Below are 57,671 nucleotides of genomic sequence, written 5' to 3'. Positions count from 1 at the left end.
ATCCCGAGCTGCATTGCCCCCACCGCCATATACAACAGAATGGTCGTAAGCTGATGGCCTTTCCAGCGCAGGAACGGCAGGAAAACCAGCGCCGCCAGCCCTAAACGGACTAACACAGAAAATACGCTGTCGACCTGTCCGGCCAGATACACGCCAATCAGGCTGAAGGAAAAAGCCCACAAAATAGTGGTGATTATGAGTAAAGGCACGGCAATTGAGCCCTGTTGTCAGTGATAAGTGTGAAAGATGCACGATTGTAACGGAATGGGGAAAACCACGAAGTGTGAAGGTGGTTTACATCTGTTCAATTATAGAGCAAACGAGAGCAATACCACGCTTTGAGGGAAACGTGCGCTCAAATACCCCGTCCGGGGGCATGATGGCATACACTTAACGTATGACTGGAAACGGAGGATGAACTGATGAAATGTTTATATGGAATGCTCGCCGCGCTGCCGCTGCTGTTTGCCGTTCAGACCGCCAGTGCAGTCGAAAAGGTGCCGAACCCTAACGATCCGTTGCTGACCAATCCGTCGCAACAGCGCATGCAACAACAACAGCAAAACAATCAGCAAATGCAGAAACGTCAGCAGGAGCAGGATTTACGCACCAGCCAGCAACAACAGCAGCTCAAGCTGAAGTCGCAAATCCAGAGCAATCAGCAACGATTGCAGATCCAGCAGAATAATCAAACGCTGGGGCAGAAGCTGAATCAGACACCTTAATATTCCGGGAGGCACTCAGTGCCTCTTAAATTCCTCATCGCCGTAATGCTGTACTGACTATTTACCTCCGGTAATATCACCACCAGAAACAATAAAAATATCCCTCCCCTTGCATTTATTATTAATGCTTTTATTATTCCCGACCGATAAGAATAAAGTCTTTCTGCCCCTGAATCAGCGCGGCTAATAAAACAGGATCCGCACCTGAAGACGCATTAATAGTGCTTTATAAAATTAAAAGGGAAATTATTGCATGAAAGTTTCAACAGGAATTACCGTAGTTGCTGCCAGTTTATTATTATCCGCCTGTGCGACGACCCAATCTGAAAAGATCTCTGCCGCCAATGGCAGCACTATTGGCCTGTACTCAGGTTTTGCCTCGGCAGATATGAATAATAACCGCTCGCCTGATGTGTATTTGCGTGAAGTCACGCCCTCTTACACCGCTGCGGGCGTTGGACTTAATGTCCTGACTTCTGTGCTTGCCGGCGGTATTGCCGTGAATACCTTCAGTAAGGAAAACCTGAAAGGGTCTGAAATCAAAACCCTGCCTGAACCGACGAAAAACTATCTGACACCCCGGGCCAGGCCGCTCATCACAAACTGGCTGCAAAAAAATGGCAACGGCTATCAGTATAAAAACAATCTGAATATTGTGGCTGCACAGTGGTTACTGGTTTATAAAGACCTCTCCAGCGCCAACTCGGACTACGAGTTGCGTTACACCATTAAATTCTATAAAAAGCCTGAAGATGCGAATATGTTCTCCGCATGGGTTATTGCAGAATGTACGCCAACTGTCGTGACCGCCCCGCTTGCTGACTGGCAGGAAAATAACTATGCGCTGGTCACCAAAACCACAGAGAAATATATGGATTCCTGCCTGCTGGAACTGGATAACCAACTCCCGCGCCTGCTCAAACACTGAGTATTCTCAGCGGTAAAATAATTAAGGCGCGGGATCCGCGCCTTATTCCTGTCAGATAAAATCCGGCCCGATCACATCAATCTTATCGGTACAAATACAGTCCACGCCCCAGCCCAGCAATTCGCGGGCACGCGCCGGATTATTCACCGTGTACACCAGAATATGCAGCCCGGCGTCTTTGATGGCTTTAACCCGTTCTTCGTTGAGCAATTTGTGATTAAGATGCAGGGAAACGCATTCCAGTTCGTCAGTCAGCGCTTTCCAGTTTTCGTGCCATTCGTCGATCAGCAAGCCACGCGGTAATTCCGGTGCGGCTTTTTTGGCGGCAACCAGCGCGTCGAATTCAAACGAGGAAAGCAACGGCGGAACGGCCTGATCTTTCCACAACTCCCGGGCGGCCAGCGCGACGTCGGTGCCGGTTTTCTCATCGGTTCCGGTGGTGGGTTTGATCTCAATATTCACCATCATGTGATGGCGCGCACAGCGTTCGGCTACCTGCGCCAGCAGCGGTAATTTCTCGCCTTTAAAAGCGGCGCTGTACCAGTTACCGGCATCGAGCTTTTCGAGTTTTTCCCACGGCAATTCACCGGCCACGCCCCAGCCGTTGCTGGTGCGGTTCAGGGTATCGTCATGCAACAGGAAGATTTCCCCGCCTTGCGCCAGTTTGGCGTCAAATTCGATCATGGTGTGACCGTATCTGGCGCCCGTGTCGATGGCTGCCAGTGTATTTTCCGGTGCCAGTGCGCCGCCACCACGATGTGCCACAATGCGAGGATATGGCCAGGCTTTCATGTTTATTCCATCCGTAATCCGCTGTGAGTATCGAAAAAGTGTAACGCTTTCGCCGGGAAATCCAAGCGCAACAACGAGCCTGCTGTCGGGAACACTTCATGCGACAAACGCACCACGACACCGCTGTCCGCCAGTTTGCCGTGCGCCAGATTATCCGCGCCCAGCAGTTCCAGCGTATTCAGCACCATCGGGATCCCCTTCTGCGAATCATCAGTCAGATGAATATGTTCAGGACGGATGCCCACTGTCAGTTCGCGGCCTCCCCATTCCGGGCGTGGAACCGGCAGCGGCAGTTCGAATCCGTCTTCCATTACCAGCGATGTACCATCAGTGGTCAGCTGGCCCGGCAATAAATTCATGGCCGGAGAGCCGATAAAGCTGGCAACAAACAGACTTGCCGGACGGCGGTAAACTTCAGACGGCGTACCGATTTGTTCGGCAATGCCTTTGTTCATCACGATCACGCGTTCCGCCAGCGTCATGGCTTCGACCTGATCGTGCGTGACGTACAAACTGGTGGTACGCAAACGGCGGTGAAGCTGTTGCAGTTCAAGGCGCATCTGCACACGCAGTTTAGCGTCGAGATTGGACAGCGGTTCATCAAACAGGAATACCGCCGGTTCACGCACGATAGCGCGTCCCATCGCTACACGCTGACGCTGCCCGCCGGAAAGCTCACGCGGTTTGCGTTTCAGCAACGGGCCGAGTTCAAGAATACGGGCCGCTTCCTCGACGCGGGCGAGGATCTGCGCTTTACCGAAGCCGCGAATTTTCAGGCCATATGCCATGTTGTCGAACACGCTCATATGCGGATACAGCGCATAGTTCTGGAACACCATCGCAATACCGCGATCTTTCGGTTCCAGTTCGGTGACGCGCTGGTCGTTGATATAGATATCACCGGAGGTAGTGCGCTCCAGCCCGGCCACCATACGCAGCAGGGTGGATTTTCCGCAGCCCGACGGCCCGACCATCACGATGAATTCGCCGTCGGCGACATCCAGATCAATACTCTGGATAATCTGGTTTTTGCCGTCGTAGGATTTGGTCACTGCCTGTAATTTCAAATTTGCCATTTCAGTTTACTTCTCACTGTCTACCAGACCGCGCACAAACCAGCGCTGCATCAGGAGCACCACCGCCAGCGGTGGCAATAAGGTCAGGATCATGGCCGCCATCACCTGATTCCATTGGGTCGAGCCGTCGCCGGAGGAAATCATGCTTTTAATCCCCGCCACCGCCGTGCCCATCGAGACATCGCTGGTGATCAGGATCGGCCATAAATATTGGTTCCAGCCATAGATGAAGGTGATGACAAACAGTGCCGCAAGATTGGTTTTCGACAGCGGCAGCACAATGTCCCAGAAGAAGCGCATCGCGCCCGCGCCGTCGATACGCGCCGCCTCCAGCAGCTCATCCGGTAAGGTCATAAAGAACTGGCGGAACAGGAAGGTGGCGGTCGCCGAGGCCATCAGCGGCAACGTCAGGCCGGTGTAACTGTCGAGCATATGCAGATTGGCGATCACCTGGACGGTCGGGAAAATACGCACTTCTACCGGCAGCATCAGCGTCATGAAAATCAGCCAGAAGAACAGGTTACGCAGCGGAAAGCGGAAGTAGACAATGGCGTAAGCCGAGAGCATCGACACCGAAATTTTACCGACGGTGATGACCATCGCCATGATGAAGCTGTTGATCAGCATCCGTCCGAATGCCGGACTGCTGTTACCCGCCCCCTGCGTCCAGATCGTGGTGATGTTTTCCCACAAGTGCGTGCCCGGGATCAGCGTCATCGGCACGTCAAAAATCTGTTTGTTGTCCAGCGACGCTGCCACAAACGCGACGTACAGCGGAAAGAGGATCACCAGCACGCCGAGCAGCAGCATGATGTGGCTGAAGATATCCAGCCCTCTGCGGTTTTCAATCATTGATAACGCACCTTACGCTCGACAAAGCGAAACTGAATGAACGTCAGGCCGCAAACCAGCAGCATCAGAATCACGGACTGGGCGGCAGAACTGGACAAGTCCAGACCGGAGAAACCTTCGCGATATACTTTGTAAATCAGGGTGGTGGTCGCCTGCATCGGGCCACCGGCCGTCGCAGCATCAATCACCGGGAAAGTATCGAAGAAGGCGTACACCAGATTGACCACCAGCAGGAAGAAACTGACCGGCGAAATCAGCGGCAATACCAGATTGAAGAAACGGCGAACCGGGCCTGCGCCATCGATAGCCGCTGCTTCCACCAGCGATTTAGGAATCGACTGCAACGCTGCCAGGAAGAACAGGAAGTTGTAACTGACTTGCTTCCAGACCGATGCCAGTACCACCAGGAACATCGCCTGACCGCTGTTTTGCGCGTGGTTCCAGTTGTAGCCTATCGAGCCGAGGAAATGAGTAATCAGGCCCAGACCGGGGCTGAACAAGAACATCCACAAGACGGCGGCCACCGCAGGCGCAACGGCGTATGGCAGGATCATCAGCGTCTGATAAATCCGGCTGCCGCGCACAACGTGATCGACCAGCGCCGCGAAAAACAGCGAAACGGCCAGCCCGATAAACGCCACCATAAAACTGAATTTTAGCGTGGTGTAGAAAGAATCGAGATAGTACGAGTCCTGAAAAAGCTGCACGAAGTTAGTCAGACCGGCAAAGGTACTGGATAAGCCGAACGGATCCAGCGTCTGCACCGAATACCACAGCGCCTGACCGGCAGGCCACAGGAAGAATATCGCGGTGATTAACAGCTGCGGCAAAACCAGCGCGTAGGGCAACCAGCTGCAACCAAAACCGGGACGGTGTGAACTCATGATGGTTTACTCGTTGATATAAAAGACTCCCCGAAAGGGAGCAAACCAGGTTGGTTTTGAATTTGGCTTTTGGCTCCTCCCCCTGCGAAGGGGGAGGTTGGGAGGGGGTTTGGCAAGCGACTGAGTTGTCTTGAATACCCCACCCCAGCCCTCCCCTTCGCAGGGGAGGGAGCAAAACTGGATTACTTAGTAGAAGCTTCGAAGCGACGTAACAGTAAGTTCCCGCGCTGTACTGCAGTGTCTAACGCTTCTTTCGCCGTTTTCTTGCCGCTCCACACGCTTTCCAGCTCTTCATCCAGGATGGTACGGATCTGAGGCATGTTGCCCAGACGCAGACCTTTGGTGAACGGCAACGGTGGCTTGTTCAGCATCTGGCGGGTGGCGACGTCAGAACCCGGGTTCTTCTCGTAGAAGCCTTCTTTCCTGGTCAGCTCATACGCGGCAGTCGTCACCGGCAGATAACCGGTTTTCTGATGCCATTCGGCTGCGATTTCCGGCGTGGTCAGGAATTGCAGGAATTCGGCAACGCCTTTGTAGGTGTCTTTGTCTTTGCCGTTCATCACCCACAGGCTTGCACCGCCGATGATGGCGTTTTGCGGTGCGCCTTTGATGTCTGCGTCGTAAGGCATCATGCCTACGCCGTAGTTGAATTTAGAATACTGACGGATGTCAGCCAGTGAACCGGAAGACGCGGTAGTCATCGCGCAATCGCCGTTATAGAACTTGGCGGTGGATTCGTCTTTACGACCAAAATAGGTGAAATCACCTTTCTTGTTCATATCTTCAAGCATCTGGATGTGTTTGATTTGCTCGGGTTTGTTGAATTCCAGAACCGCATCGGTGCCATCGAAGCCGTTGTTTTTGGTGGCGATTGGCAGACCGTGCCAGGCACTGAAGTTCTCAATCTGGATCCAACCCTGCCAGCCGCTGGCGTAACCACATTTCATGCCCGCTTCACGCAATTTCTCGGTGTACGCAGCCATATCCTGCCAGGTTTTCGGCGGCTGATCCGGGTTCAGACCGGCTTTCTTAAAGGCATCTTTGTTGTAATACAGCACCGGTGTGGAGCTGTTGAAAGGCTGGGACAGCAGACGGCCTTTGGAATCGGAGTAATAACCGGAAACGGTCGGCACGAACTGGGAAACGTCTTCTTTAATGCCTGCATCGCTGAACACTTCGTAAACCGGTTTGATGGCTTTGCTGGCCATCATGGTCGCGGTGCCCACTTCGTAAACCTGCAAAATCGCAGGCGCATTACCGGTGCGGTACGCGGCAATACCGGCCGCCAGGCTTTCGTCGTATTTGCCTTTGTAGACAGGCATGATTTTGACATCAGGGTGCGTCTGGTTAAAACGGTCCGCCAGCGAGTTCACTTCTTTGCCTAATTCGCCGTCCATAGAGTGCCAGAAAGGGATTTCTGTCACAGCGAAAGCATTGGCGCTGAAAGCCAGCGTCAGCGCGGTGCCAATGACCGTTTTTTTGAGGTTGATGAACATGCCTGTCTCCTGAATTCTGCTGGTGTGCTGCAAGTGCAGCCTGAAGTAAGCCGGGTAGAGTCGGGAGGTAAAATGACACGGAAAAATGACAATAAGGTTACGGGAAAGTTAAGCGGGGATGACAGACAGATGGCAGAAAATGAGGTTCATGCCGGTTAAACGTTAGGAAAAACCGTCCGCAGGACGGCTTATCTTATTAGATTTATGCTACGGTGCGTTCATTCCAACTGTCTTTAAATATTATGTTCCCATCGACATATTTCCATTGAATTGACTCATAGCGCATTTCAATATTTTCCAGATGCGTTCCTGTTCCCGAACCGGGATGAAGGCTAGGAGTAATTCCGGTGATCTTCACATTTTCCATGCGAATGTTGAAATACTCTGCTTCTACACCCGCGTCTAATATGTGATACATCTTAAACTCAGCAGATTTAAGCGTAATTCCCTGACTAATCGTACGGTAAAGTATTGGCGTCGTGCGATCAAATTCCTTTTGAAATAATATCGGTGTATGAATACGCGTACCTGTCAATTTTCCAGTATTTCTATCCGTCGGAACTGTCAGGTGGTGTGAAAGTGACTTCACTTCAATAGAACCCACACGCCCGTGAACATTACAACTTCCGATAACAGGAGAACCATTTTCATCCGTTAACCACAAATAAGCAGGATTAGACATTTTTATTTCCTTAATTTAATGTTTCGGCTTTTTTTTCCTATAGCCTTCTATTTTTCCGATGCACTTTGATACACAGAAGAAACAAACCAGCCATCCTGCGGCATAAACGAATTTCATAGGCCACACAACTGGCAGCATAAGGCTTCCGATTAACCCGCCAACAAAAAGCACAGATTCAAAAAAATCCCATACGTTGACGACGGCAAATATCACCCATTTCGCTGCGCCTTTTGCGACAACAAGAAGCGGTTTATTGTGTGACATGCAGTTTTCGCCCTACAGCATCGATTATCCTGTCAAACGCAGGCTGTCCGCGCGTAGCACCTATGTGCACCGCATCGATGAACGGCTTAACAGCGGGTTCAAAAAGAAAGTAGGTAAGGTCATAATCATGGGGTCGAAGGAGCCAGTAAATCTCCGGTGCTTCGATGGCAAGGCTTTCTGATTTTCTTATTGAGCGCTCACTCATTCCCCCTATAAGCAAAATCATCGTCACCCTGCCAATCCAGTTTTTGGCACTTTGTGCACCGATAAATGACACTCTCGCCAGCACAGCAGCACCAATCACCGCAATAAGTTTCGCGGTAAGTAAACGCCCGGCAATCGAGGATGCCACGCCACGATAGACATTATTTTGTTTGGTCACTGAAGCATATTTATCGAATTCTTTAAATATGATCTCTACCGCATTTGTTATATGCTTGTAATTGAGTATGTCATTATGTATTGCTTCAGCCATGCGAAAACGCTGTGTCTGATGTGCAAAACGGGAATCTGTATCAAAATATCCTATGGCCAGGTAACCCATATCTAAAGGAACGGTAAGCGCTCCATTTATTAATCCGGTAATTGTGGCTGGGGACATGATGATATCTGAAATTCTATTTGCAACATCGTCTATATCACTTGAAACGTTATTGATATCTGCCACGATAAACCTCCCTGATTTCGTGTTGACATGACCTTAATACAATAAGGGTTAAATGACCAAGTGTTATAAATTCAATTTTTTTTATTAAATGTGCGGTATACCGTGGAATATCAGGGAGCAATATGAATGAGGTACTGTACCTGCCAGCAACTGCCCCTGGCTGTCTGGCAGATAGAGGTTTACCTTCAGACGCCCCTGGTTTTTCTGGTACCAGAGCGATGACTCAAAAAATAAGGCGCATCGGGTTAACAATGCGCCTCAGGGAATACGAAAAAAGAGGGATTACAGGGCGCGTTTCAAACGGGCGACTGCCTCGTACATTTGCTCTTCGGTCGCGGTGGCGAATGACAGACGGAAGGTGGAGTGATCCGGATTATCGGCATAGAAGAATTCACCCGGGACAAACACCACGCCCTGCTCCAGCGTCTTTTTCATCCAGTCAGCGCAGTTACGCGGCTCGCGGAAACGCGCCCACAGGAACATGCCGCCTTTCGGATATTCAAACGTCAGCACATCGCCCAGCTCGCGTTCCAGCAGTCCGGCCATGATCTGGCATTTATTTTTATACGCCGCACGGATGGTTTCGATCTGCTTCGGCAGACGACCCAGACCGAGATAATATTCCGCAATGGTCTGCGACAGCGCGCTGGCATGCAGATCTGCGGCCTGTTTGATGATGGCGACTTTATGCAGCAACCAGTCTGGCATAATGACCCAGCCCAGACGCAGGCCCGGCGCCAGAATTTTGGAAAACGTTGAGGTATAGATGATGTTATCCGCGTGACCAAACATCGCTTTCGACAGCTCAAACAGCGTCGGCTGGCGTTCGTCGGTGAAACGCAGTTCGCCGTACGGGTCATCTTCGACAATCAGGAATTCGTGCTGTGCTGCCAGTTTCACCAGTTGCTCACGACGGGCACGGCTCAGGGTTACGCCGCTCGGGTTTCCGAACGTTGGCACCAGATACACGCCTTTAATCTTCTGCGTTTTTAGGCGTTCCGCCAGCTCATCAACAATCATGCCGTCGCCATCAGAACCGACGGACAGCAGTTTAGCTTCAGCCAGTTCCAGGGTTTGTAACGCCGCCAGATAGGTCGGGCGCTCCACCACGAAAACATCATCGGGGTTCACCACGGCGCGCATCACCAAGTCCAGCGCCTGCTGGGAGCCTGCAGTGACCACGATATCTTCAGGCTGCGCAACCACACCACGCTCCTGACAAAGCTCAGCAATACGCTCACGCAGCGTATAACTGCCTTCGGTCAGACCATACTGGAATGCATGTTCCGGCTGTTCAGTAATGGCCAGCTGTGTGGCTTCACGCAGGCCGTCGAAATCAAAAAGCGCCGAAGAAGGAATACCACCCGCCAGCGAAATAACGCCTTCCATCTTGCTATGTTTCAGCAATTCCCGGATGGCTGAACTTTTAAGCCTGACCATACGGGCGGCGAGTAAACCTTCTGTGTTCATGACATGTTCCTGATGATGTGCAAAGTTATACGAATGTAAGAGATGTTAATTTATAGACAAAATAAAAACCGCAAAGCGCTTGCCGTGCGGTTTGTTAGATTTAACACAGATTTTTAAAATCCGATGCCAATTTATGCGCCAAGATAGGCCGCACGCACCGCTTCGTTCGCCAGCAATGCCGCACCGGTATCTTCCAGCACCACATGACCATTCTCCAGAACGTAACCACGATCAGCGAGTTTCAGCGCCTGATTGGCGTTTTGCTCGACCAGGAAGATGGTCATTCCTTCTTCGCGCAATTGCTGGATAGTATCGAAAATCTGCTGGATGATGATGGGCGCCAGCCCCAGCGACGGCTCATCGAGCAGCAGCAAACGTGGCTGGCTCATCAGCGCACGGCCAATCGCCAGCATCTGTTGCTCACCGCCGGACATGGTGCCTGACCGCTGCACACGACGCTCTTTCAGGCGCGGGAACAACGTAAACACGCGCTCCAGCCGTTCCTGATACTGATCGCGTGTGGCAAAGAAACCGCCCATCGCCAGATTCTCTTCCACCGTCATGCGTGAGAACACGCGGCGGCCTTCCGGCACAATCGCGATATCGCCACGCATGATTTTGGCGGTCTGCCACTGCGTGATGTCTTTCCCTTCGAAAATAATCGAGCCATTCGTCGCACGTGGTTCGCCACATAAACTGCCAAGTAGTGTGGTTTTACCCGCGCCGTTCGCGCCGATCAGCGTGACGATTTCCCCTTTATTAATACTCAGGCTGACTTCATGCAGCGCCTGAATTTTGCCGTAATGGGCGGATACCTGATTAAATGACAACATCTTGTTCTGTCCCTTAGCCTTCGCCCATTAACCTTCGCCTAAATAGGCGCGGATCACGTCAGGATTATTACGAATTTCAGCCGGTGTGCCTTGTGCCAGCGGCGTGCCCTGATTCACTACGTAGATGCGGTCGGAAATACCCATTACCAGTTTCATGTCGTGCTCAATCAGCAGAACAGACACGTTGTGCTGGTTACGCAATTCGGCAATCAGCTGGTTCAGCTCTTCGGTTTCACGCGGGTTAAGACCGGCAGCCGGTTCGTCGAGCATCAGGATTTCAGGACGCGTCACCATGCAGCGGACAATTTCCAGACGGCGTTGCTGGCCGTAAGCCAGATTACCCGCCTGACGGTTTGCCAGCTCGAGCAATCCGACACGTTCCAGCCAGTCAGCAGCGCGATCCAAAGCATCGGCTTCAGCGCGACGAAAGCCCGGCGTTTTGAACAGCCCAGCCAGCACGCCGCTTTTCAGGTGCTGATGCTGCGCGACCAGCAGGTTTTCGATCACCGTCATTTCACGGAACAGACGCACGTGCTGGAAAGTACGTACCACGCCCATGCGGGCAATTTTCTGCCCCGGTAAACCTTCCAGATGCTGATCACGCAGTTTAATGGTGCCGCCGCTCGGTTTGTAGAAACCGGTCAGGCAGTTAAATACCGTGGTTTTACCGGCACCGTTCGGGCCGATCAGCGAAACAATTTCGCCCTGATTGAGGTTCAGCGCCACATTGTTGACCGCCAGCAGGCCGCCAAAACGCATCATCAACCCTTCAACCGCTAACAGAGGTTGCGAACTCATGCCTTTTCCCCCTGATCCGCGATTTGTTGCTTAGACAGCTTCAGTTTCAGTTGCGGGCGCTTCATCGGCAGTAATCCCTGCGGACGCCAGATCATCATCAGCACCATTAATGCGCCGAGCAGTAACATGCTGTACTCGTTGAGATCACGCATCAGTTCGCGGGAAACCACCAGCAAAATAGCCGCCAGAATGACTGCAAACTGCGAGCCCATCCCGCCGAGCACGACGATAGCCAGCACGAAAGCGGATTCCGCAAAGGTGAAGGATTCCGGGCTGACAAAGCCCTGACGCGCCGCAAACAGCGTACCGGCAAAACCGGCAAACGCAGCGCTGATGGTGAACGCGGTCAGTTTGATGCGGGTCGGGTTCAGGCCCAGTGAACGGCAGGCAATTTCATCTTCACGCAAGGCTTCCCATGCACGGCCGAGCGGCATACGCAGCAAACGGTTGATGATGAACAATGTGGCAATCACCAGCAACAGCGCCACCATGTACAGGAAAATAATGCGGTCGCTGGGATCATACGTAACATTAAAGAAGTTGCTGAAGGTATCCCAGCCGCCGTCGCGCGGCGTACGGCTGAATTCCAGCCCGAACAGCGTGGGTTTCGGGATCTGGCTGATGCCGTTCGGTCCGCCGGTCAGTTCGGTATTATTGAGCAGCAGGATGCGGACGATTTCCCCAAAGCCCAGCGTCACAATCGCCAGATAGTCACCGCGCAGCCGCAGAACCGGGAAGCCAAGCAGGAAACCAAACGCCGCCGATACCAGACCGGCCAGCGGTAAGGCTTCCCAGAATCCGATGCCGTAATAGTGATTGAGCAGCGCGTAGGTGTAAGCGCCGATGGCATAAAAGCCGCCGTAACCCAGCACCAGCAGGCCGGACAATCCGACCACCACGTTCAGACCGAGGCCGAGCATTATGTAGATGAGCGTCAGCGTGGCGATATCCACCGTGCCGCGCGAGACGATAAACGGCCAGGCGATAGCGGCGATAATCAGCACCAGCGCCAGCAGTTTTTGTTTCGGCGTCGAGCCATCAAAGCTCGGCAAAACCCAGCCCGGACCCGAGACCTTTTTCAGGCCGCTGCTGACCATCGGGCGGAATAGCTGGAATACGAACACGATGGCGCAGCCGATGGCAATCCACGTCCAGCGCACTTCACCGGCGCCGTTGACCACCAGTTTTGTGCCGTCGAGGCTCAGCTGCAATCCCATGATGAATGCGGCCAGCACCAGCAGGACGAAAGCGGAGACCAGCGCATTTAACAGATTCAGGCGCTTCATACTTTCTCAACCTCCGGACGACCCAGAATACCGGTCGGCAGCACCAGCAACACGACGATCAGCAGTGCAAAGGAAACCACGTCTTTGTATTCGGTGCTCAGATACGCTGAGGTCAGCGCTTCAGCCACGCCCAGAATCAGGCCGCCGATCATCGCCCCCGGAATACTGCCGATCCCACCAAGAACCGCGGCGGTGAAAGCTTTCATACCGGCCATGAAGCCGATATACGGATTGATTACGCCGTAGAACTGACCGAGCAGAACGCCCGCTACGGCCGCCATTAACGCGCCAATAACGAAGGTTAGCGAAATCACGCGGTCAGTGCTGATCCCCAGCAGGCTGGCCATTTTGAGGTCTTCGGCGCAGGCACGACAGGCACGGCCCATACGCGAATAACGGATGAACAGCGTCAGCGCCAGCATCGCGACAAACGTGACGACCCAGATAATCAGCTGCATGGTGCTTATGGTCGCCGCAAAGCCGTTGGTTTCACCCAGTTTCCACTGACCGGTCACCAGACTCGGTAAGGCGAGATCGCGTGAGCCCTGCGTGAGGCTGACGTAGTTTTGCAGAAAAATTGACATCCCGATGGCAGAAATCAGTGCAATTAACCGCTTGGAGTTACGCACCGGCTTATACGCCACGCGTTCAATACTCCAGCCATAGGCACTGGAAATTACAATCGCGGCGATAAAACCGGCACCGATCAGCAACCAGCTGGCGTCGATACCCATCATCATCAGGGCGGCGATAACAATAAAGGAGACATAACTGCCGATCATATACACCTCGCCGTGGGCGAAGTTGATCATGCCGATAATGCCGTAAACCATGGTGTAACCAATGGCGATCAGCGCATAAGTACTGCCCAACGTGACACCGTTGAACATCTGCTGAATGAAATAGAGGAACTGCTCTGACATACCCTATCCTTATTAATCAAGGGTTTGATAACTTGTGCTACTCCTCCCCCTGCGAAGGGGGAGGTTGGGAGGGGGTTTTGCAAACAACGCCGTTGCCATTACTACCCCACCCCAGCCCTCCCCTTCGCAGGGGAGGGAGCGGAGAACCACTTTGGTGCGGTTTTATTTGATTGGGGTAGACGTGCCGTCTTTATGCCACTCGAAAATACCGAATTCGAATCCTTTCAGGTCACCTTTTGCATCCCAGCTCAGCGGGCCCATCACGGTATCCACTGGCGCTGATTTCAGGTTTTTGGCGATATCTGCCGGTTCCATGCTGCCGCTGCGTTCCATACCGGTAGTCAGCGCCTGCAATGCGGCGTAAGTCGTCCAGACGAACGGACCGGTTGGATCCAGTTTCTTGGCTTTCAGGGCATCCACAATTGGCTGGTTAGCCGGTACCTGATCATAACGTTTTGGCAGGGTCACCAGCATGCCTTCAGAAGCATCACCGGCAATGTTAGACAGTGAGGAGTTGCCCACACCTTCCGGGCCCATGAATTTAGCTGCCAGACCGGCTTGTTTTGACTGACGCAGGATCTGCCCCATTTCCGGGTAATAGCCGCCGAAATAAACGAAATCGACGTTTTCTTTCTTCAGACGCGCCACCAGTGTGGAGAAGTCTTTGTCGCCTGCGGTCACGCCTTCAAACAGGACAACGTTGCCGCCGCCTTTTTTCAGCGCATCCTGTACAGAACGGGCCAGGCCTTCACCGTATTGCTGTTTATCATGCACCACGGCGATACGTTTTGGTTTGATAGTGTCGAGGATGTATTTCGCTGCGGTCGGGCCTTGATCAGAATCCAGGCCAGTAGTGCGCATCACCATTTTATAACCACGGGTGGTCAGGTCAGCGTTAGTCGCCGCCGGGGTGATCATCAGCACGCCTTCATCTTCATAGATGTCGGAAGCGGGCTGAGTGGAAGAAGAACACAGGTGACCGATCACGTAACGAATACCGTCGTTGATCACTTTGTTGGCAACCGCAACGGCTTGTTTCGGATCACAGGCATCGTCATATTCCACGCCAACCAGTTTGTCGCCCTTCACGCCGCCTTTGGCATTGATATCAGCGATCGCTTGTTTTGCCCCCGTAAACTCCATGTCACCGTACTGGGCGACCGGACCTGACATAGCACCGACAATGGCGACTTTGATGTCTTTTGCGAACGCCGCCTGACTCATTGCTAATGCAATACACCCTGCCAGCCAGATCTTACCCTTTGTTACTTTCATCCGATTACCCCGTTCATGTGTGTGTTGTGGTTTGCTCTTTGTTGCCTGTTCAAAACATCATCACTTAGGAAATTTAGTATAAGTAATAACGAGTTACCGGCTTATTTCGTCTTATTTTCGAATAAGACTTTATAATTCATATCATTAAACAGGAATTTTCTTCTGCAAATCAAATAGCACAATCAGAAATATGAGGTGTAAACAGAATTTTATTTGGCTGAAAAGGCGGTGTAGATTTAAACAATCAGTCGTTAACACTGGCTTTATTGATTAAAGCCAACATTTATCGCTTATGCAGAGATCACTAAAAAACTTTTCGACCTGTTACTGTACAAAAAAAGTTACGCCCGATTTCTAGTGGATTCCGCTACACTGACGCTCCCTTTTTCTGACCTTGCGCATCATGAAATTAACTATCCAAAAACTGACGTCGCTCAGCGTGCAGGACCTGATCGACCTGGCAAAAATCTGGCCGGAGCAAACTGAAAGTGACTGGCAAGCCAGCCTGCAAAATAACCGCGCGCTGTTCGCTGCGGTGTTTAATGAACGCATTCTGGGCGCAGTGAAAATCAGGCTCGACGGTAATCAGGCTGAACTGAGTGATTTGCTGGTGCGCGAAGTCACGCGCCGTCGCGGTGTCGGATTGTATCTGATGGAAGATGTGCAGGCGCAACTGCCGCAGGTGGAAAGCTGGACGATGAAAGCGGATCCGGAACCCGTGCTGGATGCATTTATGCTGGCCTGCGGTTTTGTACGTGAAGGCAATGTCTGGAAAAAATCCTGAGCACAGCCTGCCCGCGCGGATTTTCAGTCATAAAAAAAGCGACCCGAAGGTCGCTTTTTCGTTTTGCGTTGCGGGGATCAGGCTTCGATCGCCATACGCAGTTTTTTCATCGCGTTCTTTTCCAGCTGACGAACACGTTCTGCAGACACACCGTATTTATCGGCAAGCTCCTGCAGGGTCGATTTGTTTTCGTCGTCTAACCAGCGGGCACGAATGATATCCTGACTGCGTTCGTCCAGACCTTCCATTGCAGAGGAAAGTTTGTCGGTGGCGTCCTGATCCCAGTTATCTTCTTCGATAGTTTCTGCAAAGTCAGAACTCTTGTCTTGCAGATACAGCATCGGTGCCATCGCTGCGCCGTCGCGTGGTTCATCATCCGGCGTCGGATCAAACGTCATGTCCTGTGCGGCCATGCGTGATTCCATTTCCAGCACATCTTTGCTCGTCACACCCAGTTCGCGGGCGACGTGCTCGACTTCGTCGTGGCTGAACCAGCCCAGACGCTGTTTGTTCTTACGCAGGTTGAAGAACAGCTTACGCTGCGCTTTGGTGGTAGCGACTTTCACGATGCGCCAGTTACGCAGCACATATTCGTGAATTTCCGCTTTGATCCAATGCACGGCAAAGGATACCAGACGGACACCGACTTCCGGATTAAAACGGCGAACCGCTTTCATCAGGCCGATATTCCCTTCCTGGATAAGGTCTGCCTGAGGCAAACCGTAGCCTGAATAGTTGCGGGCAATGTGAGCAACAAAGCGCAGGTGAGACAGGATCAGCTCTTTCGCTGCTTCCAGATCACCGTTGTAATGCAGCCGTTCAGCCAGCGCCCGTTCTTCCTCTGCGGTGAGCATAGGATAGGCATTGGCCGCCCGAACATAGGCTTCCAGGCTACCTTGGGGTACTAATGCTAAAGTGCGCATTTCTTTGGTCATTAAAGCCTCTCATGTATGACGTAATGCAGGTTTTATACCACGTTGCTGCGGGATGATACCGCGACATTGCTGGCCTTAAAGGCGACAACAAAGCAACGCCGAGCCCTTCATATTCGCTGCTCTACGACCACGAATTTTACATAAAGTTCACGGAAAGATTCAACAGTCTGAAGACTGTAAGTGACAGACTGACTATTGGATAGTGAATTTGTGCCATTACGGGGAAAGCAGGAAAATGATGTGGCGGGCTGACCTGAAACAGCTTCCCCCTGAGACACAATTACTGAGCCGCAGGGGGACATTATAGCAAATTATCACTACTGTGGTGTAAATCGCCGTAAATGTTGAACCGTCGCCAGCCAGGCGGCAATCCAGCCAATCATCGCGGAAACGATCAGCAGTAACAGGCTTTCGTCCCAGCCCAGACCATGCAGGTCAAAGGTGGTGCCGAAGACCTGCGCAACCTGCGTCACCACGCTCTCAAGCCGCAACACCAGCACTTCCGAGAGGATGAGTGATAACAATGCACCGGTGAAACCGAGCATCGCGCCACCGTTGAGGAACGGCCGCAAAATAAAGCCATCGGTCGCGCCAATCAGCTTCATCACGTTAATGGTATCGCGGCGGCTGAAGATGCTCAGTCGCACACTGTTACCAATAACGAGGAAGACGGCGATCACCATCAGAATGCCGATCATCGCCGCAATCTGCCCGACCAGACCGGTCAGCGCCGCAAGACGGGCAAACCAACTGTCGTCCATCCGCACTTCATCCACGCCATGCACAGCCGCCACGCGGTCGCGCAAGGTGCTGAGTGTCGCAGAGTCCTGGAAATTCATTTTAGGCGTGATGATCGCCACCGCTGGCAACGGGTTTTGCTCCAGCATATCCATTGCGCCGCCAAAGCCTGACCAGTTGCGGAATTCACCCATCGCCTCTTCACGGGACAGATAATTAACTTTATCCACGCCCGCTTCGGTTTTCAGGGTTTTGACCACGTTTTCTGCGGCGTCATCATCCAGCGCTTTATCGAGATAAACGGTCAGTTGTGGCGTCGGATACCACTGCTCCGCCGCCGTACTGACGTTTTTCCACACCAGATAACACACGCTCGGCAGCGTCAGGGAAATGGCGATCACCATCACCGTCAGCAGCGTCGCCAGCGGCTGACGCAGCATGTCAGCCAGCGCGTTCATCCAGGCATAGCGCCACTGTTCACGCCAGCCGCCCTGCAACGCTTTGCTTTTTGCGGCACGGGCGCTTTTTGCGGTTTTAGCCGGATTCGGACTGTTCGCCATTAGTACACCCCTCCCGACATACGCCCCTGACTCAGCGTCAGCGTGCGGTAATTACGACGGGCAATCAGACCCACATCATGCGTCGCCATCAGCACGGTAACGCCGACGCGGTTAAATTCTTCGAACAGACGCAAAATGCCTTCCGACAATTCGCCATCGAGGTTACCGGTCGGTTCATCCGCCAGCAGCACTGCGGGCTTGTTCACCACCGCACGGGCAATGCCCACACGCTGTTGTTCACCGCCGGAAAGCTGGATTGGCAAGTTCTTCGCTTTATCCAGTAATCCGACTTTATCCAGCGCAGCCGACACGCGGCGGCGGATATCTTCACTGCTTGCACCGGAAATGATCAGCGGCATCGCCACGTTGTCATACACGGTACGATCCATCAGCAGGTGGTGATCCTGAAAGATCATGCCGATCTGACGACGCAGGAACGGCACTTCGCTGGATTTCAGGCGGCTGATATCATGACCGCCAAACAAAATGTGTCCGGCACTCGGACGCTCTATGCCGCAAATCAGCTTCAGCAGGGTACTTTTACCCGCGCCAGAGTGTCCGGTCAGAAATGCCATTTCTGCTTGCTGGATATGAAAATTGACGCCCTGAAGCGCCTGTCGTCCGCCCAGATAAGCTTTACTGACCTGTTCAAAGCGAATCATCCGTATTAATCCTCTCGGGCAAAAAGTGCCTCAATAAAATCGTCTGCCTTAAACGGCCTTAAATCTTCGATACCTTCACCGACACCAATGTAACGGATCGGAATGCTGAACTGATCGGCGATGGCAAAGATCACGCCGCCTTTCGCAGTGCCATCCAGTTTAGTCAGCGTTATCCCGGTCAGCCCGACGGCTTCGTTGAATAATTTGGCCTGACTCACTGCGTTCTGGCCGGTACTGGCGTCGAGCGTCAGCATCACTTCATGCGGTGCGTCTTCGTCGAGCTTCTTCATCACACGGACGATTTTCTTCAGCTCTTCCATCAGGTGCGTTTTGTTTTGCAAACGCCCGGCGGTATCAGCAATCAGCACGTCGATATTGCGGGCTTTCGCCGCCTGAATGGCATCGAAGATAACCGACGCGGAATCGGCACCGGTGTGCTGCGCAATCACCGGGATCTTGTTACGCTGACCCCAGACTTGCAACTGTTCAACGGCTGCGGCACGGAAGGTGTCGCCTGCTGCCAGCATCACAGATTTACCCTGTGCTTCAAACTGGCGCGCCATTTTACCGATGGTGGTGGTTTTACCGACGCCGTTTACGCCAACCATCAGAATGACATACGGGGTTTTCCCGCTGACATCCAGTGGCTCGTCAACTTTCGCCAGTATTTCGGACATTTCTTCCTTCAGCTTGCCGTACAGCGCATCTGCGTCTTTCAGTTGCTTACGCGAGGCATGTTCAGTCAGTGAAGTAATGATTTTTCGGGTGGTTTCGACGCCAACGTCGGCGATCAGCAGCTGTTCTTCCAGCTCCTCAAACAGATCGTCGTCGATTTTCTTACCACGGAACAGACCAACGAAACCGGAGCCGAGATTCTGCTTGGTTTTGACCAGGCTGCGTTTCAGACGGGCGAAGAACCCTTCTTTGGTCGGGCGTTCCTGCTCGGTTTCACCGGCGGGCAGCACCACAATCGGATCCAGCGCCACAGGTAAGGGTTCTTCCACAGCGACAGAATCATCAATCGAATCAATGGCGTCCTGACGCAGATCTTCGGCAATTTCTTCTGCCGATTCAACAAATTCGTCTTCAGCGATATCTTCAACAACGGCAGGCTGCGCGGCAACCTGCTCAGTGATGTGAACAATTTCTTCTGCCAGTTCAGCGGCGGCCTGCTCGCGAACCGGTTCAGGTTTGTCTTCCAGCTCAGGCTCTGTCAGCGGTTCGGGTACAATTTCCGGTTCCGGCTCAACAAATGGCTCGGGTTCAATTTCAGGCTCAGGTTGAACGTGTGCGGCCGGTTCAGTTTCAGTTTCTGCTTCAACTTCAGGTTCTGTAACAGCCTCGCGAGCTACCGGGACTGCCGGTTCTTCCGTCAGTTGTTCTTCGACAACCGGCTGTTCTTCGCGTGTTTCTTCCTTCTGCTGCTCTTCTTCCTGACGGCCACGACCGAACCAGGAGAAGAAACCGCGTTTTTTATCTTTTGCCATTTTACAACTTCACTCCTCGCCGTTAATGACTGGCGAACGGATTATTAATAGGGTTATGGTCAGGCAGTCTATCACTTTCCCCTGCGGGCAACACGCCCGCGTATTGAATTCCGCTGGTTTTTCAATCGACAATGTTAAACATTTGCCCATTGCCCGCACACCGGTAGAATAGCCCTCCAAACGATAGGCAACGAAGCCCGACGGCTTTGGATGACACAAGCGAACTATGGCAAAGAAACCCAACACGCCCGCCGCAGGCCAGATCCGAATTATTGGCGGACAATGGCGCGGACGCAAACTTCCGGTCCCTCACAGCCCGGGGCTGCGCCCGACTACCGATCGCGTGCGCGAAACGCTGTTTAACTGGCTTGCGCCAGTTTTACAGGGCGCACATTGTCTGGACTGTTTTGCAGGCAGCGGCGCACTCGGTCTGGAAGCCTTGTCACGTTATGCGGCCAGCGCGACATTGCTGGAGTTTGAGCGCCCGGTTGCGCAACAGTTAGAGAAAAACCTGGCGCTGCTAAACGCCAGTGATGCGAAAGTATTTAACGTCAATGCCCTGAACTGGCTGGCAAAAGCCGGAAGCGCCTTTGATGTGGTTTTCCTCGATCCGCCTTTCCGCAAAGGCATTCTGCAAGACACCCTGAACCTGCTGGAGCAAAACCAGTGGCTGGCCGATGAAGCCTGGATTTATGTCGAAACAGAAGCCGAACATGACACGCTGGATGTGCCTGCCCGCTGGCGCTTACACCGTGAGAAAGTCGCCGGACAAGTTGCTTATCGTCTTTATCATCGCGATGTGACGCCTGAAACCGGCTCACCAGAACAGGAGCAGTAAGATGTTGATCAATATTGGTCGGTTGTTGATGTTATGTATTTGGGCGTTTCTGGCGTTTAACCTGATCCACCCGTTCCCGAAGCCGATCAAATACTTTTTAGACGTGGCAATTGTCTTCATGTTCTTTATGCATGGCCTGCAGGTGATGCTGCTTAAAGCCACGCAGGGCAAGGAAAAGGACACCATCGGGCCGTGGCTGCAAACCCGCATCTTCCTGTTCGGCGTCTTCGAACTGATGGCGTGGCAGAAAAAACAGCCTCCGTTGCCAGCCAAAAAGTAATCCCCGCTTTTACGGCGCGCCCTGCGCCGTAAATTCCCCCTATCCTAAACCAACATTCATCAGACCCGCCGTTACGGGGATTTCTGATTGTCGCCGCCATGCTCTCTCTCCTACACTGAAAGCAAGTTCAGGAAAACAGGATGTGTTTTCCCGCAAGCAGACCCTGACATCGGTTTTATGTTCTGTTCTGAAATATAAAAGGATAAACAATGAGTTGGCCATTCCTCGCTGTATTTTTCTCTGGCTGGTTGTTCGTTGACGCCAGCTATCGTGGCCCGCGCTGGCAGCGCTGGGTCTTTAAACCCGTCACCTTACTATTGCTGCTGTTGCTGGCCTGGCAGGCGCCGACACTCAACGTTTACAGCTATCTGATCTTACTGGGTCTGGCGGCGACACTGGTGGCAGACAGCCTGTTACTGCTGCCTGAAGAACGCTTCATGTACGCCATCGGTGCCTTCTTCCTGTCGCATCTGCTGTATACGCTGAGTTTCGCCAGCCAGATGACCATCACCTTCTTCTGGCCGCTGCCGCTGACGTTACTGATCATCGGGGCGATACTTCTCGCAGTGATCTGGACACGGCTGGCGGAGCTGCGATGGCCAGTGACCACTTACATCGCCATGACCCTGCTGATGGTCTGGCTGGCTGGCGAACAGTATTTTGCCCGCAGTACCGACATGGCGTTTTCGCTGTTCTGCGGCGCAGCGCTGTTACTGCTGGGGAATATTTTCTGGCTGCTCAGCCGATACCGCTTCACCTTCCGCGCCGCCGACGCGCTGGTTGCCGCCTGTTATTTCGGCGGGCACTTCCTGATAGTCCGGTCGTTATACCTGTAATATCCCACAGCGGAACCGTTCTGGTTCCGCTGATAAAATACTTGTTGACCTTAGAGCCGACTCCAACGTTTACACTGGGGGTAATTCCACTCGGTTTCGAACCGGAGGCTTTATGATCCCACTGCAAAAAAACAACACCTGTCGCTGCGGATGTCAGGGCAAACATACCCCTGCACTGCGTATCAACAAAATTGGCGCTATTGCGCAGCCCGGCACACATCCGGCTGGCTGCTGTAGCGAAAAACCCCCGCTGGCGGTTTCCGCCTGCTCCACCACTGACAGCTGCTGTGCGCCAAAAACAGGTGAGCACTCACATACATCGGACGATGGCAACGCCGAAGGTTCGCCGGGCGAAGACGAACCCGCCTCACCGCTTTCCGGCAGTCAGCAATACAGCTGGAAAGTACAAGGTATGGACTGCCCTGCCTGTGCCCGAAAAATTGAAAAAGCCGTTTCAGGTATTGATGGTATCAGCCACGCTAAAGTGCTGTTCGCTACTGAAAAGCTGGTGATTGATGCAGGTTTTGATATCACCCAACACGTGCAAAATGCCGTTACCGCCGCAGGTTTTACCCTGCAATCGCTCGACAAACCGCAGGAAAAACCCACCGCCGAACCTTCCCGTTTGCAGGAAGCGCTGCCGCTGATCGCTCTTTCGGTTCTGATGCTACTGAGCTGGGTGCTCGATCATTTCAACCCGCAGATGGGTAACATCGCGTTTATCGCCACGACACTGGTCGGGCTCTGGCCGGTACTGCGTCAGGCGATTCGCCAGACCCGCGCCGGTTCGCCATTCGCCATCGAAACGCTGATGAGTATCGCCGCGATCGGCGCACTCTTTATCGGTGCGACAGCCGAAGCCGCCATGGTTCTGTTGCTGTTTATGGTGGGCGAACGCCTTGAGGCTTTTGCCTCCAGCCGGGCACGCAGCGGCGTAAAAGCGCTGATGGCGCTGATCCCGGATACCGCTGTCCGCATTGTGAATGGCAAATCTGAAACCGTGCCGGTCAGCAGCTTGCGTCCCGGCGATATCATTGAAATCGCGGCAGGTGCACGCCTGCCTGCCGACGCTGTTTTACAAAGCGCCGCCAGTTTCGACGAAAGCGCGCTGACCGGCGAATCAGTTCCGGTGGATCATCTGGCCGGTGAAAAAGTGCCTGCAGGCAGCCTGTGCGTTGACCGGCTGGCACGCCTCGAAGTGGCTTCCGCGCCGGGCAACAGCGCCATTGACCGCATCCTGCAACTGATTGAAGAAGCCGATGAACGCCGTGCGCCGATCGAGCGTTTCCTCGATACTTTCAGCCGCTATTACACGCCGGTCATTATGCTGATGTCGTTGCTGGTGATTATCGTGCCGCCACTGGCGATGGGGCTATCGTGGGAAACCTGGATTTACCGCGGGCTGACGCTGCTGCTGATTGGCTGTCCTTGTGCGCTGGTGATTTCGACGCCAGCAGCGATTACGTCCGGGCTGGCAGCGGCCACGCGTCAGGGTGCATTGATCAAAGGCGGTGCAGCGCTGGAACAGCTGGCGCTGATTCAAACCGTTGCCCTGGATAAAACCGGTACGCTGACCGAAGGCAAACCTGAAGTTACCGACGTTTTACTGCTGAACGGCGCCAGCGAAGGCGAAGTATTAAGTCTGGCATCAGCGGTGGAAGAAGGTTCGCATCACCCGCTGGCGCAGGCGATTTTGGCCCGTGCAAAAACCAGTAATCCGCTACCGCTCACGGCGCAGGATCGCCGCGCGCTGGCCGGTTCCGGCGTGGAAGGCCTCGTTTCAGGCCGCAAAATTCAGGTGCTGGCACCGAAAAGTGTGGCTGAAAACAGCCTGACAACTGAAACCCTTGCGCAAATTACTGACTGGGAATCCAGCGGAAAAACCGTGGTGGTGGTGTTGCAGGAAGAAAACGCGATCGGGCTGATTGCCATGCAGGATCGTCTGCGGGATGACGCGGCCGAGGCATTGCAGAAACTCAAAGCGCTCGGCGTGTCGGCGGTCATGCTGACCGGCGACAATCCGCGGGCGGCGAAAACCATCGCTGACCGGCTCGGCATTGATTTCCGTGCGGGCTTACTGCCTGCGGATAAAGTCTCAGCGGTCACCGCGCTGAATGCACTGAAACCGGTAGCCATGGTCGGTGACGGCATTAACGATGCGCCCGCCATGAAAGCCGCGACTATCGGTATTGCGATGGGAAGCGGAACGGACGTCGCGCTGGAAACGGCGGATGCGGCACTGACGCATAACCGCCTGAGCGGGCTGGCGCAGATGATCAGCCTTTCGCGTGCTACACGGGCGAATATCCGTCAGAACATCACGATTGCGCTGGGGCTGAAAGCGATTTTCCTGGTCACCACGTTGATGGGATTGACCGGATTGTGGCTGGCGGTGCTGGCGGATTCCGGCGCAACGGCGCTGGTGACCGCCAATGCGTTAAGGCTGTTGCGCAATAAATCGAAATAAACAACACGGGCTGAGCCATCAGCCCTGTTTTTCTGCCAACCCTTTGCACAGCAAATAGCGGTACGGCACGCTTTCGGTATCCGACGCCAGCAGCGTATGTTCCATAAAACGGCAGAAACCGGGAATATCGCGGGTCGTTGCCGGATCATCAGCGATGATCAATAACGTCTCGCCGTCTTGCATGGTGCGTACCGCTTTACGAACCATCATCACTGGCTCCGGGCAACGCAGACCCAACGCATCAAGCTGATGGTCAGGATTGATAAAGGGGTCGGTCATTTCGTGTCTCAACATCTACATACGTGAATGGGCGGTTGTTTGGCAAAGGCGGATAGTTTAACCCGCTGGTTTTCTGGCGCAACAAACACGGCTCATTGCGCTAAAATTAACCGGTAGACCTGTTGCGCAAACGGTGCGCAAACAGGTACTATGCGCGCCGCACGCCATTACGGGTGCGAAAGTAAAAATTTTCTTGGGTTCCCTCACCCCAATTTATTCATAAAAAAAGGTCACATATATGTACTCTTTTACTGCTCAGCAGCGGTTTTCCGCGCTGATATGGCTTTCGCTATTCCACATCGCCATCATCACCTCCAGTAACTATCTGGTTCAGTTACCCGTTTCCATTTTTGGTTTCCATACCACCTGGGGCGCGTTCACTTTCCCGTTTATTTTTCTGGCTACCGATCTGACCGTCCGTATATTTGGCGCGCCGCTGGCACGACGGATTATACTTTCCGTGATGGTGCCTGCACTGGCCATTTCCTATGTCATCTCGGCGTTATTCTTTGAAGCGCAATGGCAAGGCGTGGAAGCGCTCAGCAGCCTGAATATCATGGTCGCGCGTATCGCCACCGCCAGTTTTATGGCGTATGTGCTGGGGCAAATTCTTGACGTTCATGTGTTTAACCGCCTGCGCCAGAACCGCCGCTGGTGGATAGCACCGGTCGCCTCGATGTTCCTCGGCAATATCAGCGATACCCTGTCCTTCTTCTTTATCGCTTTCTACAAAAGCAGCGATGCCTTTATGGCACAGCACTGGGTAGAAATAGCGATGGTGGATTACACCTTCAAGGTGCTGATCTGCCTGGTGTTCTTCCTGCCGATGTACGGCATGCTGCTGAATATGCTGCTTAAGCGTTTATCAGCACAAGGAAACAACCCGCATTCCGCTATCAGTGCGCACTAAACCGGGTCGCCGGGAAGACACAAATCGCGCCATAATCTGACTTGCATTTGTGGCCTGAATAGGTTGCCATAAAGGCTGTTAAGTCAACATGTAAGCCTGGTGAACAGGCCACTTAAGGAAGCCCGATGCGTAATATCGCGAAAATGATGGGAATGGCAGTACTGATCGCCGGTCTGGCTGCGTGTGACGGTAAGTCGACCGATGCACCTGCCGCAGATAAAGGCGCACCAGCGGCCGCAGCCACGGCAGCCACCACGCCGGTCAGCCTGCTGGACGGCAAAGTCACCTTCTCCCTGCCGCAGGGAATGAGCGACCAGAGCGGTAAACTGGGCACACAGGCAAATAATATGCACGTGTATGCAGACAGCACCGGGCAGAAAGCGGTGATTGTCATTTTGGGTGATAACACCCCGGAATCACTGGACGTTCTGGCGGGTCGTTTACAGGATCAGCAAAAAGCGCGCGATACCAATCTGCAAGTCGTCACCAATAAATCTATTCAGGTCAACGGCCAGACATTGCAGCAGTACGACAGCGTGATCACTTCTGCTGGTCAGAAAGCCTATTCGTCTATCGTTTTGGGCAAGGTCGACAGCCATCTGCTGACCCTGCAAATTACTCTGCCTGCTGATAATCAGCAGCAGGCGCAGACCGATGCGGAAGCCATTATCAGCACACTGAAAATTCAATAATTTCAGACCGTGTGAAAATATCAGGCGGAGCTTAGTCTCCGCTTTTTTTGTTTCTTATTGTCACCCTCGCTCACAAAATCGCCTCCCTCTGTAATAAAAATGTAACATTTCCGTCATAAATCACAGTTCGTTTGTGCGCGAATGGCTAAAATGATGTTCGTTTTGGAACACATTGGCTCCGCCATTTCGTCCGTGGCTCATGATGAGTCCGCCCTGATTTATGCCATCGGAGGCATTTATGCTCAGTATCTTTAAACCCGCGCCCCACAAAGCTCCTGTTGATGAGGCTCACGTCGATCCGCTGTACCGCCGTCTCCGCTGGCAAATCTTCATGGGGATTTTCTTCGGTTATGCGGCCTACTATCTGGTGCGCAAAAACTTTGCGCTGGCCATGCCTTATCTGATTGATCAGGGCTTCTCCCGTGGAGACTTAGGGTTCGCACTGTCCGGGATTTCCATTGCTTATGGCATCTCAAAATTCATCATGGGTTCGGTGTCTGACCGTTCGAATCCGCGCGTATTTCTGCCCGCTGGTTTGATTCTGGCGGCGGCCGTGATGTTGTTTATGGGCTTCGTGCCGTGGGCAACCTCAAGCATTGCCATCATGTTTGTGTTGCTGTTCCTGTGCGGCTGGTTCCAGGGCATGGGCTGGCCGCCGTGCGGACGTACGATGGTGCACTGGTGGTCGCAGAAAGAACGCGGCGGCGTGGTGTCGGTGTGGAACTGTGCGCATAACGTCGGCGGCGGTATTCCTCCGCTGCTGTTCCTGCTCGGTATGGCGTGGTTTAACGACTGGCATGCAGCGCTGTATATGCCTGCCTTCGGCGCAATTCTGCTGGCGGTGTTTGCCTTCATGACCATGCGCGATACACCGCAATCCTGTGGTCTGCCGCCCATTGAAGAATACAAAAACGATTATCCGCCGGACTATGTGAAAGAGTCCGCCGAGCAGGAACTGACGGCGAAACAGATTTTCATGCAGTACATTTTGCCGAACAAATTGCTGTGGTATATCGCACTGGCTAACGTCTTTGTCTATCTGCTGCGTTACGGCATTCTCGACTGGTCACCAACGTATCTGAAAGAAGTGAAGCATTTCGCGCTGGATAAATCCTCGTGGGCGTATTTCCTTTATGAATACGCTGGCATTCCCGGCACGCTGCTGTGTGGCTGGATGTCGGACAAAGTTTTCAAAGGCAATCGTGGTGCCACCGGCGTGTTCTTCATGGTGCTGGTGACTATCGCTACCGTCGTTTACTGGCTGAATCCGGTCGGCAATCCGGGTATTGATATGGCCTGTATGATCACCATCGGTTTCCTGATTTACGGGCCGGTGATGCTGATTGGGTTACATGCGCTGGAACTGGCACCGAAGAAAGCAGCCGGTACCGCCGCAGGCTTTACCGGACTGTTTGGTTATCTGGGCGGCTCGGTCGCGGCCAGCGCCATTGTCGGTTATACCGTGGATTATTTTGGCTGGGACGGTGGCTTTATCGTGATGATCGCCGGTTGTGTGCTGGCTGTTCTGTTGCTGTTACTGACCATGCTGAGTGAAAACAAACACAAAGCGCAGCTGGCTAAAAACATCTGACTTTGATTTATCTTCGTCGTAAAGGCACTGGAAGGTGCCTTTTTTGTTTTTACGCGGCGTCGGGAAGGATGCGCCTGCCTGCTTCATCAAACAGTAAAACACTGGCAGCATTAAACCCGAACCTGAGCGGTGTGTTTTTAGCAAAGGAGAGCTGTTTCGACGATTTCATTTTCAGGATGTGCTCACCAACGCGCGCATATACCAGCGTGGAATCACCCTGCAATTCAGTGAAATCAACCAAAACTTCAAATGCATGATCCGTCACTTCATTCAGGCGCAACAGCTCAGGGCGGATGGCCAGCGACACCATTTGTCCATCCTGCGCCGCCGGGAATTTATCCTCCAGCGGGTACATCGGCTGGCCGTCAATACTCAGCTGGCGGCCGACGACTTGTGCCGGGATCACATTGATTTTCGGCGTACCGATAAAACCGGCGACGAACAGGCTGGCCGGGCAATTATACAGCTCAACCGGCGTGCCAATTTGCTCAATGTGACCTTTGTTAAGCACCACGATCCGGTCCGCCAGTGTCATGGCCTCGACCTGATCGTGGGTCACGTAAATCATGGTGTTTTTCAGACGGGCATGGAGCTGACTGATTTCCTGACGCATCTGCACACGCAGCGCGGCATCAAGGTTCGACAGCGGTTCATCAAACAAAAAAACTTTCGGCTGCTGAACAATGGAACGCCCGATAGCGACGCGCTGACGCTGTCCGCCGGAAAGATTTTGCGGTAACCGGTCGAGCATGTCGTCCAGCCGCAGGATCAGGGCCGCTTCGCTTATGCGTCGGGCAATTTCTTCCGGCGGCGTGCGGATATTTTTCAGACCAAATGCCAGATTCTGTCTGACGGTCATGTGCGGATAAAGCGCGTAGGACTGAAATACCATCGACAGACCGCGCTTCCCGGCGGGTAAATCCGTCACATCAGTTTTTTCAATGTGAATAGTCCCGTCGCTCAGCGCATCCAGCCCGGCAATCATGCGCAGTAACGTTGATTTCCCGCACCCTGACGGACCGACCAGTACCAAAAACTCACCGGAGTGGATCTCCAGAGACAAATCGGGGATCACGACAGTTTTGTCATAGTATTTTTTGATATTTTTGAGTGTTAAGCCTGACATAACGTTGTCCTTTAAAACAAAAAGATGAGCGGTTACGCCCCGGCAAGGGCGAGCAGTTTTCCGGTGATTTCAGTTAACAGCGCGGTGGATTGTCGGGTTTCGACGTTGAGGCGCAGGAGCGGCTCAGTATTGGAAGCGCGTAAATTAAACCGCCAGTTATCGAATTCCATACTCAGCCCGTCAGTCTGGCGGATACTTAGCGCCAGATGTTGGTAATGGTCGCGGACACGGCTGATGACCTCAGCGGGCTGACTGACGGAGATATTGATTTCACCGGATACCGGGAAAAGGGCTTTACGGGCAGCAATCAGTCCGGACATTTTCCGGCTGCACTGGCTGAGATGTTGTAGTACCAGCAAGGCCGGGATCATCCCGCTGTCGCAGTAACCAAAATCGCGGAAATAGTGATGGGCGCTCATTTCACCGCCGTAAATAGCGTTTTCACTGCGCATTCTTTCTTTGATGAAGGCATGGCCGGTTTTGGTTTCGATGGCGATACCGTGTCTGGCGCTGACAATGTCGCGGGTATTCCAGACCAGACGCGGATCATGAAGGATTTTTTCGCCGGACGAGCGTTGCAAAAACAGTTCAGCCAGCAATCCCACAATGTAATACGCCTCAACGTATTCACCCTGTTCATCAAAGATGAAGCAACGGTCAAAATCACCGTCCCAGGCAATGCCCAAATCCGCCTGATGTTCACGCACCGCATCGCATGTCGCCAGTCGGTTTTCCGGCAACATCGGGTTGGGAATACCGTGGGGGAAAGTGCCGTCCGGCTCATGGTGAATTTTTATTAGCGTAAGGGGAATACCGCGTGCCAGAAAGGCGTGTTCCAGCGCATCCAGCGTCGGGCCAGCCGCACCGTTTCCTGCGTTAACCACCACCCGCAGAGGCCGTCCGAACGGTAACGTTAAATAGCTAAGCAGATGATCCAGATAAGCGCGGCGGTTTGAAAGCTGCTGATACGAACCGGGCTGCGCCACCGCCGAAAACAGATGATTTTCGGCCAGCGCCTGAATATCGTGTAAACCGTTTTCGCTGCTGACAGGTCTTGCATCCCGTCCTACCAGCTTCATACCGTTATAATTGTCCGGATTATGGCTGGCGGTGATCTGAATTCCGCCATCAGCCTGCAGGGAACGGGTGGCAAAATACACCTCTTCGCTGCCGGTCATACCAATATCAATCACGCCGCAGCCCTGATCCATCAGTCCGCGCGCAACGGCCTGCTTGAGAGCCGGTGATGTCAGGCGAATATCACTGCCCAGCACCACCCGTTTTGGGCGATAAAAATGCGCAAATGCACAACCGATACGGTAAGCAATATCCTCGTTTAATTCGCTGCCCAAAACACCGCGTATATCGTAAGCTTTAAAACACGTTAATAAGGCCATATTTCATCCTGAAAATAGACATAAGTACTTGCGTCTTTATGGCCCCACCGGGAATCAGGTAGAACCACGTATAATTAACGTAAACTCAAGGTCGAAGTGAATATTATTTTCCCCCTCCAGCAGCAAGGCCGCGGCTATCTCACCTTTTCTGACCGGATCCTGGGCAATGGTAGTGAGCCCGATTTCATTCTCTGGCCGGGGAATATTATCAAATCCGGTAATCGCGATATTTTGCGGAACACGTAACCCGGCCTGCCGGCAATAATTAATCGCACCTTGCGCAAAGCGGTCAGACAGGCAAATAAACGCGGTTATTCCCGGATTTATTTTAAGTAATTCCTGCGCTGCTATTTCGCCAAACATCTCGTGATGGCTTGTTTCACAAAGAAAGCAATTATCGAGTTCGATATTCCATTCGCGGAAAGTCTCCACACAAGATTTCACCCGGGTGATCATAACGTCATTATCGCCTGAAATATCCTGACTCAATGGCACGACACCCTTACGCCCCTGCAGTGAAGGAAATGAAATAATGCCGAATTCACGGTGTCCTTTTTCCAGCAGGTGCAGGCAAATTTCCCTCATCGCCCGGTAGTTATCAATGGAGACACTGCTGTGCGGGGGAATTTTAAAATCCGTGGTCACCACAGGCAGATTTTTTGACAATGCCTTAGCGATAATCTGGTCATTATTGTGTGTCGCATTAAGGATATAGCCATCTACCGCAGTGTTAATCACACTGGCCCGCGCGCCCTGTCCGTTATGCAACGGGATCAGGATGATGCTGACACCTTTCCGGTCACATTCACCCGCGATGCCCTGCATGAGCTGCACGTCATGGCTGTCAGTAAAAACATAACTCAGCGTGTCATTGAAGATAATGCCAATCGCATCCGACCTGCCGGTACGTAATGCGCGCCCGATATTATCAGGGCCGTAGAAATTAACGGAATGCGCATAATCAATTATTCGCTTTCTTAAGGATTCAGATAACTTTCCCGGATTATTAAATGCATTCGACACCGTCGTATGCGTCACCCCTAATTCACGGGCAATTGACTTTAAGGTTATCTTACTCAGTTTACACACTCCTGAATACTTTGAATAAATGAAATCCCCCGTCTGAGAAACCCTTAATTCGCCAATATATACTCACAGAAAATAGGCTATTGCAATGAATATATAAAATAAAGTTTAACGTTAAACAAAATCATTTCTGTGACCGTAATAACGTTTACTGATTGTATGTCCATGCTAGCGTTTAAAATAGAAGCCCACTCATAAAAATATAATATAAATAACCATTAAATATAATTATGAATTATTAATAACAACCTAATGGAAATAGGATACAGCATGAAAATAATGAAACTGGCTGCACTTGCAGGTATCACGTTATTTCTTTCGGGCTGCGGGCCTGAGGAGAAAGATCAAACCAGCATTAAAATGTGGATAGCGCCTAATGTTACTCAGGAAGTGTATTGGGGCGAGGTGGTAAAAGAATGGAACAGTAATCCGGCCAACAGGAAGGTGGAATTCACGCCAATACCGGCTGCGGGGAGCTCTGAAGAAGCCATTATGAACGCGCTGGCATCAGGTACTGAGCCCGATATATCCACCAATATTTTTATCGGCTTCGCGAAACAGTTATCTGAACTTAAACAACTCAATGACTACGCCAAAATGCCCGGTTTTCAGGAACTGGTTGAAACCCGACATATGGGGAAAGCCATGGCATCATGGCAGTTCGAAGGGCAGCAAAATGTTATCCCGATTTATATCAGCCCGGTCGTGTACTGGTGGCGCAGCGATCTGCTGGCTGAGCAAGGTTTTGATCATGTGCCGACCACCTATGATGAGATTTACACGCTGTCAGAACGGATAACGCAAAACCAGAAAGGTTACAGTCTGCAAATCACCAGCGGCAAAAACTGGTGGGATCGCTGGTTTGACTTTATTCCGCTGTATTACGCCGCCTCTCAGGGCAGCCCGTATATTCAGGATCACAAATCCAGCTTTGATAACGAAGCCGGACAACAGACCCTCACCTTCCTCAACAAAATGTTTGCGAACAAATGGACCAGCTACGACTTCACCGCCGCAGACGATCCGCTGGCAGCGGGAACCGTGCTGGGCGCGGTACGTGGTCCATGGGATATCGACCGCTATCAGAAACAATTTCCCGAAGTGTTAAAAACCATCCGTATCGGCCCGATGCCGACACAAACCGGCGAACCCGGCGTTGCCACGATGGCCGACAGCAAAGGGATCGTGATGTTCAGTACGTCAAAAGTGCAGGCCGACGCCTGGAAGTTTATTCAATGGGTATACAGCGATCCTAAACATGACCGACGCTGGCTGGAACTCACCGGCATGCCGCCTGCCCGGGAAGATCTGCAAAGTAATCCGATTTTTGAAGAGTATCTGCAACAGCACGCATTGGTTAATGCGATCGCCTCCTACGTATCGAAAGCGGTTCCGCCAGCACCAGTCACTAAAACCGTTGAAGTCCAGCGGACGATGACGCAAATGATTGAAAAACTGGTGTTTAAAAATAGCCCGATACCCGAGGTGATTCAGGCGTCCTCACAAGAGATCGACAAAACGCTGGAGCAGTAAGTGATGATAAAAATGAAAGAGTCATCACTCGGAGGCCTTCTGGCCTCCACTTACCTCGGATATTCGCTGGTATTCTGGCTTTATCCTTTTCTCTGGCTGGCGGTGCTGAGCTTTACTGACTGGAAATTTATTGGCACACCGTCTTTTAACGGCGTGAAGAATATTATCGCCGTCATGCAGAATCCTTTATTCTGGACGGCGATGTATAACGTATTTAAATTTCTGGCTTACTATCTGCCCATTGTCCTGGTGTCTTCATTATTATTCGCGTTCGGATTAAGAAAAATAAAATATGGCAAAGCGTTTGTTGCCCTGAGCTTCCTGCTCGCCAATGTTTCATCCGGCGTGGCGTATTCCATTGTATTTTCCAAACTGTTCAGTGAAACAGGACCGATAAATACGTTCCTGATGGACATGTTTGGCATTAACGTCCCGTGGTTCACCCATCCGGATTTCGCCATGTTATCGATTGCCCTTATTATCACCTGGAAATTTGTCGGCTATTACGGCCTGATTTTTTATTCCGGGCTGATTACTATTCCCAAAGATATTTACGATGCCGCCGATCTCGATAAAACCACGGGCCTCGGAAAAATATGGCATATCACATTGCCCCTGATGAATGCCCAGATAGTCATGGTGCTGGTTCTCGCGATCACAGTAGCGTTCAGTATTTTCACCGAACCCTATCTCATCACCGGCGGCGGTCCGCTGAAAAGCACCACCACGCCAATGGTGGTGATGTATGAAGCCGCCTTCCGGCAGATGCAGCCAAGCTGGGCCGCTACCATGTCAATTATTGTCGCGCTGTTCAGTTTCACATTGATCTGGATATTGCGCTGGTGTCTGGAAAAGAAAATCGAGATCGTATGATGAAGACACAATCTGTGGAGACGGGAGCCGCCGCTCCTGTACAAAAATTTTTACTGAAACAAACAATCAGCTCCGTGACGATCCACCTGCTGATGTTTGCGCTGGCCATCACCTGGTTATATCCGTATTTGTGGATGTTAATCGGTTCGTTTAAAAATACAGCCGATATTTATACGACATCTCTTTTTTCCGGCCCGCTGTCATTCGATAATTATATTTTCCTGTTTGATGGTACCGGTAAAGCGGAAAAACCCTTTCTGCGCACATTGTTTAACTCCATATTCATTACATTAACCATAACGGTATGCGTCACGCTGAGTTCCTGTTTAATTGGTTATGCGCTGGCAAAAATGGAATTTAAAGGCCGGGATATTTTCAAAAACCTGCTTATCCTGCAAATGGTTTTTCCGGCTTTCATGTTTATTATTCCGCATTTCGTGCTGATGCGTGAACTCGGCATGATTAATTCCTATGGCGCCCTTATTTTACCGTTTGTGATGAATGGCTGGGGGATTTTTATGATCTCGCAGAGTTTTAAAGGCACGCCAAATGACTATATTCATGCCGCAAGGTTAGATCATGCCGGTCTTATCAAAATATTGCTCCATGTCATGCTGCCCCTCAACAAATCGATTCTGGCTATCGTCGCGATTTTTACTTTTACCAGCGCCTGGGACAATTTCCTCTGGCCGCTGATTGTGATGCAGGATGCCAACAAAATGCCGCTTTCAGTGCTGCTGGCAACGTTCAGTAAATCCTATGGCATTTATGTCGGCCCGGTACTGGCGGGTTCGGTAGTGCAAACCTTACCAATCGTCGTTTTGTTTATCCTCTTCAGGAAGCATTTCCTGGAAGGGATGTCGCTTTCACTTAAATAACAGGCCTGAATGATGGACAACCTGAAAACATGGCAGGACCGGGTATTTTATCAGGTGTATTTACCCTCGTTCTGCGACGGTAACGCTGACGGATTAGGCGATTTCCTGGGGCTGGTTTCTAAACTGGATTATCTGGCTGAGCTGGGCATTGGCGGCATCTGGATCACCCCCTTTTATCCCTCTCCGCTGGTGGATAATGGTTACGACATCAGTGATCACTGCGCCGTCGATCCGCGCTTTGGCACAGTAGACCTTTTCGATGAACTGATTGCGGCCTGTCATCAGCGCGATATCTTGCTGGTCATCGACGTGGTGATTAACCACGTTTCGGACCAGCATCCGTGGTTTCAGGCGGCGCTCCGTCAGCCGGACAGTCCGTTCCGTGACTTCTTTTTCTTTCGTGAGCAAACCAACAACTGGACCTCTTTCTTTGGCGGTTCAGCCTGGACGCAGGAACCCGGCGGGACGGCCAGTTACTACCATAAATTCTCGCCTCAACAGGTATGCCTGAACTGGTCCAATCCCGCCGTTGAGCATGAGATCAAAAAAATCTTCGATTTCTGGATAGCGCGCGGCGTCGACGGCTTCCGGTTTGACGTGATTAATTTTCTGACCACTGACGGTATCGGGGAAGATCATCCACCCGTTGAGGCAGGCGCAGAGCCCCCTCATGATAAAGATATCAATCAGCCCGGTGTGCTCAGCGTGGTGAATCGCCTGTGTCGCCATATCCGTGCGCAAGGTGAATTCCTGCTGATTGGCGAAGTGGGCAGTGATGAATTACCGGCAATGGCACCTTATCAGGGCACAGAGTTGCTGGACGTGGTGTTCAATTTCAACCTTGGCAGCCAGAAACGCTTCGATATTGCAGCGATCTTCGCCGAAATACAGGCAATGGAAAACACACTCTCCGGTTTACCGACACTGTTTTTCTCCAGCCATGATATGTCACGCATGATCAGCCGTTTCGGTGAATCACCCCGCGATATTCCCCGCGCTGTAGCCGTTTTTGCCCTGCAAATGACCGCCCGGGGTTTGCCTTTTATCTTCCAGGGAGAAGAAATCGGCATGACCGATTTTGTCCCGCAGAATTTGCAACAGATGCGGGATATTCAGGGAATCACGCACTATCACACCGCTATTTCACAGGGCATGCATGAGGAGCAAGCGCTTACTTATGCATTACCTTTCTGCCGCGATGCCTCTCGTTTACCTGTCCCGTGGACGCCAGCCGATGCCCGTGAAAGCCAGATTTATGTCGAAAATGAGAGTAAGTGCTCACAATCAATTTTGACCCGTTATAAGCAGCTGATCCACATAAGAAATACACACCCTTCCCTTCAGCGTGGCCACTATCAGTACCTCACGCTGTTTAAGCAATGCCTGATTTTCCGCCGCCAGCTGGGTGTGGAATGTCTGGAAGTGATGATCAATTTCGGTCCGCCTGTCGTCAACGTGGGCTATGCCGACGGCAATTCAGTCTTGTTTGGCACGGATGAACCGCTGCTGGAAAAAAACCAAATTCTTATCAAAAAGGTAAACCATGAAAATGCTCAGAAGTGAAAAAAATCCGCTGTTAGCACCTGCTGACGTTGCACCTTCCCAGCCCGGCTGGAAGGTCGATTGTGTTTTTAACGCAGGTGTATGTTCGTATCAGGGTGAAACCCTGCTGTTGCTTCGTGTCGCGGAAAGCGTGATCTCAACGGATGCTAATTGTCTGGAAGTGCCGCTTCTGGTGAACCAGCAAAACGTCTGGCGGGCGGGCAGGAAACGTTTTCGACGTGACGACCCGGCCTATGATTTCAGCGACCCGAGAATGATTGCGCTGAAAGCTGACCCTTCAGTGATCTGGCTGACCTCCATGTCGCATCTGAGGTTAGCGCGTAGTCAGAATGGCGAAGATTTTAGTGTTGATGCACAGCCCTTTTTGACCGCTGATACGCAATACGAACAATTTGGCTGTGAAGATCCGCGAATTACGCTGATCGATGGCGTTTACTACATCAACTATTCGGCCATTTCGCCGTATGGCATTTCCACCGCGCTGGCGACGACCACCGATTTTGTCACGGTAGAAAAACAAGGCGTGATTTTCTGCCCCGATAACCGCGATGTCTGCTTCTTCCCGGAAAAAATTAACGGCAAATATCAGGCGCTGACCCGTCCTTCACCCAAACATTTTGGTAAGCCGGAGATCTGGATGTGTGAATCACCGGACATGCTGCACTGGGGCAATCATCGCCATTTACTCGGCAGTGCTTCCGGCGACTGGGATGCGCTGAAGCTGGGTGGTGGCGCACCGCTGATGAAAACGACGCGCGGCTGGTTGCAGATTTATCACGGCGTGGATAAAGACCAGCGTTATTGCCTCGGCGCGATGCTGCTCGATCTGAATAATCCGTCCAACATCCTCTCCAGGTCTCCAGTGCCGCTGCTACAGCCTGAAGCGATATATGAGAAAGAAGGATTCTTTGGCAACGTGGTGTTCACCTGCGGCGCATTGCTGGAACAGGATTTGCTGAAAATTTACTACGGCGCAGCCGATGAATGTATCGGGCTGGCGACAATGCCGCTCGATGCCTTATGGGCGCATCTCGGATTACCGCTGTGAGCAGGGTTGAAACATTACTCCGGCAATTTCGTACTCTGAAATTGCCGGTACCCGCCGGAGAAAAAATCCAGTTCTCCGGCGCAGGAGACGACGATGTTTATAACCTGACCGCTCCGTTTCAGTGCGGTGATACTTCGGTCATTGCGGCTCGTGTCGAGCCCAGAAACTCCGAGTTATCACAGGTAAAATTTTTTGCATTTGATGGCATCCGCCAGTGCGAATTACTGCCCGACGCGCCGGTCTTCGCTCTACAGGATCCGTTTTTTGCCCGGATCGGCGGGGAGTTTATTTTTGGCGGGGTGAGTGTTGAACCGGCGGATGACACCAGCGGGAGACTGCGCTGGAAAACCGTGCTGTACCGGGGGACCGATTTGTATTCCCTGCGCCCATTTTTTATCGGGCCTGAGGGCATGAAAGACATCCGTCCGGTGGGTTTACCGGACGGAAAAGTATTACTGTTTACCCGTCCGCAGGGTGAAACCGGCGGACGGGGTACCATCGGCTATATTCTGCTGGATTCACTGGAGGACCTGACCCTGGGCAAGATAGCTCAGGCGACATTGTTGCAGGGACAGGTCGCCGCCGAAGAATGGTGCGGCGTGAACGCAGCTTATGTTCTGGATGGCCACCAGATCGGTGTGCTGGGACATGTCGCCCGTTTCGATGCGCAGGGGCACCGGAACTATTACGCCTGCTCGTTCATTTTCAACTACCAGACGTATCACCGGACAGCGCTGAAAATCATCGCTGAACGCAACCAGTTCAAACCCGGAGCCGCCAAACGTGCTGATCTTGAAGACGTTATTTTCCCCGGCGGCCTTTGCATTACTGAGTCATCCGTGCCCCGGTTATATTGCGGAACCAGTGACTGTGAAGCGCAATGGATTGGAATTAATAATCCTTTCCTATAACGGAATAAGATAATTTACGGGTGAATTTCACTAAATCACTTATCAGCACGACTCCGAAATAAATTCACCCGCCCTCAATACCATTAAAAAATTTGATTTATTTGTCGCCACGAAACATCATATTAAAATCTGTATCAAAACATTACTCCATTAATTATCCATGGGATAAATTTGTCTTGTGTAAATATTCATTCCTTAAATATATTCTGCCCATTTTAATGGCTGGCATCATTACATCCGGCGTTGCGGCCCCCCTGAATCCGGCAGACCGTGACCTGATCCGTCAGGAGCAACAGGAATTATTAAGGCAAAGCCAGCAACAACGTGATGATCTACAACGCAGTTTTTCTCCCGTTTCACCCATCGAATCACACATAGAAGAAAATAATGGTCCCTGCTTTTACATTCATAAAATATATATAAATAACGCAACACTTCTTTCTGATAAAAAACAACGCGAGATTAATAAACCTCATCTTAACCAATGTATCGGGATGAACGGAATTGCGGAGATAACCCGTCAAATCTCTGACTGGTATATTCACCAGGGATATATAACCAGCCGGGCTTTTATCACCGAACAGGATTTATCTCAGGGTGAATTACATATTTCGGTACTGGAAGGACGTCTTGAGAAAATTACCCTCGAAGGCATGTCAGCGCCACAATTAAGAATGGCTTTCCCGGGACTGAAAGGCGGCATTCTTAACCTGCGTGACATCGAACAGGGTATGGAGCAAATCAACCGGTTGCGCAACGATCCGGTGCAAATAGAGATCCTTCCGGGCAAGAAATCAGGCTATTCCATTGTCAATCTCACCGCCTCGCCGGAATTCCCCCTCAGTTTCTCACTTAACTTTGATAACAGCGGGCAGAAAAGTACCGGTACCGGGCAATCTGGCGGCTCACTGACGGCCAATAATGTGCTGGGTATTGCGGATAAATGGTTCGTCAGCGGCGGGCGCAGCAGCGATTTTTCATCTACGCATGACGCACAAAATGTTCAGGCCGGGCTAAGCATTCCCTACGGTTATAACCTGTTTGATTACAGCTATAGCTGGAGCAACTACCTCAGCACCATTGACAACAATGGCTTTGGCTGGGCATCGACCGGCGACAGCATCAGCCACCGTTTTACCACCTCGCGGGTGTTATTCCGCGATGGCGATATCAAAACCGGTGCCTCCATCGGACTGACACATCAGATCAGCAATAACTATCTCAATGATGTGTTGCTCGACAGCAGCAGTCGCAAGCTGACCAGCCTGCTGTTTGGCCTCAACCACACGCAAAAAATCTTCGGTGGCGTCGCAACTTTCAACCCCACTTTCAGCCATGGCGTGTCCTGGCTGGGTGCGGAAGACGATAACGGCAAAAATGATAATTTGCCGAAAGCCGGATTTAAAAAATGGAGCCTGAACGGCAGCTTTCAGTTGCCGGTGGCTGAAGATTTATGGTGGCTGACCAGCGTCTACGGTCAGTGGTCGCCGGACAGGCTATATGGCAGCGAGCGGCTGACCATCGGTGGCGAAAGCTCGGTACGCGGCTTTAAAGAGCAATATCTTTCCGGCGATAACGGCGGCTACTGGCGTAACGAGCTGAACTACAGACTGTTCACATTGCCGCTTATCGGCCAGGTCAGCAGCGTGGTCGCACTCGACGGTGGCTGGCTGCAAAAAGATAACAAAGACCCGTGGGCGTCCGGCACGTTGTGGGGAGCCGCTGTCGGGCTTTCTACCACAAATCGTCACTACTCCAGCCAGTTTACCGTGGGTACACCGTTGCGATATCCGGACTGGTTAGCGCCTGACCACCTCAGCATTTATTACCGCATCGCGTTTGTGATTTAAGGGAAAACGATTATGGATAATCATCAACAACCAATGTGTTTTGCTCAACGCATACTGAGTTATTTGATCTGTGGCTTGCTGGCAGGACAACCTGTTTTCCCGGTGTTTGCCGCACCGGCGCCTGCAAATAGTGCTACAGGTATCGATAAGGCCGGAAACGGTGTGCCGGTAGTGAATATCGCCACACCTAACGGAGCGGGGATTTCCCATAACCAGTTTCAAAATTACAACGTCGGTAAAGAGGGGCTGATCCTCAATAATGCCACCGGCCAGCTAAACCAGACGCAGTTAGGCGGGCTGATTCAGAACAACCCCAACCTGAAAGCAGGCCAGGAAGCGCGCGGCATTATTAACGAAGTGACGGGCGCGAACCGTTCACAACTGAACGGTTACACAGAAGTCGCAGGAAAAGCGGCCAACGTGATGGTTGCTAACCCGTATGGCATCACCTGTAACGGCTGCGGGTTTATCAATACACCGAACGCCACGCTCACCACGGGTAAACCGGTGTTCGATGCGAGTGGCAACTTACAATCCCTTGATGTCAAAAAAGGTTCCATCACCGTTGAAGGCCAGGGGTTGAATGCCAGCCAGTCGGATGCGTTGTCAATCATCTCGCGGGCCACCGAAGTGAATGCACAAATTCATGCTAACGCGCTGAATGTTATCGCCGGCGCTAACCGCGTGGATAAAAATGGCCGCGTAACGGCGATGGCCGGTGAAGGCGCAGCACCCGTGGTGGCGGTGGATACCGGCGCGCTCGGCGGCATGTACGCCAGTCGTATCCGCCTGATTTCCAGCGATAAAGGCGTGGGAGTTAACCTTGGCAACCTGAACGCCCGTCAGGGGGATATCACGCTGGATGCCAGCGGCAAACTCACCGTGCAAAACAGCCTTGCCAGCGGCAGCCTGAATGCCAGAGGGGAAAGCGTTACGCTGAGCGGTGAACATAAAGCCAGTGGCAGTATGAATGTCAGCGGGCAGGACATTGCACTTAACAACGGCACCTTTGCCAGCGACAACAATATCGTCCTGAACAGCGATGGCAAACTGACGTTAAGCAACAGCCGTTTGACTGCCGGAAACGACCTCAATCTCAACGTACAAGATTTAACACAGGATGGCCGCAGCAGCGTCAATACGGCGCGTGATATTTCAGCACAGGTGGCGGGGACGATAACAAATCAGGGCCAGCTGATAGCCGGTAATAACGCCGCCATAAGCAGCGCTTCCCTGTCCAACAGCGGTAAAATTGCTGCCAAAGGCACTACCTCGATAAGTGCCGTAAAAACACTGAGCAACGCAGCGGGTGGAGAAATTCTTTCTGATGAAGCGCTGGTTGTGTCTGCGGAAGATATCCGGCAAAACGGGACCTTATCAGGCAAAAAATCACTGGCGATAGAGAGCCGCTCACTGACCGCCGCAAAAGGTTCGCTTTCGACCAGCCTGGGCAATGTTTCACTGAAAACCGGTGAAGCAAGTCTGGGCGGGGATGTTATCGCCCACGGCGATCTTAGGGTGCAGGCCAATAAACTGACCAGCCAGCGTGACGCGCAGCTCCAGTCTGATGGTACGCTCACGCTGACAGCCACGGATGCCACGCTTTATGGCACTCAGGTGGCACAGGGTGCACTCACGCTTACGGCACAGAATCTGATTCATGGCGGCGTAACCACTGCGGCGAATCTCACGGTAAACAGCGGGCACTTTAATAACCTGAGTGAGGGTTTGTTTTTAAGTCAGGGGCATCTGGATATCAGCGGGAATACCGTTCTCAATGCCGGACAGGTAATGGGGAACAGCCTGTCACTGACGTCCGCTACATTCAGTAATGATGGCCTGTGGCAAGGAACTTCTGCGCTGCACATGACGGCAGATGAACTGCGCACAGGCAGCACCAGCCGCACGCTGACGGCAGGCTCACTGACCCTGGATGCAGGTTTACTCAATACCGCAGGCACCCTGCAGGGGCAAAATGTTGTTATCACCGCCCGTGACTGGACGAACACAGGTTCCCTGCTTGGGACGGATAAACTGGATGTTTCGCTTGCCAGCACACTGAGTAACGACGGTGACATCTTAAGCCAGGGCAACGCCAGCCTTGCCGCGCAAAACATCGCTAATCAGGGCTCGCTGCTGAGTGACGCAGATCTCACCCTGACGGGAGAGTCGCTTGATAACCGTGGCGCATTGCAGGGCAATAATCTGGTGATAAACGGCGCGTCGCTAAATAACAATGGCGACATCATCGGCGTCAACGGACTGGTAGTGGCGCTGACCGGAGCATTTATTCAGCAACAGGACAAAACGCTGTTAACAGGCGGAGCCCTGAGACTGAACGCGGCGACGGTCAATAATGCCGGGCAAATTCAGGGTACGGATATTGCACTGATCAGCGATTCTGTCGACAACAGCGGGCGTATTCAGGGGAACAATGACCTCGCATTCACCGGTAATCTGACCAACCGCGCTGCCGGTATTGTCCTGAGCCAGAACACCCTGAATCTCACCACGCCAAATCTCGTGAACTACGGCCTGATTCAGGGCGGCGGCACGACACGTATTGATGCCTCAGCGTCCGCACGTAACGACGGTAAAATCCTCTCCGGCGGTGAACTCACGTTTAACACGGCGAGCCTGACCAACAATAACTGGCTACAGGCCACATCTGTATTGCTGAATGCCGCTGCAATCGATAACTCAGGGACGGTGTTTAGCACCTCGAATCTGGCGGTTCATGCCGACCGGATTGAACACAGGGCCGCAGGTAAACTTTACAGCGGCGGTAACTTACTGCTGACCAGCGGCGTTTTCGAACAGTTGGGTCAGGTGGTTGCGCTGGGTAATTTAACCCTGAAATTAACCGGTGCTTTTACGGGTAAAAACGTGCTGGCGGCAGGCACCGTGCTGGATATCACCAGCAATGGCACGATAAACAATCAGGGCGTGATGCAAGGCCAGGCGGTGAATCTGACTACCGGAACGACGCTCACTAATAACGGACAAATCACCACCGGCAGCGGTGCAAGCATCCTCTCCGCAGGCAGTATTTCGATGAACACCACAGGCACATTACAGGCCGGTGGCGACGTGGTACTGAACAGCCGTGAGAATATTACGGTGGCCGGTTTTATCGGCACCGCGGGCTCACTGACCCTCAATGCCGCCAGCAGTATTCTCAATACCGCCCTGCTGTATGCGGGCAACAATATGTATCTGCTGGCCAATACCATCCGCAATAACCACGGCGATATTCTGGCCGGTAACAGCCTGTGGATGCAGCGCGATATGGCGGGCAATGCGAACGCCGAAGTGGTGAATACTTCGGGGAATATCGAGACAGTGAATGGGGATATTACGATAAATACCGGGCATTTAGTGAATGAGCGGGAAGGATTAGTTGCTCATGTCACCGAAGAAACAGATTTAGCCGGACAATACTCATGGCTTACGTCGATTGATGCAGATGTCCCGCTAAGCTATCTGGATAGTATCAATTACGATTATGGCTACTACCGCGCAGATACTGGCTGTGGTAATGGTTGTGCCGGGGCATATTGGTCTCGTCCTGCCCCTTATAGCAACAGCGCTGAATTACAGTTTGCCGTTTCCCGTTCACAGGTCATTGTCGAGAGCAATGGTTCACCCGTTGCGCATATCTCTTCTGGCCGCGATCTTCTGCTCCATGCGGATGTACTGGAGAATAATGCCAGTCATATTTTAGCGACTAACAATGCCATTCTTAGTGGTAATACGCTTAATAACCAGTCATGGATAGAAAGCATTGAAACTCATTATTTGTCATATGCTTATGGTGGAAGTGAGTACGCAACGGAGTCCAGCATAACCTCTCAGAACGGCACTGGGGGCATGAATTCAATCTATTTTGTCACTACAGGGGATATCCGAACAGAGAGTACTGACGGTGATATATTCCGCTCCGTCATCCAGGCTGGCGGCAACGTCATTGCCAATTTTACCCAGGACATCAGCAACACCACCACCACGGCGAATGCCGGGGGCACCAGCAACATCATCACTGCCCCGACGCTAAATACACTCAGCCAGCCTGATGGCGTTCAGCAGCAAGATCTCGCCAACGCAGATAGCGCGGACATCACCTCGCCGCAATGGTACGAGAGTCTCACCGATGCGGTTGCTCACATCGCCGGGGGCAACAGCTTGTATCCTCTGCCGTCGGATAATAACGGCTATTTTGTCCCTTCAACCGATGCGAACAGCCCGTATCTGATCACCACGAACCCGAAACTCGACGGGCTGGGGCAACTCGATCAAAGCCTGTTTGGCGACCTGTACGCATTAATGGGGATCCAACCCGGTACGGCTCCGCGTGAAACTAACAGCCAGTACACCGACCAGAATAAATTCCTCGGTTCGGCGTACTTCCTCGACAAACTTAACCTGCATCCGGAATACGATTATCGCTTCCTCGGTGATGCGGCATTCGATACGCGCTACGTCAGCAACTTTATGATCAACCAGACCGGCAGCCGCTATATCAGCGGCCTCGGTTCTGATCTCGAGCAGATGCAATACCTGATGGATAACGCGGCAGGTGCGCAGCAGTCGCTTGGACTGGCCTTTGGTGTAGCGCTGACGGCTACGCAAATCGCCGCGCTCGACAGCAGTATCTTGTGGTGGGAATCCGCCAGCATCAACGGCCAGACGGTAATGGTGCCAAAAGTGTATCTGTCACCAAAAGACGTGACGGTGAATAACGGCAGCGTGATTGCTGGCAATAATGTCGGACTTTCAGGCGGCAGTGTCACCAATAGCGGCAGCACCCTCGCCGCAAACAAAAACCTGTTTATCGGTAGTCAGAGCAGCATCAGCAACCTGAATGCTGGCCTGATGCAGGCAGGCAGTGCACTACAACTGGGCGCGCTGGGCGATATCAACAACATTGGATCCGCGATATCTGGCAAAACCGTCCAGCTTGAGAGCACAGGCGGCAGCATTAATAACATCACGCAAACCGAACAATGGCAGGCAGGCGGAACGGGCAGGCGCGGCGAGTCTGTCAGCTTCAGCGAGACACAAAGCGGCCCGATGGCGGGGATCATGGCTCAGGACGACATGATCCTGAGAGCCGGACAAGATATCAATATTACCGGCGCACTTGTGGCAGCAGGCGACGATCTGCTGATGCTGGCAGGCAATGATCTGAACCTGAATGCCATAGAAACCAGTCAGAGTGCCAGTCGTGGCAAAAGTGAAACCCACAGCACTGACAACGCCCGCACGACGATAACCGCAGGCGGCGATCTGACGCTGGTTGCCGGGCAGGATATCAACAGCCGGGCCGCAGGACTCGCCGCAGAAGGTGACGTGGCGATGCAGGCCGGTCGCGATGTGAATCTGATGGCGATAGAAACCACCGACGGCAGCAGCTACAAAGCGAAGAAAAAGGTCGAAATCAACGAATCGGTACGCCAGGACAGCACTGAAATCGTCAGCGGCGGCAACACCACAATCGTTGCCGGACGTGACGTCAACAGCAAAGCGGCACAGGTAATTGCCAGCGGCGATATCGGTATTGGCGCAGGCCGTGACATTAACCTCGAAACCGCCACTGAAAGTGATTACCACTTCAAAGAAGAAACCAAAACTAAAAAAGGGTTCATGAAAAAAACCACCACGCACACGGTGGAGGAAGACAGCGCAACCCGTGAAGCAGGCACCCTGCTCAGCGGCGATAACGTAACCCTCGTCGCCGGAAATGATTTGCTGGTGAAAGGCTCAGCGGTGGTCGGCGACGGCAATGTCAGCCTGAATGCGGGCAACAATATCGACATCGTGGCGGCGACCAACACCGACTCGACATACCGTCTCAAAGAGAAGAAAAAGAGCGGCATGTTCAGCGGCGGCGGCATTGACGTCACCATTGGTACCAGTAAATCACGCTATGAAACGAACGATGAAGGTACCACGCAGAGCCAGAGTTTCAGCACCGTCGGCTCGACGGGCGGCAACGTCAGCATTAACGCCGGTGCCCAGGCCCATATCGGTGGCGCAGATATTATCGCCGGGAAGGATTTACGCATTAAAGGCGACAGCGTGCTGATTGAACCGGGCCGCGATGCGCGCACCCACGATGAATCGTTCGAGCAGAAACAGAGCGGGCTGGCGATTGCCCTTTCGGGTGCGGCAGGCAGTGCGGTAAACAGCGCAGTCACGACGGCGCAGTCGGTGAGTGATGAAAGTGACGACCGGCTCGCGGCGCTGAAAATCGCACAAGGCGTGATGAGCGGCGTATCGACCGGTCAGGCGATGGAGGTGGCGCAGGCTACCACCGGCGATGCTTCCACGGCGTTTGGTATCAGCGCCTCGCTGGGCACGCAGTCGTCCAAATCGGAGAGCCACAGCGGACAGAACACGGCCACGGGCAGCACGCTGACGGCGGGTGATAACCTGTCAATAACCGCGACGGGCGGCGATATCACGGCCATCGGCAGCCAGATTAAAGCCGGGCTGGACGTGGCGCTGAACGCGGCAGACGACATCAATCTGATTTCCTCGCAGAACACACAGTGGCTGGAAGGAGAAAACAGCAGCAGCGGCGGCGCAATAGGAATGGGCATCGGCATGGGCAAGGACGGTGCCGGAATTAACATCTCCGCCAGCGGCAACGCCTCCAGGGGCAGCGAGTCGGGCAACGGCACGCAGCATAACGAAACCACCATCGACGCAGGCAACCGCATCAGCATTAACAGCGGCGACGACACCACGATGGCCGGTGCACAGGTGAGCGGCAACAGCGTGGTAGCGGATATCGGCGGCGACCTGACCATCAGCAGCCTGCAGGACAGCGATTATTACGACAGCAGCCAGAAGAGCATCAGCGGTGGTGCCAGCTTCTCCTTCGGCACCATGACCGGTTCGGGCGGCATCAGTGCCGCTAATGACAAAATGGACAGCGACTACAACTCGGTCACTGAACAGTCCGGTATTTTTGCCGGTGACGGCGGCTTTGATATCACGGTGGGCGGGCATACGCAGCTCGATGGCGCGGTGATTGCCAGCACAGGTTCGGCGGATAAAAACAGCCTCGACACCGGTACGTTAGGCTTCAGCGACATCGGTAATAAAGCGGAATACAGCACCGAACATCAGGGCGCAGGCATCAGCACCGGCGGGACTGTTGCCGAGAACTTTATCGGCAATATGGCGAACGGCGTACTGGTGGGTGCAGGCGGTGAAGGTGAGGCATCCGGCACCACCAAAGCGGCGATTTCAGCAGGTACCATCAACATCCGCGATACCGAAAACCAGCAGCAGGGCGTGGCTGATTTAAGCCGTGAAGTGGAACATGCCAACCGCAGCATCAGCCCTATCTTTGATAAAGAGAAAGAGCAGAAGCGGCTGGAAATCGCGCAGGCGCTGGGGGACGCAGGCAGTCAGGCGGCAGATATTGCACGGACGGCGGGCGAGATTAAAGGGCTGGAAAAAGCGAAAGCCGCGCATCCGGAACTGAGTGGCAAAGACCTGCTGGAGACAAAAGAGTACAAAGATACCCAGAAACAGTACGGTACCGGAAGTGATATCCAGCAAGGTATCAGCGCAGCCACTATGGCGCTTCAGGGGCTGGCGGGCGGCGATATGACTGCGGCACTGGCAGGCGGTGCGGCACCGTATCTGGCGGAGCAAATCAAGAAACAGGTCGGCGAAGATAACGTTGCCGCTAATGCCATCGCCCATGCGATTGTCGGCGGTGTCATCGCAGAGCTTCAGGGGCGTGACGCCGCAGCGGGTGCAGCAGGCGCGGCCACCGGTGAGCTAATCGCACAGGTGCTTTATCCGGGCGTGAAACGCGAAGATCTGACGGAGAACGAAAAGCAGAAAATCGTGGCGCTGAGTACGTTAGCTGCGGGTCTGGCGGGTGGAATTGCAGGTGATGATACGGCGGGTATTATTGCTGGGGCGCAGGGTGGGAAGAATGCAACGGAATACAATCACTTTAATCTTCCCTCAGGGATGATGGATTATATTGATACAGCAGGCTCATGGAATCAGTTTGCGGTAGATAATAATCTCTCGCCCGAGCAGACACAGGCCGGGCTGGATAAAATAGCGAAAGGGGATTTGCCGGAAGGGGCGAATATCACCAAAGCGATAGTCGAAGGTTATCAGGATGGCGTATTTATGGCCGGTGCGTTTTATCTTGGTCCGACAATAGCCATAGGAAAAGGCATTGCCGGTGCGGTGATTGGCGGAGGGGCTAATTCTGCATTCCAGTATATAAATATGGCACCTGATGGTGAGTTCAGTTATTACAGTGCAGCGGTTGCGGCAGGAGCAGGTTATCTGGCTCCGGGTTATAAAATCGGCGGAAATACGCTGATTAATATGGGCGGCGCATTTATGACGGATGGACCGAGTTTGTCTGGTCAGGGCGGAGCCATTGCAGGCTCTGTGTTCGGTGGGGGATTTGGGAAGTATGCGCCAGTTTTAGTCGGTAAATTTGGAAATGAGTTACCTGGTTTTGCTTATGATATTAGTGGTTCATATATTTTTGAGTATGGGAATGATGCTACTAAAACGTTAATAAAAAAGATTGAGGGTAAATAATGTCCTTAATAAATAAAGTTAATTATTTAATGTTGTTTATATATTCCATGGTGTTTTTTTCGGTACTTGGCATTGGATATAGAACTATCATTGCTCTTATATCTTTATGGGTTATTGGTGAATTTTCTTATGATTGGCATCAAGTCATTATTGGATTGAAGATGGCTGTTGTAGCTGGTTTTGCAGTCACTTTAGCTGCATTCATATTCAATAAAATCGAAGAATACAACACCCATAAAAAACCCCCAACCGATCCTAATGAATGACTTTCACAAACACATATCCCGGTTGCCTGCGCCGGGATATTTTCCCGCTCACTCAGCAAGCCGGATCACCGCCATGAACAGCGACTACAACTCGGTCACTGAACAGTCCGGTATTTTTGCCGGTGACGGCGGCTTTGATATCACGGTCGGCGGGCATACCCAGCTCGATGGCGCGGTGAATGCCGCCATTGCAGCGGCGCAGGGCAGAGATGCAGCGGCAGGAGCGGCGGGAGCCGCCGCAGGTGAACTGGCGGGTATGATAGCGCTGGACACTTACGGCAAACCCATCAGCGAACTGACGGAGCAGGAAAAACAAAAAGTGCTGGCCTTATCGACGCTGGCAGCGGGTCTGGCGGGTGGTTTAACCGGAGACAGCACGGCAGACGGTATGACAGGCGCGATAGCGGGGAACACCACAGTGAACAACAACCTGTTAGGCGGTGGTACGGAGGCAGGCCAGGAAGCATTTATCCGTCAGCACGGTATTGATATGGCAAGTTGTGCTGATGCACCGGGTTCGGCAAGTTGCCAGAAGGCGCAGAATGAGGCAAATGCAGTGGCAGGCGCAATGGCGACCACAGGGCTGATTTATCTGCCTGGAGGAATGCAGATGACAGGTGCTATTGGCGGCAGTGCTAATGCCGGTATCCAGTATCTGATCAATGGTGAAGTGAATCCGACCGATGTACTGATAGCCACCTATGTCGGGGCATTTACTGCAAACACAGGTGCATGGGGAACTGTAGGCTGGAATGCGGCAGGCGGTGCGACATCGAATTATCTGAAGGGGGATGATCCGTTAGCAGGGGCTGGTTGGGGGGCTGCGGGTTCGGCGCTTGGCTATGGGATCGGTAATAAAATTGTTTCGCCAGCCTTAGACAAAGTATTTAATCCCGTATGGAAAAACTACGGATGGGTTGATATGGGCATGGGGATTAGTAAACCATTACCATGGTCTCCAGTACCAGGCATAACGGGTAATATATTTGCATCAGGTACAACTGAATTTGGTGTTCAAGGTGGCCCTAAAGCAGCAGAATTGATCAAGAAGATTGAGGCAATGAAATGATAAATGAGATGCTTCGCTTTATCTATGTGATTATATTAATGATTTTAACGATAATCATCGGATTTGTTATATTGAATATTTTAGTTTGTATTGTTTCATTTTTTCAAACTGGAATATTTTACGTCCCCTTCTTAGCCATAATTCGTCTGAGTGTAAGAGTTGGCTTTTTCGTGGGCGGAATTGCAGGTGTTGGAATCTGGTTAATATATCGTTTTAATTTGTATCGTCACAGCTAAGCTCAAATCCCTGCTAAGTCAGGCGCATATCGGCGATGCTTCCACCGCCTTTGGTATCAGCGCCTCGGTTGGCACGCAGTCGTCCAAATCCGAGAGCCACAGCGGACAGAACACCGCCACGGGCAGCACGCTGACGGCGGGTGATAACCTGTCAATAACCGCGACGGGCGGCGATATCACGACCATCGGCAGCCAGATTAAAGCCGGGCTGGACGTGGCGCTGAACGCGGCAGACGACATCAACCTGATTTCCTCGCAGAACACGCAATGGCTGGAAGGAGAAAACAGCAGCAGCGGCGGCGCAATAGGGATTGGCATCGGCATGGGCGAGAGCGGTGCCGGTATCAACATCTCCGCCAGCGGCAACGCCTCCAGGGGCAGCGAGTCGGGCAACGGCACGCAGCATAACGAAACCACCATCGACGCGGGCAACCGCATCAGCATTAACAGCGGCGACGACACAACGATTGCTGGTGCGCAGGTCAGCGGCAACAGCGTGATGGCGGATATCGGCGGCGCGGTGCTTGCCAGCACAAGTTCGGCGGATAAAAACAGCCTCAACACCGGCACGTTAGGCTTCAGCGACATCGGCAATAAAGCGGCAGATACAGATCCCAAAGCAGGACAACCGCCCTGCTTTGGTTCTACGACTTTGCTTCAAAACCGATTAGCTTTCTTCAGACAAATACATCTTACGCAGGTAATGCGGTACCGCGTCGTCGGCGTTGGATCCGATGATTTCTGCATCCGGCATGGCGGCTTTCAGACGTGGCAACGAACCGCTCATCAGACAACCTTTACCGGCCATGCTCAGCATTTCCAGGTCATTGAGACCATCACCAAAGGCGATGCAATCCTTCAGGGAATAGCCCATCAGCTTGGAGACATATTCCAGCGCATGCCCTTTCGATACGCCGCCTGCCATCACTTCCAGACATACCGGCAGTGAGAAGCTGACATTCACACGGTCGCCCCAGCGCGCATTGATCGCTTCTTCCAGTGGCAACAGTTTTTCATGATCTTCACAGGTGAAATACACTTTGCAGATACCGTCAGTTTCCAGCAGACCCGGTTCATACAGTTTGTATTTGAAAACGGATTCGCGGAAAAAATCATCCTGATCGGCGCGGTCACGGTTCATGTACCAGTCATCGTTGCGATAAACGTTGGTCAGAATATCCGGATTGTTATGCATGATGCCGAACAGGTCTCTGGCGATGTCTTCATCCAGATTGTGCGAGAAAATCAGGTCACCGTCGGTGTTATGCACGCGCGCACCGTTGGAGGTGATCATGTACGCACTGATTTCCAGATTGTCGCGCATCTGCGCTACATCGATATGGTGACGCCCGGTGGCGAACACGAAATGCACGTCGCGCTGGGTCAGCAATTTCAGCGTCTCTTTGGCGAACGGGCTCAGGGTATGATCAGGTGATAGCAGCGTGCCATCTAAATCGGAAGCAACAACATGGTACATAGCGTTAGGTTCTAACCTCTGATGGAGTTGTGCGCGGCGAACCGCGGATTAATGCTGTCGCGCAAAAAAGCGCATGATAGCGTCCAGCGCCTGTGCCCTCAGGTCGTCCCGTTCAAACAGGATCTCATGGCGCGCGCCTTCAATGACCAGCGGTTTTTCCCCTTCACAAGGGTGTCCCGCAACGGCCATGGCCTGACAAAAAGCAAGATGGGACCGGTTATCCACCACACGGTCTTCGCTCGCCTGCAATAACAGAACAGGGGTGGTGATTTTTTCGGCTTCTTTCAGGATATGCATCCCCGCCTCAATCCCTTCACGTACCCAATGATAGGTTGGCCCACCGACCTGCAGCTCAGGGTAATCGGCATAAAAACGCAGGTTACGGCGATAACGCTCACGGCTGTGTGTCAGGCGGTTGACCACAAACGGTAATGGCCGCCAGTGACCGGTGCCCAGCGCATAGCCGTCACGGCGTAGCGGACGATTCTCCGCCCAGTTGAGGATCCGGCGGGAAATCCAGCCCGGCATCGGCAAATAAATGCCGGTCATCGGCGCGAGTAACGCCGCTGCATCAAACTTGTCCGGATTTTTCGCCAGAAACAGCGCCAGGATCGCACCGCCCATGGAGTGTGCCAGCGCGAACTTTTTCGCGTACTGACGTGGGGCAATCTCCAGCTGATAAAAGCTTTCGAAATCCTCAACATAATCGTCAAAATGCTTAACGTGGCCACAATGCGGATCGTCGAGCATACGCCCGGAACGCCCCTGACCACGGTGATCGACAATCATGACATCGTAGCCGCAATGGAATAAATCGTAGGCTACTTCAGGATATTTTACGTAGCTTTCTATACGACCCGGTGACACCACGATGACTTTATCATGCGCGGGGGAACAGAACCGGACATAGCGGATCTGGACATCGTCAACGCCGCTAAACTCGCCTTCTTCGCGCGTACGCCAGAAATCCAGCAAAGGTCCGGTCGCGAAGGCGGAAAACTCCTTCTCTCGTGTTAACCACTTCCCAAAATTCACAGGCATTCAATGATCCAAAGTCGTCAGGCAGGGAGGAGGAAAAGTGTTATTTGTGAGTTATAGCGCAATTATAAACAATGGCGTATTGTGCCATAAAACAACATAAAACGTATTCAGGGAGTCTCGCAATGACACTTGACTGGTGGTTAACCTACCTGCTCACCACTTCTATTTTAAGTTTATCCCCCGGCTCCGGTGCCATTAACACGATGAGTACGGGCATCAGCCACGGCTATCGCGGGGCGGTGGCGTCAATCGCGGGGTTACAACTCGGGTTATCCATCCACATCGTACTGGTCGGTATCGGGCTGGGCGCACTGATCTCATCATCGCTGCTGGCCTTTGAAATTCTCAAATGGCTGGGTGCGGCGTACTTAATCTGGCTGGGTATTTGCCAGTGGCGCTCTGCCGGGGCGATTGACCTGAATGCCCTCGCCAGCAGTATGCCGCGACGCCGTTTGTTCAAACGCGCCATTCTGGTGAACCTGACCAATCCAAAAAGCATAGTGTTTCTGGCTGCACTATTTCCACAGTTTATCATTGCGCACCAGCCTCAGGCTGCACAATACGTGGTACTCGGCGTGACCACCGTCATTGTCGATATTATTGTGATGATCGGTTATGCCACGCTGGCTACCCGTATCGCCGGCTGGGTGAAAGCCCCGAAACAAATGCAGTTGCTGAACCGCATTTTCGGCTCACTGTTTATGCTGGTAGGTGTGTTACTGGCAAGTGCCAGAAAGGTTTAACGCCGCAAAATGCAAAAAGGGTTCGGCATCAACCGAACCCTTTTTTATGCGCAAAATGCGTTGATTAACGATTCACGATAAGCGCAACACCAAAGCCTGCAAACACCACGCCTGCCACGCCATCAATCCATTTTGCTAAACGCTGATATCCGCGACGCATTTTCGGCAGGGCAAAAACCAGCGCCACTAACGAGAACCAGGCCAGGGTTTCCACCACAATCAGCAGAAATATACCCAGACGCTCGCCACCACTGACACTGTCGCCAACGAACATAGAGAACACGCTGCCGAAGTAAATGACAGCTTTAGGATTCGAAAGATTGGTCAGCAGCCCGCGCATAAACGTTCGGCCACGGGCAGGCAGCGTTACCGGTGTGTCGTCGCCGTTTTGTTTTTTAGCACGTGCTGATTTCATCAACTGCCAGCCCATCCAGCACAGATACAGGCCGCCGCCGACGGTGATGATCTGATGCAGCCAGGCCATTTTTTGCAGAATTAAATGTAATCCCATCAGCGCAACCGCTGCCCACACCAGTACGCCGAGCGTAATACCAATCACGCCCATCATGGCTTCTTTACGCGACCGGCTGGCGGCGGTTTGTGAAACAAAGAAGAAGTCCGGCCCCGGACTCATCAGCGCGATCAGATGAACCATCGCAACCGTCAGGAATAGCATCAGCATGATTAACTCTCTGTGTTATGTGTAGGAAACAGAATTCTTATTCGTCGCCGTTATCGATGTGATCGCGGATCATCGCCATAAATGGCCTGCCGAATTTCTCCAGCTTACGCTGACCGACACCGGTGATGTCCAGCAAATCGCTCGCGCTGACGGGCAGATGTTCAGCCATTTCCAGCAGCGTCGTGTCGTTAAATACCACGTACGGCGGCACATTATTGTCATCCGCCAGTGACTTACGCAGTTTACGCAATTTAGCAAACAATTTACGATCGTAATTCCCGCCGTAAGTTTTCTGGCTGGCACTGCTTTTAATTTTGAGCGTCTGAATACGCGGCACGGCCAACTGCAACGGGATTTCGCCCCGTAAAACCGGACGCGCCGATTCCGTCAGTTGTAACGCCGAGTGCATGGCAATATTTTGCGTAATCAGCCCGAGATGGATCAGTTGGCGAACCACGCTGGTCCAGTGTTCGTTGCTATGTTCTTTGCCGATGCCGTACACAGTCAGCTTGTCGTGGCCGTATTCGCGGATACGCTGGTTGTTCGAACCACGCAGCACTTCGACCACGTACCCTAAGCCAAAACGTTGTCCGACGCGTGCAACGACCGACAGCGCTTTCTGCGCATCCAGCAAACCGTCATAGCGTTTTGGCGGGTCAAGACACACATCGCAGTTACCGCAGGCGTTCTGTTTGCCTTCACCGAAGTAATTGAGCAGCACCAGACGGCGGCAGGTTTGCGCTTCCGCAAACGCATTCATGGCATTCAGCTTATGGCGTTCAACATCCTGTTGCGCGCCAGCCGGTTTCTCTTCCAGACAGCGGCGCAGCCAGGCCATATCAGCCGGATCGTAAAGCAGCACCGCTTCGGCAGGCAGGCCGTCACGCCCTGCCCGGCCCGTTTCCTGATAATAAGACTCGATGGTGCGTGGAATATCAAAGTGCACCACAAAACGCACGTTAGGTTTGTTGATGCCCATCCCGAAGGCGACAGTGGCGACCACAATTTGCAGGTCGTCGCGCTGGAAACCTTCCTGCACGCGGGCGCGGGTATCGTTATCCAGCCCGGCGTGATACGCGCCGACGCTCAGCCCGCGGCTTTGCAGACGGGCGGCTGTGTCTTCCACTTTGGCACGGCTGTTACAGTAAATAATGCCGCTTTTACCACGCTGATCCTGCACAAAACGAATCAACTGATCGAGCGGCTTAAATTTTTCCACCAGCGTGTAACGGATATTCGGGCGATCGAAACTGCTGACCTGAATCAGCGGATCGTTCAGCTCCAGCAGACGGACGATATCGTTACGCGTGGCCTCATCGGCGGTTGCGGTCAGGGCAATCACCGGCAGTTGCGGATAACGCAGTTTCAACTGGCCGAGCGCGCGATATTCCGGGCGGAAATCGTGGCCCCATTGGGAAATACAGTGAGCTTCATCGACGGCAAGCATCGCCGGATTCCACTGTTGCAGCTGCTCGAGGAAATCACCCATCATCAGGCGTTCCGGTGCGATATACAGCATTTTGATACGTCCCGCGCGGCAACCGGCCATGACGTCAAGCTGTTGCTCACGGGTTTGCGTTGAGTTCAGGCAGCCGGCTTCAACGCCTGCGGCCATCAGCTGGTCGACCTGATCTTTCATCAGCGAGATGAGCGGCGAAACAACCAGCGTCAGGCCGTCCATCACCAGAGCGGGAATTTGATAGCACAGCGATTTACCGCCGCCTGTTGGCATCACTACCAGACAATCCCGGCCAGAAAGGGCGGTATTGATGATAGTTTGCTGGCCTGGTCTGAATTGCTGATAGCCGAAGGTATCGCGTAATACCTGATGAGCCAGCTCTTCTTTGTTTATCACTGCCGCCGTAGACACTCAATTCCCCAACTGTTCAAACCACCCGGCTAAGCCCTAAAGCCGCCGGGGCTGTACTGCACCGACATAATATAACCTAAATAATTCCGGGTGCGGCCAACGCAACTGCAACCAGAAGTATGGCGCAATTACATGATGTCGTTAAGCATAATACCCACACCGATACGGGTCTGCTTATGGTTGTAGTCGATCAATGACTCGCCGTAGCCGCTAAATACCTGAGTATAGAAGCGAACCTGTTTGGAAATCGGGTAGCTCCAGCCAGTCGTCGCACCGCCGTAACCGGTATTCCAGTTGTAACGGCTTTCCACGCTGAACACGCTGTCACCCCACGCATAACCGACTTTCAGGCGGTAATAACCCATGTATTTGTTGATGTCCGGGTTATCGTCGTTTTCATCGCTTTCAGGGATGCGGTACCACGGTTTTAAATCCACCTGCCAGTTACCGTTTTGCGCCATGAAACGGGCATACACGCGGTTCCAGCTGCGGGACGTCGGATCTGAGCGGCCGTTAGACTGATGGCTGACACCATATTCTGCTTCGCGCAATGTCCAGCCGAGGAAATCGTAATCCGTTGCCCAGGCGAGGAAAAGCTGTGGCTCGTAGTTGGTCTCACGAAAAGGTGAAGACTCGCCGCTGTTGGAAAGCTGCCAGAATGATTTTTGCGTGTAAGACGCGCCGAGCACCGAATTATCACCCGCAATTCCACGCCACAACGGGAACGCCAGGCTGAGCTGGAACTCGACTTCATCATGACGTGCTTTATCTGCCCAGTCGTAAGACTGAATGGCTTTCTTGTTGATATTGCTGGTATCAGTGTAAATCAGGTAGTTTTGTTCGTAAGGATATAATGTGAACGGGTTGTCGTGCTCCTGCAACATATTCGCAATAATACTTCCGCGTACCGCAGGTTTATCATGCACTTCCTGCACAGTGGCCTCTGCGGCGTGTCCCAGCATTGGCATCGCCAGCATGGCGGCTCCGACAGCCCAATTTTTACGCATTATTCCTTACCCTCACCCTAAAGTTATCGACTGATTATTTTTGAAAATATGCCGTCTGCCCGGCCAACCACGCGCTGACTAAAATCCGGAAATCTCAAAGCAGGGCATTTTACACACAAATACATTTCTAGATGAGTACTGAATACATTTATCCTTCGCTGTGTAGAAATCCTTCCTGCCCGCACCTAAAATCAACACTTCGTTAACTTTTTCGGCGAACATACTGTCCACCCGTTTTCGTCAGGAATTTATTCATGTCTGCTTCATCTCTCAGCCACGAGGCTGCCCTGCAACTGATCGGCAATATTTTCGTTTACGATATGCCGTTTAACCGCGAACTGGGCCTCGAGCTGAAACGTCTCGACTGCGACTACGCAGAGTTAAAATTTACCAACCAGACAAAACTGGTGGGCAAT

The 57,671-nt window shown here is 52.5% G+C and carries 50 protein-coding genes and 1 pseudogene (2 of these 51 cut by a window edge); 23 read left to right on the top strand and 28 right to left on the bottom strand.

All coding sequences use genetic code 11. The features are described 5' to 3' along the window. Nucleotides 1–209: the beginning of a carboxylate/amino acid/amine transporter gene (locus tag GW591_RS23125; protein WP_013577452.1), read on the bottom strand. It extends 691 nt beyond the left edge of the window; the window shows 209 of its 900 coding nt (coding positions 1–209); the start codon lies at nt 207–209; the stop codon falls past the left edge of the window. Between the two features lie 213 nt (nt 210–422). Here GW591_RS23125 and GW591_RS23120 point away from each other — a divergent pair, with 213 nt between their 5' ends. Further along, nucleotides 423–725, top strand: coding sequence for a DUF2756 domain-containing protein (locus GW591_RS23120; protein ID WP_013577453.1), 303 nt, complete (start codon nt 423–425; stop codon nt 723–725). Between the two features lie 253 nt (nt 726–978). Continuing rightward, nucleotides 979–1,653 carry a hypothetical protein gene (locus GW591_RS23115; RefSeq protein WP_112152568.1) on the top strand — a complete coding sequence of 225 codons (675 nt, stop codon included), beginning with the start codon at nt 979–981 and terminating at the stop codon, nt 1,651–1,653. A 51-nt stretch (nt 1,654–1,704) separates the two neighbouring features. Here GW591_RS23115 and ugpQ read toward each other — a convergent pair whose 3' ends face one another. The 14 genes from ugpQ to GW591_RS23045 form a co-directional block, all read right to left on the bottom strand. Then, a complete protein-coding gene (gene ugpQ, locus GW591_RS23110) occupies nt 1,705–2,445 on the bottom strand; it encodes a glycerophosphodiester phosphodiesterase (protein ID WP_013577455.1) in 741 nt (246 codons plus the stop codon). Nucleotides 2,446–2,447: 2 nt separating this feature from the next. Beyond that, nucleotides 2,448–3,521, bottom strand: a complete 1,074-nt coding sequence (locus tag GW591_RS23105) for a sn-glycerol-3-phosphate import ATP-binding protein UgpC (protein ID WP_047607693.1) — start codon at nt 3,519–3,521, stop codon at nt 2,448–2,450. Nucleotides 3,522–3,527: 6 nt separating this feature from the next. Continuing rightward, complete coding sequence (ugpE, locus tag GW591_RS23100; RefSeq protein WP_013577457.1) at nt 3,528–4,373, bottom strand: sn-glycerol-3-phosphate ABC transporter permease UgpE; 846 nt, start codon at nt 4,371–4,373, stop codon at nt 3,528–3,530. Beyond that, nucleotides 4,370–5,257, bottom strand: a complete 888-nt coding sequence (gene ugpA / locus GW591_RS23095) for a sn-glycerol-3-phosphate ABC transporter permease UgpA (protein ID WP_013577458.1) — start codon at nt 5,255–5,257, stop codon at nt 4,370–4,372. The genes ugpE and ugpA overlap by 4 nt, the downstream gene beginning before the upstream one ends. A 182-nt stretch (nt 5,258–5,439) precedes the next feature. After that, on the bottom strand, nt 5,440–6,753 hold the full coding sequence (ugpB, locus tag GW591_RS23090; RefSeq protein WP_013577459.1) for a sn-glycerol-3-phosphate ABC transporter substrate-binding protein UgpB: 1,314 nt from the start codon (nt 6,751–6,753) through the stop codon (nt 5,440–5,442). A 202-nt stretch (nt 6,754–6,955) separates the two neighbouring features. Further along, a complete protein-coding gene (locus GW591_RS23085) occupies nt 6,956–7,435 on the bottom strand; it encodes an Hcp family type VI secretion system effector (protein WP_013577460.1) in 480 nt (159 codons plus the stop codon). A gap of 15 nt (nt 7,436–7,450) precedes the next feature. Continuing rightward, entirely contained in the window at nt 7,451–7,699 is a 249-nt protein-coding gene (locus GW591_RS23080; RefSeq protein WP_121020186.1) for a hypothetical protein, read from the bottom strand. After that, entirely contained in the window at nt 7,686–8,300 is a 615-nt protein-coding gene (locus tag GW591_RS23075; protein WP_071823646.1) for a hypothetical protein, read from the bottom strand. The genes GW591_RS23080 and GW591_RS23075 overlap by 14 nt, the downstream gene beginning before the upstream one ends. 348 nt (nt 8,301–8,648) lie before the next feature. Further along, on the bottom strand, nt 8,649–9,836 hold the full coding sequence (locus GW591_RS23070) for an aminotransferase-like domain-containing protein (RefSeq protein ID WP_121020187.1): 1,188 nt from the start codon (nt 9,834–9,836) through the stop codon (nt 8,649–8,651). A gap of 131 nt (nt 9,837–9,967) precedes the next feature. After that, entirely contained in the window at nt 9,968–10,669 is a 702-nt protein-coding gene (gene livF / locus GW591_RS23065) for a high-affinity branched-chain amino acid ABC transporter ATP-binding protein LivF (RefSeq protein WP_013577464.1), read from the bottom strand. Between the two features lie 27 nt (nt 10,670–10,696). Beyond that, entirely contained in the window at nt 10,697–11,467 is a 771-nt protein-coding gene (gene livG / locus GW591_RS23060; RefSeq protein WP_126125259.1) for a high-affinity branched-chain amino acid ABC transporter ATP-binding protein LivG, read from the bottom strand. Continuing rightward, a complete protein-coding gene (locus GW591_RS23055; protein WP_037035404.1) occupies nt 11,464–12,753 on the bottom strand; it encodes a high-affinity branched-chain amino acid ABC transporter permease LivM in 1,290 nt (429 codons plus the stop codon). The genes livG and GW591_RS23055 overlap by 4 nt, the downstream gene beginning before the upstream one ends. Then, the gene (gene livH / locus GW591_RS23050; protein WP_013577467.1) at nt 12,750–13,676 is read right to left on the bottom strand and encodes a high-affinity branched-chain amino acid ABC transporter permease LivH; all 927 of its coding nucleotides are present in this window, start codon (nt 13,674–13,676) and stop codon (nt 12,750–12,752) included. Before livH ends, GW591_RS23055 begins: the two co-directional genes overlap by 4 nt. Nucleotides 13,677–13,838: 162 nt before the next feature. Then, nucleotides 13,839–14,951 (bottom strand): branched-chain amino acid ABC transporter substrate-binding protein, encoded by a 1,113-nt coding sequence (locus tag GW591_RS23045; protein WP_013577468.1) that lies wholly within the window; start codon nt 14,949–14,951, stop codon nt 13,839–13,841. Between the two features lie 403 nt (nt 14,952–15,354). Between GW591_RS23045 and panM the strand changes: the two genes are divergently transcribed. After that, nucleotides 15,355–15,735 (top strand): aspartate 1-decarboxylase autocleavage activator PanM, encoded by a 381-nt coding sequence (gene panM / locus GW591_RS23040; RefSeq protein WP_013577469.1) that lies wholly within the window; start codon nt 15,355–15,357, stop codon nt 15,733–15,735. Nucleotides 15,736–15,812: 77 nt separating this feature from the next. Here panM and rpoH read toward each other — a convergent pair whose 3' ends face one another. The 4 genes from rpoH to ftsY all read right to left on the bottom strand — a co-directional run bounded on the left by rpoH (nt 15,813) and on the right by ftsY (nt 20,117). Further along, nucleotides 15,813–16,670 (bottom strand): RNA polymerase sigma factor RpoH, encoded by an 858-nt coding sequence (gene rpoH, locus GW591_RS23035; RefSeq protein ID WP_013577470.1) that lies wholly within the window; start codon nt 16,668–16,670, stop codon nt 15,813–15,815. Between the two features lie 317 nt (nt 16,671–16,987). Further along, nucleotides 16,988–17,968, bottom strand: coding sequence for a permease-like cell division protein FtsX (gene ftsX / locus GW591_RS23030; protein WP_013577471.1), 981 nt, complete (start codon nt 17,966–17,968; stop codon nt 16,988–16,990). Beyond that, nucleotides 17,968–18,630, bottom strand: coding sequence for a cell division ATP-binding protein FtsE (gene ftsE / locus GW591_RS23025; protein WP_013577472.1), 663 nt, complete (start codon nt 18,628–18,630; stop codon nt 17,968–17,970). Before ftsE ends, ftsX begins: the two co-directional genes overlap by 1 nt. A 5-nt stretch (nt 18,631–18,635) precedes the next feature. Beyond that, nucleotides 18,636–20,117 carry a signal recognition particle-docking protein FtsY gene (gene ftsY, locus GW591_RS23020; RefSeq protein WP_126125260.1) on the bottom strand — a complete coding sequence of 494 codons (1,482 nt, stop codon included), beginning with the start codon at nt 20,115–20,117 and terminating at the stop codon, nt 18,636–18,638. A gap of 226 nt (nt 20,118–20,343) precedes the next feature. On the opposite strand from ftsY, the gene rsmD reads away from it, so the two are divergent. The 4 genes from rsmD (at nt 20,344) to GW591_RS23000 (ending at nt 24,538) form a co-directional block, all read left to right on the top strand. Then, the gene (gene rsmD, locus GW591_RS23015) at nt 20,344–20,955 is read left to right on the top strand and encodes a 16S rRNA (guanine(966)-N(2))-methyltransferase (protein WP_013577474.1); all 612 of its coding nucleotides are present in this window, start codon (nt 20,344–20,346) and stop codon (nt 20,953–20,955) included. A gap of 1 nt (nt 20,956) precedes the next feature. Beyond that, nucleotides 20,957–21,235 (top strand): DUF1145 family protein, encoded by a 279-nt coding sequence (locus tag GW591_RS23010; RefSeq protein ID WP_013577475.1) that lies wholly within the window; start codon nt 20,957–20,959, stop codon nt 21,233–21,235. A gap of 209 nt (nt 21,236–21,444) precedes the next feature. Beyond that, on the top strand, nt 21,445–22,071 hold the full coding sequence (locus tag GW591_RS23005; protein ID WP_013577476.1) for a lysoplasmalogenase: 627 nt from the start codon (nt 21,445–21,447) through the stop codon (nt 22,069–22,071). A 112-nt stretch (nt 22,072–22,183) separates the two neighbouring features. After that, nucleotides 22,184–24,538 (top strand): zinc/cadmium/mercury/lead-transporting ATPase, encoded by a 2,355-nt coding sequence (locus GW591_RS23000; RefSeq protein ID WP_119262175.1) that lies wholly within the window; start codon nt 22,184–22,186, stop codon nt 24,536–24,538. Nucleotides 24,539–24,556: 18 nt separating this feature from the next. Here GW591_RS23000 and tusA read toward each other — a convergent pair whose 3' ends face one another. Then, nucleotides 24,557–24,817, bottom strand: a complete 261-nt coding sequence (gene tusA / locus GW591_RS22995; RefSeq protein ID WP_013577478.1) for a sulfurtransferase TusA — start codon at nt 24,815–24,817, stop codon at nt 24,557–24,559. Between the two features lie 238 nt (nt 24,818–25,055). Between tusA and GW591_RS22990 the strand changes: the two genes are divergently transcribed. From GW591_RS22990 to glpT, 3 genes are all read left to right on the top strand, one after another. Then, on the top strand, nt 25,056–25,727 hold the full coding sequence (locus GW591_RS22990) for a 7-cyano-7-deazaguanine/7-aminomethyl-7-deazaguanine transporter (RefSeq protein ID WP_013577479.1): 672 nt from the start codon (nt 25,056–25,058) through the stop codon (nt 25,725–25,727). A gap of 125 nt (nt 25,728–25,852) precedes the next feature. Beyond that, nucleotides 25,853–26,419 carry a DcrB family lipoprotein gene (locus GW591_RS22985; RefSeq protein ID WP_013577480.1) on the top strand — a complete coding sequence of 189 codons (567 nt, stop codon included), beginning with the start codon at nt 25,853–25,855 and terminating at the stop codon, nt 26,417–26,419. 238 nt (nt 26,420–26,657) lie between these two features. Beyond that, nucleotides 26,658–28,010 (top strand): glycerol-3-phosphate transporter, encoded by a 1,353-nt coding sequence (gene glpT, locus GW591_RS22980; protein WP_013577484.1) that lies wholly within the window; start codon nt 26,658–26,660, stop codon nt 28,008–28,010. Between the two features lie 49 nt (nt 28,011–28,059). On the opposite strand, the gene GW591_RS22975 is transcribed toward glpT, so the two are convergent. Genes GW591_RS22975 through GW591_RS22965 form a run of 3 tightly spaced genes read right to left on the bottom strand, consistent with a single transcriptional unit; the run spans nt 28,060 to nt 31,622 of the window. Then, on the bottom strand, nt 28,060–29,136 hold the full coding sequence (locus GW591_RS22975; protein WP_112197611.1) for an ABC transporter ATP-binding protein: 1,077 nt from the start codon (nt 29,134–29,136) through the stop codon (nt 28,060–28,062). A 32-nt stretch (nt 29,137–29,168) separates the two neighbouring features. Further along, a complete protein-coding gene (locus GW591_RS22970) occupies nt 29,169–30,533 on the bottom strand; it encodes a phosphohexomutase domain-containing protein (RefSeq protein WP_166861417.1) in 1,365 nt (454 codons plus the stop codon). 54 nt (nt 30,534–30,587) lie between these two features. Next, nucleotides 30,588–31,622, bottom strand: coding sequence for a LacI family DNA-binding transcriptional regulator (locus GW591_RS22965; protein WP_166861415.1), 1,035 nt, complete (start codon nt 31,620–31,622; stop codon nt 30,588–30,590). Nucleotides 31,623–31,889: 267 nt separating this feature from the next. Between GW591_RS22965 and GW591_RS22960 the strand changes: the two genes are divergently transcribed. The 11 genes and pseudogenes from GW591_RS22960 to GW591_RS22905 all read left to right on the top strand — a co-directional run. After that, nucleotides 31,890–33,152 (top strand): ABC transporter substrate-binding protein, encoded by a 1,263-nt coding sequence (locus GW591_RS22960; protein ID WP_013577488.1) that lies wholly within the window; start codon nt 31,890–31,892, stop codon nt 33,150–33,152. A 3-nt stretch (nt 33,153–33,155) separates the two neighbouring features. Further along, nucleotides 33,156–34,025: a carbohydrate ABC transporter permease gene (locus tag GW591_RS22955; RefSeq protein WP_166861434.1), complete on the top strand. Its 870-nt coding sequence runs from the start codon at nt 33,156–33,158 to the stop codon at nt 34,023–34,025. Nucleotides 34,026–34,078: 53 nt separating this feature from the next. Then, complete coding sequence (locus GW591_RS22950; RefSeq protein ID WP_191996306.1) at nt 34,079–34,903, top strand: carbohydrate ABC transporter permease; 825 nt, start codon at nt 34,079–34,081, stop codon at nt 34,901–34,903. A 12-nt stretch (nt 34,904–34,915) separates the two neighbouring features. After that, complete coding sequence (locus tag GW591_RS22945; protein WP_166861411.1) at nt 34,916–36,466, top strand: alpha-amylase family glycosyl hydrolase; 1,551 nt, start codon at nt 34,916–34,918, stop codon at nt 36,464–36,466. Continuing rightward, nucleotides 36,453–37,514: a glycoside hydrolase family 130 protein gene (locus GW591_RS22940; RefSeq protein WP_166861432.1), complete on the top strand. Its 1,062-nt coding sequence runs from the start codon at nt 36,453–36,455 to the stop codon at nt 37,512–37,514. The genes GW591_RS22945 and GW591_RS22940 overlap by 14 nt, the downstream gene beginning before the upstream one ends. Continuing rightward, nucleotides 37,511–38,425, top strand: coding sequence for a DUF1861 family protein (locus GW591_RS22935; RefSeq protein ID WP_166861409.1), 915 nt, complete (start codon nt 37,511–37,513; stop codon nt 38,423–38,425). Before GW591_RS22940 ends, GW591_RS22935 begins: the two co-directional genes overlap by 4 nt. 218 nt (nt 38,426–38,643) lie before the next feature. Further along, complete coding sequence (locus GW591_RS22930) at nt 38,644–40,275, top strand: ShlB/FhaC/HecB family hemolysin secretion/activation protein (protein ID WP_166861407.1); 1,632 nt, start codon at nt 38,644–38,646, stop codon at nt 40,273–40,275. Nucleotides 40,276–40,287: 12 nt separating this feature from the next. After that, nucleotides 40,288–48,864 carry a hemagglutinin repeat-containing protein gene (locus tag GW591_RS22925; protein ID WP_166861404.1) on the top strand — a complete coding sequence of 2,859 codons (8,577 nt, stop codon included), beginning with the start codon at nt 40,288–40,290 and terminating at the stop codon, nt 48,862–48,864. After that, nucleotides 48,864–49,130 (top strand): hypothetical protein, encoded by a 267-nt coding sequence (locus tag GW591_RS22920; RefSeq protein ID WP_112152633.1) that lies wholly within the window; start codon nt 48,864–48,866, stop codon nt 49,128–49,130. Before GW591_RS22925 ends, GW591_RS22920 begins: the two co-directional genes overlap by 1 nt. Nucleotides 49,131–49,203: 73 nt before the next feature. Next, nucleotides 49,204–50,199 (top strand): VENN motif pre-toxin domain-containing protein, encoded by a 996-nt coding sequence (locus GW591_RS22910; protein ID WP_225444983.1) that lies wholly within the window; start codon nt 49,204–49,206, stop codon nt 50,197–50,199. A 270-nt stretch (nt 50,200–50,469) separates the two neighbouring features. Then, nucleotides 50,470–51,036: pseudogene (locus tag GW591_RS22905) on the top strand (hemagglutinin repeat-containing protein); the annotation flags it as partial. Nucleotides 51,037–51,102: 66 nt separating this feature from the next. Here the strand turns inward: GW591_RS22905 and yigL are convergent. Together yigL and pldB are read right to left on the bottom strand one after the other, a co-directional pair. After that, complete coding sequence (yigL, locus tag GW591_RS22900; RefSeq protein ID WP_013577502.1) at nt 51,103–51,912, bottom strand: sugar/pyridoxal phosphate phosphatase YigL; 810 nt, start codon at nt 51,910–51,912, stop codon at nt 51,103–51,105. 48 nt (nt 51,913–51,960) lie between these two features. Further along, nucleotides 51,961–52,953 (bottom strand): lysophospholipase L2, encoded by a 993-nt coding sequence (gene pldB / locus GW591_RS22895; RefSeq protein WP_119262181.1) that lies wholly within the window; start codon nt 52,951–52,953, stop codon nt 51,961–51,963. Between the two features lie 122 nt (nt 52,954–53,075). Between pldB and rhtB the strand changes: the two genes are divergently transcribed. Continuing rightward, nucleotides 53,076–53,696, top strand: a complete 621-nt coding sequence (gene rhtB / locus GW591_RS22890; RefSeq protein ID WP_166861402.1) for a homoserine/homoserine lactone efflux protein — start codon at nt 53,076–53,078, stop codon at nt 53,694–53,696. 64 nt (nt 53,697–53,760) lie between these two features. Here the strand turns inward: rhtB and rhtC are convergent, their stop codons facing one another. From rhtC to pldA, 3 genes are all read right to left on the bottom strand, one after another. Then, nucleotides 53,761–54,378, bottom strand: a complete 618-nt coding sequence (gene rhtC, locus GW591_RS22885) for a threonine export protein RhtC (RefSeq protein ID WP_013577505.1) — start codon at nt 54,376–54,378, stop codon at nt 53,761–53,763. A gap of 37 nt (nt 54,379–54,415) precedes the next feature. Continuing rightward, nucleotides 54,416–56,248 carry an ATP-dependent DNA helicase RecQ gene (gene recQ / locus GW591_RS22880; protein ID WP_112152370.1) on the bottom strand — a complete coding sequence of 611 codons (1,833 nt, stop codon included), beginning with the start codon at nt 56,246–56,248 and terminating at the stop codon, nt 54,416–54,418. Between the two features lie 128 nt (nt 56,249–56,376). Continuing rightward, entirely contained in the window at nt 56,377–57,255 is an 879-nt protein-coding gene (gene pldA / locus GW591_RS22875; RefSeq protein ID WP_013577507.1) for a phospholipase A, read from the bottom strand. A 254-nt stretch (nt 57,256–57,509) separates the two neighbouring features. On the opposite strand from pldA, the gene GW591_RS22870 reads away from it, so the two are divergent. Continuing rightward, nucleotides 57,510–57,671 carry the 5' end (the start) of a thioesterase family protein gene (locus tag GW591_RS22870; RefSeq protein ID WP_013577509.1) on the top strand. The gene runs 321 nt beyond the window's last position, so the window shows 162 of its 483 coding nt (coding positions 1–162); its start codon is at nt 57,510–57,512; its stop codon lies beyond the right edge, outside the window.

The sequence above is a fragment of the Rahnella aceris genome (assembly GCF_011684115.1).
Lineage (GTDB): Bacteria > Pseudomonadota > Gammaproteobacteria > Enterobacterales > Enterobacteriaceae > Rahnella > Rahnella aceris.
Note: the sequence above shows the minus strand (reverse complement) of the source record. Positions and strands in the feature narration are given on the sequence as shown.

Excerpts from the sequence above, each read along its gene's own strand:
- GW591_RS23120 (WP_013577453.1), top strand. The coding sequence starts at position 423 with ATGAAATGTTTATATGGAATGCTCGCCGCGCTGCCGCTGCTGTTTGCC.
- GW591_RS23115 (WP_112152568.1), top strand. The coding sequence starts at position 979 with ATGAAAGTTTCAACAGGAATTACCGTAGTTGCTGCCAGTTTATTATTA.
- ugpQ (WP_013577455.1), bottom strand. The coding sequence starts at position 2,445 with ATGAAAGCCTGGCCATATCCTCGCATTGTGGCACATCGTGGTGGCGGC.
- GW591_RS23105 (WP_047607693.1), bottom strand. The coding sequence starts at position 3,521 with ATGGCAAATTTGAAATTACAGGCAGTGACCAAATCCTACGACGGCAAA.
- ugpE (WP_013577457.1), bottom strand. The coding sequence starts at position 4,373 with ATGATTGAAAACCGCAGAGGGCTGGATATCTTCAGCCACATCATGCTG.
- ugpA (WP_013577458.1), bottom strand. The coding sequence starts at position 5,257 with ATGAGTTCACACCGTCCCGGTTTTGGTTGCAGCTGGTTGCCCTACGCG.
- ugpB (WP_013577459.1), bottom strand. The coding sequence starts at position 6,753 with ATGTTCATCAACCTCAAAAAAACGGTCATTGGCACCGCGCTGACGCTG.
- GW591_RS23085 (WP_013577460.1), bottom strand. The coding sequence starts at position 7,435 with ATGTCTAATCCTGCTTATTTGTGGTTAACGGATGAAAATGGTTCTCCT.
- GW591_RS23080 (WP_121020186.1), bottom strand. The coding sequence starts at position 7,699 with ATGTCACACAATAAACCGCTTCTTGTTGTCGCAAAAGGCGCAGCGAAA.
- GW591_RS23075 (WP_071823646.1), bottom strand. The coding sequence starts at position 8,300 with ATGTCCCCAGCCACAATTACCGGATTAATAAATGGAGCGCTTACCGTT.
- GW591_RS23070 (WP_121020187.1), bottom strand. The coding sequence starts at position 9,836 with ATGAACACAGAAGGTTTACTCGCCGCCCGTATGGTCAGGCTTAAAAGT.
- livF (WP_013577464.1), bottom strand. The coding sequence starts at position 10,669 with ATGTTGTCATTTAATCAGGTATCCGCCCATTACGGCAAAATTCAGGCG.
- livG (WP_126125259.1), bottom strand. The coding sequence starts at position 11,467 with ATGAGTTCGCAACCTCTGTTAGCGGTTGAAGGGTTGATGATGCGTTTT.
- GW591_RS23055 (WP_037035404.1), bottom strand. The coding sequence starts at position 12,753 with ATGAAGCGCCTGAATCTGTTAAATGCGCTGGTCTCCGCTTTCGTCCTG.
- livH (WP_013577467.1), bottom strand. The coding sequence starts at position 13,676 with ATGTCAGAGCAGTTCCTCTATTTCATTCAGCAGATGTTCAACGGTGTC.
- GW591_RS23045 (WP_013577468.1), bottom strand. The coding sequence starts at position 14,951 with ATGAAAGTAACAAAGGGTAAGATCTGGCTGGCAGGGTGTATTGCATTA.
- panM (WP_013577469.1), top strand. The coding sequence starts at position 15,355 with ATGAAATTAACTATCCAAAAACTGACGTCGCTCAGCGTGCAGGACCTG.
- rpoH (WP_013577470.1), bottom strand. The coding sequence starts at position 16,670 with ATGACCAAAGAAATGCGCACTTTAGCATTAGTACCCCAAGGTAGCCTG.
- ftsX (WP_013577471.1), bottom strand. The coding sequence starts at position 17,968 with ATGGCGAACAGTCCGAATCCGGCTAAAACCGCAAAAAGCGCCCGTGCC.
- ftsE (WP_013577472.1), bottom strand. The coding sequence starts at position 18,630 with ATGATTCGCTTTGAACAGGTCAGTAAAGCTTATCTGGGCGGACGACAG.
- ftsY (WP_126125260.1), bottom strand. The coding sequence starts at position 20,117 with ATGGCAAAAGATAAAAAACGCGGTTTCTTCTCCTGGTTCGGTCGTGGC.
- rsmD (WP_013577474.1), top strand. The coding sequence starts at position 20,344 with ATGGCAAAGAAACCCAACACGCCCGCCGCAGGCCAGATCCGAATTATT.
- GW591_RS23010 (WP_013577475.1), top strand. The coding sequence starts at position 20,957 with ATGTTGATCAATATTGGTCGGTTGTTGATGTTATGTATTTGGGCGTTT.
- GW591_RS23005 (WP_013577476.1), top strand. The coding sequence starts at position 21,445 with ATGAGTTGGCCATTCCTCGCTGTATTTTTCTCTGGCTGGTTGTTCGTT.
- GW591_RS23000 (WP_119262175.1), top strand. The coding sequence starts at position 22,184 with ATGATCCCACTGCAAAAAAACAACACCTGTCGCTGCGGATGTCAGGGC.
- tusA (WP_013577478.1), bottom strand. The coding sequence starts at position 24,817 with ATGACCGACCCCTTTATCAATCCTGACCATCAGCTTGATGCGTTGGGT.
- GW591_RS22990 (WP_013577479.1), top strand. The coding sequence starts at position 25,056 with ATGTACTCTTTTACTGCTCAGCAGCGGTTTTCCGCGCTGATATGGCTT.
- GW591_RS22985 (WP_013577480.1), top strand. The coding sequence starts at position 25,853 with ATGCGTAATATCGCGAAAATGATGGGAATGGCAGTACTGATCGCCGGT.
- glpT (WP_013577484.1), top strand. The coding sequence starts at position 26,658 with ATGCTCAGTATCTTTAAACCCGCGCCCCACAAAGCTCCTGTTGATGAG.
- GW591_RS22975 (WP_112197611.1), bottom strand. The coding sequence starts at position 29,136 with ATGTCAGGCTTAACACTCAAAAATATCAAAAAATACTATGACAAAACT.
- GW591_RS22970 (WP_166861417.1), bottom strand. The coding sequence starts at position 30,533 with ATGGCCTTATTAACGTGTTTTAAAGCTTACGATATACGCGGTGTTTTG.
- GW591_RS22960 (WP_013577488.1), top strand. The coding sequence starts at position 31,890 with ATGAAAATAATGAAACTGGCTGCACTTGCAGGTATCACGTTATTTCTT.
- GW591_RS22955 (WP_166861434.1), top strand. The coding sequence starts at position 33,156 with ATGATAAAAATGAAAGAGTCATCACTCGGAGGCCTTCTGGCCTCCACT.
- GW591_RS22945 (WP_166861411.1), top strand. The coding sequence starts at position 34,916 with ATGGACAACCTGAAAACATGGCAGGACCGGGTATTTTATCAGGTGTAT.
- GW591_RS22940 (WP_166861432.1), top strand. The coding sequence starts at position 36,453 with ATGCTCAGAAGTGAAAAAAATCCGCTGTTAGCACCTGCTGACGTTGCA.
- GW591_RS22930 (WP_166861407.1), top strand. The coding sequence starts at position 38,644 with ATGGCTGGCATCATTACATCCGGCGTTGCGGCCCCCCTGAATCCGGCA.
- GW591_RS22925 (WP_166861404.1), top strand. The coding sequence starts at position 40,288 with ATGGATAATCATCAACAACCAATGTGTTTTGCTCAACGCATACTGAGT.
- GW591_RS22920 (WP_112152633.1), top strand. The coding sequence starts at position 48,864 with ATGTCCTTAATAAATAAAGTTAATTATTTAATGTTGTTTATATATTCC.
- GW591_RS22910 (WP_225444983.1), top strand. The coding sequence starts at position 49,204 with ATGAACAGCGACTACAACTCGGTCACTGAACAGTCCGGTATTTTTGCC.
- yigL (WP_013577502.1), bottom strand. The coding sequence starts at position 51,912 with ATGTACCATGTTGTTGCTTCCGATTTAGATGGCACGCTGCTATCACCT.
- pldB (WP_119262181.1), bottom strand. The coding sequence starts at position 52,953 with ATGCCTGTGAATTTTGGGAAGTGGTTAACACGAGAGAAGGAGTTTTCC.
- rhtB (WP_166861402.1), top strand. The coding sequence starts at position 53,076 with ATGACACTTGACTGGTGGTTAACCTACCTGCTCACCACTTCTATTTTA.
- rhtC (WP_013577505.1), bottom strand. The coding sequence starts at position 54,378 with ATGCTGATGCTATTCCTGACGGTTGCGATGGTTCATCTGATCGCGCTG.
- pldA (WP_013577507.1), bottom strand. The coding sequence starts at position 57,255 with ATGCGTAAAAATTGGGCTGTCGGAGCCGCCATGCTGGCGATGCCAATG.